We start from the raw sequence: 57671 nt of genomic DNA on the forward strand, positions 1-57671 counted from the left end.
ACAGCTCCTATTTTTTGTATTTCAATCCAAGGCCAACACAAAAATATTTACGCCAAATACAAGCTGTCTAAAAAAATAAATAAAAGTTCAATTTAGACAAAGCATCAAAAAACAACAGCTCTTATTTTTTATATTTCGTACGAAGTACAACACAAAAATTTTTACGCCAAATACAAGCTGTCTAAAAAAATAAATACAAGTTCAACTTAGACAAAGCATCAAAAAACAACAGCTCTTATTTTTTGTATTTCAATCCAAGGCCAACACAAAAATATTTACGCCAAATACAAGGCAAAATTTCCATCTTCCCTTTTGTTACAATCCCCTCACATTTTAAATATTCTTCATCAAAGTACAGCTCCCTTTTTTTAGGCCAACGACAACGCGAAAAAAAATAAGAAAACCTCGTTTTAATTTTCGTATACCTATCTTCTGGCCGAGTAAAAAAATATACGCAAACTACAGAGCGCAAAAAAAATAAAAATCTTTTCAAAAAGACCATTCAACAACAAAAAACAACAAGGAAGAAAAATTTAGACTTATCAACGTTATCAACACTATAAATAATAGAATTAAAATCTTTTTAAAAATTAAAAAAAAACTTCTCTATTATATTGTTTGTTAATATGTACAATAACTTTTAAGCCAGAATTTGCAGATTTGACTTATAAAAACTTATTAACAGCTTATCATTTCTTAAAACGCTTGAAAATAGCTTAATAGCTATCTTATTAACACGGTTAATAACCGTTATCAACAGCCTGTTTAATATAACTTGGGGTGTGTATTTCTGTTGATAAGTGGTGAATGGAGTATGGATATCTAGCTAATAGAATCTAAAAAATAAATTTGCACAACTCTTACTTTGTGCTGTATTGTAATTTATTTCAATAAAACAAAAAATACTTATTCTATTCTTTCCATACTTATCAACAAAAACTGTTGATTTAGTTTTCCTTCATTATCAGTGAATTAGCCTCTTTAAAAAAGAACCTTGTTGATAAGTGTTAGTATATTGTAAATCAAGTATTTATTGATTTTTTTGTACTTGAAACATTTTAGCTCCTAGTAAGAATTACCTGGTGTTTTTTCGTTTAATTGGGATAAAAATCACCCAGAATAAGGAAATAAATAAAAGAAAAATAGAGCATTTACGCGCTCATTTTTTGCATCAAAAATGAAATTTTAACCGATATTATTTGGGTTGATATGGTCAGAAGTAAGGGAAATAAAAGCGCTTTTATAAGGGAAAAAAATAAAAATATAGGTTACATTTTTTACTCAAAACTGCTTCTTTTTGGATCAAAAAAAGCCCTTTATAAAAGGAAAAATTCAATAGTAATAGTTGGATAATAGTTCCTATTTTTTTTCTTTCACGGGCTATTTTTTAAATAAAAAAGCCTCGTCCATCGGACGAGGCTTTACTTTATTATTGTATGCTGATTGGCCATTTAAATGCCTTTTTCCATCTTAATTAAATGGGCCATATTGCGAATAACACTGTTGTGTTTTAAGACAAATGGATTAGATTTATCCCAAACATAACCGGCCAAAACAGAACATATCTTGCGTTTCACGTCTGCATTTTCAGGTTGGTGGAAAAATAATTCTTGTAAGTTTCCGGTATACCATTCTTGAATATAAGTGGTGAAAACATCAATCCCCTCATTCATATAATCTTCATATTCTGTTTGCCAATCTACAGTTTCTCCTTGTAGTGTTCTATGAGCTAATTTAGCTGCTAACATACCTGATTCAGTCGCAAAACAAACACCAGAAGAAAAAACAGGATCTAAAAATTCTGTGCTATTTCCAGTTAATACATAGCCTTCTCCAAACATTTTTGATACACTAGTAGAGTAATTCGATAGTTTTTTAGGTTCAAAATCAAAAGGCAATCCACCAAAGCGATTGATGTAAAAATCAGACAGATTAATGGCATTTTGCAAGGCTTCTGTCGATGTATGACCTAATTTTTCAATATAATCTGTAGGTCCTACAATTCCCACACTTGTTTTTCCATTGGAAAAAGGAATGACCCAAAGCCAAACTTTGGTTTCTAGTATGTCAAAAGAAATTTGCGTTCCTTCTACTCCATCAGGTCTACGTTCATCTATAATATGGCTGAAAATTGCCGAGTGTGGGCTTAATTTTGATGCTGCATCTAAATGAAGCATACGCGGTAAAACACGCCCATATCCACTAGCGTCAATTAGAAATTTAGCGCGAATTTGAGATTCTTTTCCGTCAATATCTTGAAGGGTAGTTATTGAATCTGTCCCTTCAAATTGCACGTGGGTTACTTCTGTTTCAAATTGAATATCGATGCCTTTGCGCTGCATTTCATCCGTAATAGCTTTGTCAAAATCAGCACGAGGAATCTGCCAAGTCCAATCCCAACCTGTAGAGAATTTATCGCTAAAGTCAAAAATACAGATTTCATTTCCTCGAATAAATCGCGCTCCTGGTTTCGGTTGAAAATTGTAGGTGTTCAATGCAGGTAGCAAATCTGCAGCTTCAAAATGATCCATAACACGAGGAATTAAGCTTTCCCCTACAACAATTCTAGGAAACTTTGTTTTTTCTACAATTTTAACATTTACGCCCATTTTGTGTAAGTAACTGCCTGCAACACTTCCAGATGGACCTGCTCCAATTATTAGAACATCGACATTTTCAATTGACATTGTTTGCTATTTATTATGTTAATAGTATTAAATTTGCCTCAGTTTTATGCACAAAATGAATGAGCATAAAATTATGATACAAATATAACTAATATACCAAGTTAATGAACACGTTGAATGGTTTCTTATCTTTAGAAAATTTCATACAATATCTAAAGACTGAACAAGAATTAGTATTAGCTCCAGCGTTAAAAGAGCGAGTAGATGAAAGTTTTAATTTTTTAAAAGATTATGCGAAAAATAAAGTAATCTACGGTGTAAATACAGGATTTGGTCCTATGGCCCAATATCGTATTAAAGATGAAGAATGTGTTGCATTACAATATAATTTAATTCGAAGCCATTCTTCTGGAATTGGAAACCCCTTGAGCATTGAGCAAGTTCGCGCTGCAATTTTAGCGCGTTTGAATTCACTTTCTTTAGGTTATTCTGGAATTAATTTGGAGGTTATTGAGTTGATGAAAACGTTATTGAATAAGGAAATTACTCCTCTAATTTTTGCACATGGCGGAGTTGGAGCAAGTGGAGATTTGGTTCAATTGGCTCATTTGGCTTTGGTATTAATAGGAGAAGGTGAAGTTTTTTATAAAGGCGAACGCAGAAGTACAAAAGAAGTATTTGAACTTGAAAAAGTAACCCCGATGCGCATTAGTATCCGCGAGGGAATTTCTTTGATGAATGGTACTTCAGTCATGACGGGGATTGGTATTTTAAATTGGAATAAAGCTCATATTTTATTGGATTGGTCGGTGAAAATTGCTTGTGCCATCAATGAACTAGTAGCTGCTTATGACGATCACTTATCTGCTGAACTAAACGAGGCTAAATTGCACAAAGGACAACAATATATTGCCCAGCAAATGCGTCAAAATTTACAAGATAGTCAGTTGATTAAAAAAAGAGAGGAACACCTATATAATGGTACCAATCAAGAAGAAATCTTCAAAGATAAAGTACAAGAGTATTACTCCATTCGTTGTATTCCTCAAATTTTGGGTCCTATATACGATACCATTCAAGAAGTGGGTAAAGTTCTTGAAAATGAAATGAATTCAGCCAATGATAATCCTGTTATTGACGTTAAGAGTCAACAGGTATATCACGGTGGAAATTTCCATGGAGATTATATTTCGTTGGAAATGGATAAATTAAAATTGGTGGTTACGCGATTGACGATGTTAGCGGAACGCCAATTGAATTATTTGCTCAATGCTAAAATTAATGAACTATTGCCGCCTTTTGTCAATCTTGGAAAACTTGGCTTTAACTTTGGTATGCAAGGAGCGCAATTTACAGCAACTTCTACTACTGCGGAATGTCAAGCATTAGCTACTTCGATGTACATTCACAGTATTCCAAATAACAATGACAATCAAGACATTGTGAGTATGGGAACGAATGCAGCAGTATTGTGTGATAAGTTAATTGAGAATAGCTTCGAAGTTATGGCGATTGAAATATTAACTTTAGTTCAGGCAATTGATGCTTTAGCTTATAAGGATAAGGTTTCTGAAACGACGAAAAAATGGTATACAGAAATTCGTCAGATTATACCTGAATTTTCAGATGATCAGGCTTTATATCCGTATTTACAACAGATTAAAGAATATTTAAAAGCTTAATATTATGGTGCGTATTTATCTTGTTTTATTGCTGCTTTTGGGTACTGGCTTAGTACAAGCTCAAGAATTAGCCTTAGTCAGAGAGAATAAACTCTTTGGTTATTTGAATAAGGAGGGTGAATATGCCATTGCTCCAAAATATGTTGGAGCCAATTCTTTTGCTGAGGATTTAGCTTGCGTAAGTAATGGTGCTTTATGGGGATATATTGATCGACAAGGGCATTGGGTAATTGAACCAACTTTTGATGAGGCAAAGGATTTTAATTCTAGTTTGGCTTTAGTAAAAGTGGATAAGGAATGGTTTTTTATTGATAAAAAAGGAAAAAGACTATCCTTAGGATCGACTATGGATGCTAGACAGTATCGTTTTTACAAAGGAACATCGATATACAGGGTAGAGAAAAAAGTAGGATTGATCGATAGCCAAGGAACAATTATTGTAGAACCTAAGTACGAGGTTATCAAACGATTTACTGCTGATTATACGTCAGTAGCGCTAGACAAACGATGGGGAATCATTGATTATCAAGGAAAAGAAATCATTGCGCCTATCTATCAAAGCGTAGGTAAGTATGAAAATGGATTAACTTGGGTCAAACAGGATGATCAGTTGTATTTGTGGAAGCAAGGAACATTAGTAGCCATTCCATTTGTTGATCATGTGGTCAATAGCTCAAATCCGGATTTCATTATTGTCAAACAAGGAAAAAAGTTTGGAATCATTAATGATAAAGGAGAAGTTGTTCTTCCATTTAAGTACGATAATTTAGGTCCATTAAAAGAAGGAATGATACCCGCACAGCAAAATGGGTATTGGGGATATATAGATGAAAAAGGAAAACAAAAAATTGCGTTTACCTTTGAAAATGCTTTGCCTTTTAGTGAGGATGGTTTAGCCGGAGTCAAATTTAAAGAATGGGGCTTTATAGATAGAACAGGTAAAATTGTAATTCCTGCTCAATATAAAATCACTGCACATTTATTCTCTCCTCAGCTTAAGGACAAAGGATTTCATGATGGATTAGTCCGCGTTAAATACAAAAAAAAATGGGGCTTTTTGGATGTAAATGGAAATCTATTTACAAACAAATGGTATAAAAATGTAGAATTATATAATTAAAATAGAACGAATGAAAACCGCGATTGTAACTGGTGGATCTAGAGGAATTGGTAAAGCGATTTGCTTGCGTTTAGCACAAGAAAAGAATTATCACATTTTGATTAATTATCAATCCAACGAAGAAAAAGCGTTGGAAACGTTGCGTGAGGTTGAACAATTAGGAGCAACTGGAGAGATTCTTCGATTTGATGTGAGTAAAAATGAAGAAGTAACGGAAGTTTTATCGAAATGGGTGGAAAATAATCCAACAGCTATAGTAGAAGTTGTTATAAATAACGCTGGAGTTACAAGAGATGGATTGTTTATGTGGATGTCTTATGAAGATTGGAATACGGTCATTCAAACAAGCTTAAATGGCTTTTATAATGTGACACAGTTTTTCATTCAAAAGATGTTGAGAAATCGATATGGACGAATTGTCAATATGGTATCTGTTTCAGGAATGAAGGGAACACCAGGACAAACCAATTATTCAGCAGCAAAAGCTGCCATTGTTGGTGCAACAAAAGCACTAGCACAAGAAGTTGCGAAGCGAAATATTACAGTCAATGCAGTTGCACCTGGGTTTATTGAGACAGATATGACAGCCAATTTAGATGCTGCAGAATTAGTAAAATTAATTCCTGCTAATCGATTTGGTAAAACAGAAGAAGTAGCAGATTTAGTTGGCTTTTTAACTTCGAATAAAGCAGGCTATATTACAGGTGAAGTGATTAATATCAATGGTGGAATTTATTCATAACTACGCTGGATGGAAAGAAGAGTTGTTATTACAGGAATGGGCATTTACTCTTGTTTAGGATTGAATCTCGACGAGGTAAAAACATCATTGTATGAAGGGAAATCTGGAATCATATACGATGAACAACGACATGAAATGGGATTTCGTTCTGCCTTTACAGGTATGGTACCGCGTCCTGATTTAAAAGCAGATTTAAATCGCAGACAAAGGCTTTCTGTAGGTGAAGAAACAGAGTATGCCTATGTAGCTACAATGGAAGCATTGAAAAATGCACAAATTAGCATGGACTTCTTAGAACAACGCGAAGTCGGAATCCTATATGGTAATGATAGCGTGTCTAAAGCGGTAATTGAAGCAACGGATATTTTTAGAGATAAAAAAGATACGGCTTTAATTGGTTCTGGTGCCATCTTTAAGTCGATGAATTCTACAGTAACGATGAATTTATCGACCATTTTCAAATTAAGAGGAGTGAATATGACCATTAGTGCTGCTTGTGCGAGTGGATCGCATGCCGTCGGTTTAGGATTCGCTATGATTAAAAGTGGGATGCAAGATATTGTGATTTGTGGCGGTGCTCAAGAAATCAATCCTTTTGCAATGGCTAGTTTTGATGGATTAGGTGTATTCGCAGAAGAAGGAGTAGATCCTACTCAGGCTTCTCGCCCTTTTGATGCCCATAGAAATGGATTGGTTCCCAGTGGTGGAGGTGCAACGTTGATCTTAGAGAGCTATGAGTCTGCCATGGAGCGTGGAGCACCTATTATTGCTGAAGTAATTGGATATGGCTTTTCGTCAAATGGAGGACATATTTCAACACCCAATGTGGTTGGCCCTGCTACAGCAATGCGTAGAGCGATTGAAAATGCTGGTATTGCTGTGGATGAAGTAGGCTATATCAATGCACATGCAACTTCTACCCCATTAGGAGATGCTAATGAAGCCAAAGCTATTTATGAGGTGTTCAAGGATAGTATGCCACAAGTTACCTCAACGAAGTCCTTAACAGGACATGAATGCTGGATGGCTGGGGCGAGTGAGGTGGTTTATTCCACCCTGATGATGAATGCTAATTTTATTAGTCCAAATAAGAACTTTGAAGTTGGCGATGAAGACTCCAATAGACTTAATATTGTTAAAAAAACGTTAGATAAAAAATTTGATATATATTTGTCCAATTCTTTCGGATTTGGGGGTACCAATTCGGCCCTTATAGTTAAAAAAATATAGTTGATACATGGATAATAAAGAGATTTTTGAAAAAATTAATCAAATTTTAGTTGAGGAGTTTGAAGTAGATCAAGAGGTAATTGAAGCTGAAAATAATTTAAGAGAAAGCTTAAATTTAGATAGTTTAGATTATGTTGATTTAGTGGTATTGATTGAATCAAATTTCGGCGTTAAATTAGTCGAAGCTGATTTTACAGCTATTGTTACTTTTCAAGATTTCTATGATTTAATTGAACGCAAGATTACACAAAAGTAAGATGACCAATGGCTCAATGGCAAGGAAAATCTAAAGGTAATTTACTCGGGTATAAAATTTTCGTTTTATGTATAAAAAAGCTCGGTATCAGAACGGCTTATAGCGTGCTGATATTTGTAGCTTTTTACTATTTTATTACCGCTTGGAAGTCAAATAGAGCCCTTTATTATTATCTTCATCGTAGACATCGATTTTCGGTATTGAAATCAATAGTCATGATGTATGCCAGCTATTTTAGATTTGGTCAGGTACTAATTGATAAAACAGCAATTTCTATCGGGTTACGCAATCGATTTACGTATGATTTTGACGGGATTGAAATTCTAAAAGAATTATTAGCAGAAAAAAAAGGAGCCATTTTAATTAGCGCCCATGTGGGCAATTTTGAAGTTGCTGAATATTTCTTTGCCGATATCGATTTTGACTGCCAAATTAACTTGGTTACAACAGATCGAGAACACACATTTATTAAAGCATATTTTGATCAAATTTCGATTAAAACGAATTTGAATTTTATTATTGTAAGAGAGGATATGTCTCATATCTTTGAGATTAATACTTGTTTGTCTAATAATGAAATCATTTGTTTTACTGGGGATCGATTTTTTCCTGGTAGTAAAACCTTACAAGAAGAATTTTTAGGGGAATCAGCTCTATTTCCCGCTGGCCCCTTCAGTATAGCATCGCGTATGAAAGTGCCGGTCGCCTATGTATATGTAATGAAAGAGCAAAATTTACACTATCATTTATATACCCGACGAGCAGAAGTAAAACACCGTGATGCGCAACACCTGCTTCAATCGTATTGTGGTAGTGTAGAGCAAATAGTAAAAAAATATCCCTTACAATGGTTCAATTATTATGACTTTTGGGAACAACCCTCCCAAACTAAATAAAAGACAATGAAACGTGTATTAGTTATTTACTATAGTCAATCTGGACAGTTAAAGCGAGTATTAGATCAATTGGTGAGTCCTTTCGTTCAGGATGAAGCAATTGATGTAACGTGGTATGATATTGAACTTGAAAAGCCGTATGCTTTTCCTTGGAAAAAAGCAGATTTCTTTGAGGCTTTTCCAGAATCGTTCAAACAAATAGAACAGCCCCTTTTACCGCCTTCTGAGGCTATTTTAGCTTCTACATACGATTTAGTTATACTTGGTTACCAAGTTTGGTATTTAACGCCTTCTATCCCCATTAATTCCTTCATGAAAAGCGAATATGCGAAACAGCTACTAGCGAATACACCTGTTGTGACAGTTAGTGGAAGTCGAAACATGTGGATTATGGCACAAGAGAAATTAAAAAAGCAAATTCAAGCCGTATCTGGTATATTGGTTGGCAATGTTGCACTTGTGGATAGAAATATTAATTTAGTAAGCGTAATTACGATTGTAGACTGGATGTTCTCTGGAATACAACGCAAGGTTTATGGAATATTACCAAAGCCAGGGATTGCACCAGAAGAGATTTTGGCGAGTAAGCGATTTGGCGACACAATAAGAAAATATTTATATAGTACTAATTATCAAGGATTACAAGAAGAGTTAATTCAACAAGATGCAGTAGAAGTACGCCATTTTTTGGTGTCAATGGATCGAAAAGCCAATCGCCTTTTTGGTATTTGGTCTTCATTGATTTTGAAAAGTAGTCCACAGCGAAGACCTTTTTTATTAAAGTGCTTCAATGTGTATTTATTCATTGCTATTTGGTTGATTTCACCAATTGTACATTTAATACATATCCTTTTGTATCCTTTGAAATACAAAAAAATCCAACGGGATAAATTGTATTTTCAAGGAATAAAGTAAACGTTATGGGAAGAGTTTTTATAACCAAAGCCGCAAAATTTTTACCCAATGCTCCAATTTCCAATGATGAAATGGAAGAGGTATTGGGAAAAATAGATCAACAAGCGTCTAAAGCACGTCGAATTGTGTTGAGAAATAACGGAATTCAGACGAGATATTACGCGCTAACAAAACAAGGAAAAATAACGCATACCAATGCGCAATTAACGTTTGAAGCTATTCAAGCTTTATGTGATACTGATTTTGCATTATCCCAAATCGAAGTACTATCTTGTGGAACTTCAACACCCGATAGTTTATTGCCGTCACACGCAGCTATGGTACACGGATTAATGAAAACGAATTCATTAGAATTAAATTCTTCTTCTGGTGTGTGTTGTTCAGGAATGAATGCCTTAAAATTTGGCTTTTTATCAATCAAAGCAGATACAGCAGCAAATGCAGTTTGTACAGGTTCGGAACGCGTATCAACTTGGATGAAATCAGAGAAGTTTGAAGAGGAAGTAGCGAATTTAAAGACTTTAGAGGAAACCCCTATTATTGCTTTTAAAAAGGACTTTTTACGTTGGATGTTGTCGGATGGATGTGGGGCTTTCTTATTGGAAAATCAACCAAGAGGAGAAAGATCTGTTGAAATCTTGTGGATGGATTATTATTCGTATGCTTTTGAATTAGAAGCTTGCATGTATGCAGGGGGAGATAAATTAGCTGATGGAAGCATCAAGCCATGGAGCGATTATGCAGCACAAGAATGGTTAACAGAATCTGTATTCGCTTTGAAGCAAGACGTAAAAATATTAAACGAAAATATTTTAGATAAAGGAGTAGAAAGTATGAAAGCTACCTTGGAAAAAAATAAGATTTCAGTAGATGATATTGATTATTTTTTACCTCACGTATCTTCTCATTACTTTGTGGACGGTTTATATACCAAATTTGCCGAAGCGGGAATTGAAATTGCCAAAGACAAATGGTTTATGAATCTAAAACACGTAGGAAATGTGGGTTCTGCTTCCATCTATTTGATGTTTGAAGAATTAATGAATTCTGGTCAATTAAAGTCTGGAGATCGTATTTTATTATCTGTTCCAGAGAGTGGACGATTTTCATATGCTTATGCCTATTTAAAAGTAGTTTAGTCATGGAAAAAAGAGAATTGATAGCAAAAGAATTGGTGGGAACTTTAATTCCTCAACGTGCACCAATAGTTATGGTTGATGCGTTATATCAATTTGGAGATGATTTTATTGAAGCAGGTTTGTCTATTCAAAGGGATAACCTTTGTGTGGCCGATGAATATATGCAAGAACCAGGTATTATTGAACACATGGCTCAGGCAGTAGCATTACATACAGGATATGCTTATTACCTGAAAGATAAAGCTGCGCCAACAGGTTATATTGGTTCTATAAAAAAGATAGAAATTACGCAATTGCCTAAAGTGGGAGATCAGCTCATCACGAGAGCTCAAATTTTACACGAGTTTATGGGGGTTACCCTTGTCGAATTGACGACAACTTGTAATGATATTATAATAGCAACAGGACAGATGAAAACCGTTCTGGCACAATCTTAATTCTATATGGTCAATACTAAAGTAATTGAAATACAAAATTATTTGCCACATCGCGCTCCAATGCTGATGGTAGATATTATTACAGCAATCAATACCGATAGTGTTGCTACGCGATTTAGAGTGAAAGAAGATAATATTTTTGTAGAAAATAAGATCCTTTGTGAAGCTGGATTAATGGAAAATGCAGCTCAAACTTGTTCTGCAATTGTTGGGCAAACGTTCTTTTTTGATGAGAATCACCAAGAACGTCTAAATGTCAACGTACTGGGATTTATTAGTGCCATGAAAAAAGTCGAAATCTTGGGATTACCCCAAGTTGACGATGTTCTTTTTACCGAGGGCAAGCTAATTTCTCGTATGGATGGAGATGATTTTTCAATCTGCCTGATTGAGGTGACAACTCGCATAGAGACACAAACTTTATTGAGAGCAGAGGTCAACCTTTTTTTACAAAAACAATAAGTGATGAAAGAGTCTGAAGTACCACAAGATAAAAGTAGTTTACAGAATAATGACATTCAAGAGTTGTGTTATGCCGTAAATGAAAAAGGGGAATATGTTACGGCGTTGAGTTCAGGTTGGGAGACCAAAACGATTGTGCAAGAAGCAACTTTAGCGGGAATTAATGTCCGCGTTCAAGAAGCTAAAACACAAGTAGCAAATGGTTTGGTAAGTCCAATTGTGTACTTTATGGAAGTAAATCGCATGGATTTACCCACGTTAAGTGCTTATGTTTCGTTGTGGAGATGGCGCGTGAAGCGACACTTTAAACCTCATGTTTTTAAAAAATTAAGTACGAAAGTACTACAAAAATATGCTGATGCCTTTGATATTTCCGTAGCGGAATTAAAAGCATTTAGCGGCAAATAAGATGAAGATAGATTTTGTACACAAACAGTCTGCCCATTGTGAAAATGGTGTAGCTTCAAATTTATTGAGTAACCAAGGTATTCAAATCAGTGAACCCATGGCTTTTGGTATTGGTTCAGGTTTGTTTTTTGTTTACTTGCCCTTTATCAAAGTAAATCATGCTCCAGCTATTAGTTACAGACCAATGCCTGGATTAATTTTTAATCGTTTAGCGAAGCGTTTAGGATTAAAAATAAAACGCATAAAATTCAACGATAAACAAAAAGCACAACGCGAATTAGAAGCGAAGATTGAGCAAGGAATTCCTTGTGGTCTGCAGGTAGGGGTTTATCATTTACCCTATTTTCCAGAAGAGTATCGCTTTCATTTTAATGCACATAATTTAGTTGTTTACGGTAAAAAAGAGGGGAATTTTTTAGTGAGTGATCCTGTTATGGCTACGACCACCGTATTAACTCCGAGTGAACTAGAAAAAGTGCGATTTGCTCAAGGAGCCTTTGCTCCTAAAGGGCAGATTTATTATCCTATTGCTATTCCGCAACAATTAGATTGGGAAAAGGCTATTGTCAAGGCGATTAAAAAAACGTGTAATGATATGCTTGCTCCTGTACCTATTGTTGGCGTACGCGGTATGCGAATGGTAGCCAAAGCCATTGTAAAATGGCCGAAAAAACACGGCGTACCTAAAGCCAATCACTTCTTAGCACAAATGGTGCGTATGCAAGAGGAAATTGGAACGGGTGGAGGTGGATTTCGCTTTATCTATGCTGCTTTTCTTCAAGAAGCGGCTAAAAAGATCAATAAACCCGTTTTAAACGAGTTTGCCACTGAAATGACATCCATAGGCGATGCATGGAGAGATTTCGCCGTAAATGCGGCCCGTGTGTATAAAAAGCGCAAAAATGGAGAGGATGTGTACCTTAGTTTAGCTAAGGAGCTCCACGTTTTAGCTGATCGAGAAGAACAATTCTTTAAAAAGCTCAAAAAAGCCTTGTAATGAAAGACATTGTCATTGATATACAACGATTATACAAACAATATAAAGGAGCGGATTTCTTTTCTATTGAAGATGTCTCTTTGCAAATTTACAAGGGAGATTTTATTGGCGTATTAGGCCCAAATGGAGCAGGTAAAACAACGTTATTATCCATGCTTTATGGATTGATAAAGCCTACTTCGGGACTAGTCCAAATAGATGGTAAAACCTACCAACAAAACGAAAAAGAAATCAAGCGTATTATTGGTGTTGTTCCACAAGAATACGCCCTCTATCCTACCCTTTCAGCCTATGAAAATTTAATGTTTTTAGGAAGTATGTATGGGTTAAAAGGAAAAGAACTCAAACAAAAAATACAATACTATTTAGCTTATTTAGGTTTAGAAGCCTTTGCACATAAAAAAATTGACACCTTTTCTGGTGGAATGAAAAGACGGGTAAACCTCATTGCAGGTATTTTACATGAGCCTACTCTTCTTTTCTTAGATGAACCGACTGTTGGAGTTGATTTACAATCTCGCTTGTTGATTGTTTCTTTTTTGAAGGAACTCAATGCCAAAGGAACAACGATTATCTATACCTCTCATCATTTGCATGAAGTACAGGAGCTGTGTACATCGATTGCTATTATCAATACAGGAAAAGTATTTGCGTTGGGAACAAGTGAAGCGTTGATGGCACAGACGCAAACGGCGAATTTAGAAGAAGCATTTTTGCAGTTAACTGGGATAAATTTGAAGGACAATGTATAAATTACTCATGACTATCCGCAAAGAGGTGAAACTGTTGGCTAGAGATCTAGGTGGTTTAGCAGTTTTATTCATTATGCCTGTATTTTTGGTCATTGTGGTGACCTTGATTCAAAATAATACCTATGAAAATATAACCAATCAACGATTGAAGTTGTTGGTTATTGATCACGATAACGACGAAGTGTCTCAAGCAATCTTTGATGAGGTTCATGCATTGGGAAGTTTTGAAATAATTACCACCTTAGAAGGGGAACCTTTGACGGAAGAACGAGCAGCAAATGCGGTTTTAAAAGGGGATTATCAATTAGCCATTGTGATTCCAAAACAGTTGACACAAGAGATTCAAAGCTATATTGATGCGAATGTAGAGGAAGTACTCCAATTGGGGGACACAAGAACGCAACCAAAAGAAAAACCATTATTTAAGCAAAAAGAAGTGGTGTTGTATTTTGATCCAGCTTTGCAAATTGCGTATAAAGAGGGAATAAAGGCAGCTATTGATCGGATAGTAACCCAGACTGAAAATAAGTTTATCTATGGTGCTTTTGCCTCACAATTAGACTTAGACAGTACTAGTACATTGTTGAAACAAGAAGCACTTTTTGCTTTTAAAGAAATATCTCCCCTTGATTTACATCATGAAGTAAAACCGAATGCAGTGCAACACAATGTACCCGCTTGGTCTTTATTTGCTATTTTCTTCATCATTGTGCCTTTTGCTATGAACTTAGTCAAAGAAAAAAATCAAGGAACTAAAGTGAGATTGTATACCGCTCCAACGGGAATGGGTATTCTTTGGGCAGGCAAAATTATTACGTATCTCGTAATTTGCTTGTTGCAATTTTATTTGATTTTGGGAGTGGGAAAATTTGTTTTCCCTTCCTTAGGTTTGTTACCTTTTACAATTGGGAATCAATTGTTTAATCTAAGTGTATTGACCTTGTGTATTGGTTTATCAGCCATCTCATTGGGGGTTGTTTTTGGGACAATCGCTCGAACACAAGAACAATCCTCTCCTTTTGGGGCTACTTTTGTTGTTATTCTTGCAGCCGTGAGTGGCGTTTGGGTACCGACTTTTGCAATGCCTACCCTCATGCAGTATATTGCTAAAATATCACCGATGAATTGGGGATTGGAAGGGTACTATACCCTTTTGCTTAGACAAGGTAGTTTATGGGAAATTAGAAATGAGATTATTTTGCTACTTTTGTTTGCTTTAGTACTGATCTCAATAGCGTTGTTTTATGATAAGAAAAAAAGATCTTTATAAAGAAGTTTCCGAACTTACCGTTGAAGTAGAAACTAGAGTTCGATTCAACGAAACAGATGCTCTTGGAATTGTCTGGCATGGTAACTATTTAGTGTATTTTGAAGATGCAAGAGAAGCCTTTGGTAGAAAATATGGCATTTCCTATTTAGATATGCTACAAGCGGGGTATGTAACGCCAATTGTAGCCTCTTCTTGTGCGCATAAACTGACATTGAAGTACGGAGATGTTATTCGAATTCAAGCCACCTATGTAGCAAGTCCTGCTGCAAAAATTATATTTAGATTCAAGATTTTAAACGATCAAGACCAAGTGGTTTGTACAGGAGAAACAACACAAGTTTTCCTAGATCAAGCCAATAACTTGTCGTTAGCGATACCGCCTTTCTATGAAGAATGGAAAGCCAAATTAGGATTGACAGAAGCATGAGAAAGGTTTACATCAATAAAGCAGAGTGTTTCAGTTCAATAGGATTTGGTCAAAGTCAAAATTGGAAGGCAATACAACAACAGCAATCAGGAATTAGAAAAATAGACCAATTAGGGTGTATGACTGATTTTTATGCAGGGCAAATTGCCGATGCATGGCTTGGTGAACAAGCAGAAACGCTTGGCGAAGGTAAAGTTCCATTTACCCGTTTTGAGCGCCTGTTAATTAGTACGCTCAAACCGATAGTAAGTCGAGAAACAATTACAGCTAAAACGGCTTTTGTTGTTTCTACAACGAAGGGAAATATTGCTGCTTTAGCAGAAGGAAAAGTAGAAGAAGCGGATATCAATCAAGCGGCACAACGAGTGGCTGATTTTTTTGGATTGACTACACAACCCATTGTCGTTTGTAATGCATGTGTTTCTGGTATTTTAGCCATTGCCGTTGCCAAACGACTAATTCAGATGGAACAATTTGATGAGGCTTATGTTGTAGCGGGAGATGAATTAACGCCTTTTGTAGTCTCAGGTTTTGCTAGCTTTCAAGCGATGAGCGAAGAACCTTGTAAACCCTTTGATGCAAATCGAAAAGGGGTAACCCTTGGTGAAGCAGCAGCCGCCGTTTACCTCAGCACAACAGCAGTAGAAGGCGAATCATTTGAAATCATTGGAGAAGCCTCTATTGCAGATGCCAATCACATCTCTGGACCATCCCGTACAGGAGAAGGTTTATTTTTAAGCATACAACAAGCCCTAAATGAAGCACAAGTTACCGCAGATCAAATCGATTGTATTTGTGCACATGGTACAGCTACGGCCTATAATGATGAAATGGAAGCCATCGCTTTTGATCGTTTAAGGTTGTCACATAAACCCATCCACAGTCAAAAGGGATATTTTGGTCATACTTTAGGCGCTGCAGGGTTATTAGAAGTGGTGATGCTCATGCAAAGTATGAGACACAATGAATTAATTGTATCCAAGGGATTCGAGCAATTAGGAGTGTCAAGAACGGTGAATATCACGACTGCAAAAGAAAGTCAACCTTTGCAAATAGCCTTGAAAACGGCATCGGGATTTGGAGGATCAAATACAGCATTAATTCTCAGTAAAAAGTAGGTAGAAGATGAAGGAAGAAACTTTTTATATCACAGATTATTGTACCATTAAGGCAGGAAAACTAGTCGTAAACGGCGAAGTCATTTTTACTGCGCAAGCAGAGGAGTCTGCGGATTTAGCCCTATTTTTAAAGCGCATATACAAAGAAAAAACAATGGAATACCCCAAGTTTTTTAAAATGGATATGTTGAGTAAATTGGCCTTTATCGGTGCAGAAATGGTGTTGAAATCAGCAGCGATGGAACAACCTTCCTATGATACTGCACTCTTTTTGAGTAATTCAACTTCCAGCTTGGATACGGATTTAAAACACAGCGCATCCATTGCTGATCCAGAAACTTGTTACCCTAGTCCAGCTGTATTCGTGTATACCTTAGCAAATATCTGCTTGGCGGAAATAAGCATTAGACACCGCTTACAAGGGGAAAATGCCTTTTTTATGGCACCAACCTACGATACAGTAATGATGCACAACTATGCAACGTATGCCCTGCAAACGAAGCGCGCTGTAAAAGTAGTCTGTGGTTGGGTAGATTATTTAAATGGAGCATATGAATTGGTCTTGTATAGGGTTGAAAAACATGGACAAGTACCTCATACAATAGAAAATATTAAGCATTTATTTTAACTGAAATGGAAAATTTAAAAACAGAATTAAAAACGAAAATTATTGACGTTTTAAATCTTGAAGACATCGAAATCAATGATATTCAAGATACAGACGCACTATTTGGAGACGGATTAGGATTAGACTCTATTGATGCATTAGAATTAATCGTATTGATGGATAAAGACTACGGAATCAAATTAAGTGATCCGAAAGAAGGAAGAGCTATTTTTCAATCGATTGAAACAATGGCAGCGTATATTTCAGCAAATAGAACAAAATAAATATGCAAAATCGTATAGTCGTTACGGGTATGGGAATTATTTCTGCAATTGGTCAAACCGTTGAAGAAAATTATCGTGCTTTGCTCTCTCATCAAGTAGGTGTGGGAACTTTAACCTTGTTTGATTCCATTCACAAGGATCATATCAAAGTAGGTGAAGTCAAAAGCACTACAAAGGAATTGATTCAACAACTACATATACCCGAAGAAAATAACTATACGAGAACAGCTTTATTAGGTGTCTATGCAGCAAAACAAGCGGTAAAGCAAGCCGATATACAAGATATTAATGCTGTTCGCACAGGATTAATATCTTCTACTTCGGTAGGTGGAATGGATTTTATAGAGCAGTATTATCAATCCTTTCAAACCGATGCTGCAGTTCGAAAATACGTATCCAGTCAAGAAGCTGGAGATTCAACGGAGAAAATTGCCGATTACTTAGGATTACAAGGCTATGTTTCAACGATTAGTACCGCCTGTTCTTCTGCGGCCAACGCCCTAATGATGGGCTGTCGCATGATTAAAGCAGGTAAATTAGATCGCGTGATTGTAGGCGGAACAGATGCTTTATCTAAGTTTACCGTAAATGGCTTTAATACGTTGATGATTCTATCTGATACGGATAACACCCCTTTTGATCAGCATCGAAAAGGCTTGAATTTAGGCGAAGCAGCAGCTTATCTTGTTTTAGAACGTGAAGATGTTGCTCTTGCTCGCAATCAAGTAATTTTAGGAGTGGTTGCTGGCTATGGGAATGCCAATGATGCTTACCATCAAACGGCTTCTTCGGAAGATGGAGAAGGAGCATTTTTAGCCATGCAAAAAGCATTGACAATGGCAAATCTGGAAGAAAAAGATATTGACTACATCAATGCACATGGAACAGCAACACCAAATAATGATTTATCAGAAGGACGAGCGATTCAGCGTATTTTTGGATCTCAAGCTCCTGTATTTAGCTCTACTAAACCTTTCACAGGTCATACATTAGCAGCAGCAGGTGCTATTGAAGCGGTTTACAGTATTTTAGCTCTACAACACAATGTGGCTTTTGCCAATTTGAACCATACAACACCGATGGAAGAATTAACACTTGTACCGCAAAAAGAGACCTTACATAAACCAATTCAAGCGGTTATGTCTAATTCTTTTGGATTTGGAGGAAATTGTTCAACGATTATTTTTACTAAAGCATAACAGATGAAAAAGGTATATATCAATGGATTATCCTCTATTTCAATCCAAGAACAAACCCGTAATTTTACTGTTGAATCACTTAAAAAAATTGAACAAGGGGTAAATGAAGCACATCAACCTTCATATAAAGAATTGATTGCCCCTGCGATGGTAAGAAGAATGGCAAAAGGAGTAAAAATGGGAATTTATACCGCTCATTTTGCACTAGAAGAAGCTCAGATTGCAGTTCCACAAGCCATCATTACCGGAACAGGATTAGGTTGTTTAGTGGATTCAGAAAAATTCTTAGAACTGCTGCTAGAAAATAACGAGAGTTATTTGACGCCTACGTCTTTTATTCAATCTACACATAATACCGTTGGAGGGCAAATCGCCTTACACTTAGGATGTAAAGGATATAATTTTACCTATGTACATCAAAACAGTTCGTTTGAATCAGCATTACTCGATGGATTCTTGCAAATTAAAGCAGAAGAAGTGGAAAATGCTCTAATTGGCGGTATTGATGAAGTAGGGAAAACAACCATAATCAATCAGCAAGTGGCGGAATTAGTCAATACGGCTGATACGGTTTTTGAAAAAGGGATTAATACAGGTGAAGGAGCTACCTTTTTTGTATTGGATCAACACCAGACCCAAACGAGTTATGCAGAATTGGTTGATATACACATCAGCAATACAAAAACAAAGACCAGTTTAGTGGACTTTTTGAAACAAAATAGTCTGATTGCGAAAGATATCGATCTTGTATTTGTAGGAAGTTGTGATTTACCCGTAGATCAACAGTATTTCGATGAGGTATATAACACATGGAATCAAGAGGAAATTGTAACGTATAAAGAATACGTGGGTCACCATCATACGGCTTCGTCTTTTGGCTTATTATTAGCTGCTGAGCGAATGAAAAAAGAAGATGGAATCCAGTATATACTCCTTTACAATCAATTTCAGGACAAAGATTACAGTTTTATATTGCTGAAAAAATGTTGAGAAAAATAGTCCTTGGTCTAACCGTTGTTTACGTAGTTGTAGTGCTTTATTTGGTTGTAAATAATAGCCTATCTCTTGTGTGGTTACTGCCAGGACTGCTATTTTTTATAGGGTTATTTAGTTGGGGTGTTTTTGATATCCGCTTGGGATTCTTTATTCCCGTAGTCTTTAAAAGCCCAAATCCTCAACCCAAAACCATTGCCCTCACCTTTGATGATGGGCCTACTCTACATACGTTAGAAGTATTAGATTTGTTGCAGCAATATCAAGCTAAAGCCACTTTTTTTTGTATTGGTAAACAAATCGAACAATATCCTGAAATTGCACAACGAATCCTTGCCGAAGGACATACGATGGGCAATCACAGCTATTCACATCCCAATACGATGGGATTCCTCTCCACAGCAAAAGTCAAAGAAGAAATACAAAAATGCGAGGCAGTGATGCAGAAGTTTCTTCACATCGAAACACCTTTTTATCGACCACCTTTTGGAATCACCAATCCACATATTGCGAAAGCACTTCGTCAAACCAAACATCGTGTGATTGGTTGGAGTAATCGCTCACTAGATACGGTGATTGAGGATGAGAAAGCAATCTATAACCGCATATACAAGCGAATAGACAAACAATCTATTGTGCTTCTACATGATACAAGTGAACGATCAGTAAAAGCCTTAGCAAGACTTTTAAAACAATTGCAGCAAGAGAAGTATAAAATGGTTAATTTAGTAGAGTTCTTAAACGAAGGAAAACAATGAAAAAAATAATCTTTACCGCTTTATTTCTCGGAACCACTCTGATGGGGTTTAGTCAAGAAAAAGCCATGACAAGTGATGAAAAAAATACATTCAAAAAGGAAATTGTCAGCACCACTAAAGATATAAAAACCCTTTCGACTGATTTTGTACAGTACAAAAACATGAGTTTCATGTCCAAAGAAATTGAATCGAAAGGACAAATGCAATTGAGTATTCCCAATAAATTACTCTGGAAATACACCAGTCCCTTCGCTTATAGCATTGCCTTTGCTGATAATAAAATCACAATTAACGATCAAGGAAAAAAGAATAAAATAGATGTTGGAAACAATAAGAAGTTTGCCAAAATCAATACTTTGATTGTTGGAAGTATCAGTGGTAATATGTTTGATGACAAGGAATTTACCATTACGTATTTTAAGAATAAAAACAGACGTATTGCTAAATTAGTTCCGTTGAGTAAGGAAATTGCGCAGTACATCAGTGAGATTGTTCTGTATTTTGACGAAGGACAGAACACCGTTTCAGAGGTGAAATTGATTGAACCATCAGCAGATTATACCCGTATTGTATTCAGCAATAAAAAAATAAATAGCAAATTAGATGAAAAGGCTTTTACTAACTAGCTTAGTCGCTGTTTTGTTGTTTTCATGTAAGAGTTACCAAGGTCCTGTTACAAACAAAGAAGACTACACCAAAGGCACGTACACCGTAGTCAATAACTATTTTGCTACCATTGGTGAAGAACACATCTTTCGCGCTCATATTCAGATCTTCAAAAAAGAAGTGAGTGGCTTATTAGTTGTCAAGCGCATGGATGAACAAGTACACCGTGTCGTTTTGACTTCTGATTTCGGGAATACCCTCTTCGATTTCTCGATTTACAAAGACAAGCCGTATACCATTAATTACGTGATGCCAGATCTGGATAAAAAGATAATTCTCAACTTTTTAGCTAAAGATTTTAGCTATTTAGTAGAAGATACCTATGCATTAACGGGCAAAGCAACACAAGGCAATACAACAGTTTATAGCGGAACATACAAAAAGAAGAAGGCTTTTGTGGTTGTCAATCAACAAGAAGATGTTACAACTGTAATTGCGGCAAATGCTAGAAAACCAAAAATTGTATTTAACTATGCAACGAAAGAAGGGGAAGTATTGGAAATAAAACACGAGAATTTCCCTTTAGAAATTCAGCTAACACCTTTAGAAAACTAATATATACCTTATGATTAAAAAATTACTACTAATTACGTGCGTAGCTTTAGGAGTTACTGCGAGCACTTATGCACAAAAGAAATTCACTCCTGGAATTAGAGGAGGTTTGAGTTTATCTACCATTACTAAGGCAGAAGCGGATTACAAAGCGGGTTTCTATGTTGGAGTGCAATTTCCAATCCACTTAGCGAAGTTTTATACGTTACAACCAGAGTTGAATTATACCATGCAAGGAGCTAAAAATGCTAATTTAGATTACATTCGAAACTCTAATTGGAATAACCACTGGCATAATGATGAAGTTAACTACTCCCATTCAGAAGATGTAAACTTGGCTTATATTGATATCAACGTAATTAATAAATTCCGTTTTAATAAATTCAATGTACATGTGGGGCCTGGACTAGCACTGATGACACAAGGAAGAAGTAAAACAGACTTTTATGGGGATTTAACGCTAAACTTGGGGGTGGGTTATCAACTGACAGAACAGTTGGGAGTAGAAGCAAGATGGAGACAAGGTGTGGTTCGCGTAGTAGATAAAGATGACTATTTTTGGGACAATTATTGGTACGATAACGATAGTTTCAACTCAAGTTTCCAAATTGGATTGACATTTACCTTCTAAACAAAGGGCTAAAAATAGGACTCTCTTTCTTAATTGAAAGAGAGTTTTTTGTTTGCATATTGCATGATAAAAACCATTTATATCAATATGAACGGTTTTTCCATAACTATATGTATTTTTTAATTAGTTTTGTGAAATTAAAAATGCAATCGGATATTTTATGTTGATAAAGGATTTTTATCGTGTACTTTCAATTCAAAATGTAGAAACTGGATATCAAGCTAATATTGAGTTGAATAAAGATCATGCTGTGTTTGAAGGACATTTTCCAGACAATCCAGTGATGCCTGGAGTCTGTATGATACAGATCATCAAAGAATTGGTGGAAGAAATAACGAGTAAAACGCTTTTCATGCAACAAGTATCGAATGTAAAATTCATGACGCTGATTAATCCACAAGTAGATCATACTTTAGTAGTGAATTTCTCAGTAGAAGAAAAAGAAGACCTGATAAAGGTGAAAAGCAGTATTAGCTTTCAAGATACAATAGCGCTCAAAATGAGCAGTGTATACACTCAAAAATAGATAAAAGATGAAGGTAGCTTTGATTTGGTTCGTCAGTTTTATTAGCTTTTTTCAAGTTTCAACAACTGATTTGAGTAAGAGTTTTCAGCAAGCGAGTCTGTCTGCTGAACAAGCACAAGCTTTTTATGAAAAAGCGTTGACTATTAAGACAACAGATGAATCTGCTACACTTTATAAAGGAGCTGCCTTGGTTACTTTGGCTAAATTTGAAAAGAAAATCAAAGTAAAAAAGGATTTGGTAAAGGAAGGCGCCTTGCTAATTGAAGCAGCAATAGAAAAAGAACCTGCAAATGTTGAATTTCGATTGGTTCGCTTAATCATCCAAGAGAATACACCCAAAATTGTCGGTTATTACAAAAATATCGACAGCGATAAAAACATGATTGTCAAACAGTACAGCCAACAAACAACAGCATTGAAAAAATGGATTAAATCCTATGCTGAACAATCGAAAGCCTTTACTGCTGATGACCGGAATAAATTGCTTTAACAAGCACAACAATGACAACACAGAATCCTGCAACCTATACAACTAAGCTAAAAGAATGGGGTATTTGCATCCTAATCCCCACTTATAATAACCATAAAACGTTACAACGTGTTTTAGATGGCGTTTTAGCGTATACAACAGATGTAATTGTTGTCAATGACGGTTCTACAGCTGAAACAGCTCTTATTTTAGAGGCGTATCAGCATCAAATTACCATAATTCACCTTCCTGTAAACCGAGGAAAAGGAAATGCCTTGCAAATAGGATTTGCACAAGCAAAAACCTTGGGGTTTTCCTATGCGATTACCATTGATTCTGACGGACAACACTATCCTTCAGATATTCCTGTTTTTGTTGAGGCCTTAGAAGAAGCAAAAAACAAAGAATTGTTGCTTATTGGTTCAAGAAATATGAATCAAGATGGCGTTCCTAAAAAAAGTAGCTTTGGCAATAAATTTTCTAACTTTTGGTTTTGGTTTGAAACGGGAATATCCCTTTCAGATACACAATCAGGCTATCGTTTATATCCGTTAAATAAGTTAGCCAACAAGTTTTTTACACGCAAGTTTGAATTTGAAATAGAAGTAATTGTTCGTGCAGCTTGGAATAATGTTGAGGTAAAGAATGTACCCGTTCAAGTTTTATATGACAGCAGCGAACGAGTATCTCACTTTCGACCTTTCAAAGATTTTACTCGAATTAGCATCTTAAATACCGTATTGGTGTGTATTACGTTGTTGTACATCATCCCCAGAAATTTTCTTCGCAGCTTCAAAAAAAAAAGCTTTAAAGCCTTTATAACAGAAGATATCTTAGGAAGTAATGATACGGCTTCAGTTAAAGCGTTGTCGATTGGATTGGGAACCTTTATTGGATTATCCCCCCTCTGGGGCTTACAAACTTTCCTCGCTATATTTTTAGCGATTACGTTTCGATTGAATAAGGTTTTAGCATTTGCTTTTTCCAATGTCAGTATACCTCCAATGATTCCCCTAATTGTATACGCATCGTTGCAATTGGGCTATTATATGGTTCCTCAGGGTAGTCCGCATATTTTGATTAGTGAATACAGTTTTGCGTCCATATCAGAGCATTTATGGCAATATATTTTAGGTAGCTTTGCACTCGCAATGATGGCTAGCTTTTGTTTAGGGTCTATCAGTTTCTTTTTAATCTCAATCGCTCAAAAACAGAAAAAGTAAAAATGGCAAATTGGTTTTATAAAATATATCAATGGGGAGAGAAAAATAAGTTGTTATTTTTCATCAGCGTTGTGCTGTTTATCAGCTGTATGGCCTTTGGAGCATGGAATATTAAATTTGAAGAGGATATTACGCGTATATTACCCAAAAGTGAAAAGTCCAATGTAACAGCAAAAGTATTGGAACAATTGCGCTTTTCGGATAAGATCACCGTCATCATTGAAAAACAAAAAGGAGGCACAACGGATGATATGGTTGCATTGGCATCCAATTTGTTTGATACTTTAGCAACAAAAGAAGCTTATATTAAACATATCCAAGGTAAAATTGAAGATGATAATATCAATGAAACGATTGCTTTTGTCTACCAAAATTTACCGTTATTTTTGGATGAAGCTGATTATCGAGAATTAGAGCAAAAAATACAACTTGACAGCATCGCTCAAACCGTAGAAGCCAACTATAAAACCTTAGTTTCGCCAACGAGTTTAGTCGCCAAGCAATTCATCCAAAAGGATCCTTTTGGCATAGGTTTTATCGCCTTAAAGAAACTGCAAAAACTAAATATTGGCGATGGGTTTCAATTAATCGATGGCTTTTTATTCAACAAAGAAGAGGATAAATTGTTGTTGTTTATTGATCCCGTTTACAGTGGGAGTGATACCGCACACAATACCGATTTTATCGCCTTTTTAAACGGAATAAAAGAAGAATTTAACCACAAACAAGACGAAGTTACGATAGATTATTTTGGTGCTTCTTTTGTAGCCGTTGCCAATGCAACGCAAATTAAAAGCGATATTCAGCAAACTGTAGCAATCTCAATTACCGTTTTGATGCTTTTGCTCATTGCCTTTTATAGACGAATAACAATTCCAGTTATTCTTTTTATTCCCACTTTTATTAGCGCTTTAGTTGCCTTGTTCTTCTTGTATTTTATGACCGATACGATTTCGGCTATTTCATTGAGTATTGGCGCAATATTAATTGGAATTACCATTGACTATGCCTTGCATATCATGACACATTATAAACATTGTAATGATATCAAGCAACTATATCAAGAAATTACAAATCCTATTATGATGAGTGCCTCTACAACAGCCATTGCCTTTTTATGCTTGGTTTTTGTACACTCTGAAGCATTGAGAGATTTAGGTGTTTTTGCCTCCATTACGGTAATGGGAGCAGGAATCATATCGCTTTTATTGATTCCTCATTTATACAAACCTTCAGAGAAAGACCGACTCAATCAGTCCAACTCTCTTTTAGATAAAATAGCTCATTTTCCTTTTGACCAAAGCAAAGTACTTCTAGGGCTGTGTGCTTTAATTGTAATTATCAGTCTATTTACGTTTAAAAACGTCAAATTTAATAGCGATTTATCTTCGTTAAATTACTTCCCAGAAGAATTAAAACAAGCGGAACAAAAACTAGAATCTACGGTTGATAGTGGTTCAAAATCCCTGTATTTAACGTGTTTTGGAGAGGATCTCGAACAAGTCGTGGAGCAAAATGTGGCTTTGGCAAAGCAATTAGAACAAGCCAAAGCGAAAGGAGAAATTTTACACTTTAGTTCTTTGGGTGATTTTGTACTATCTACCCAACAACAACGAGCAAAAATTGCCCAATGGGAGCATTTCTGGTCGAAAAAGAACGCCAACCAATTCATGGAACGATTCAATCAAGAAGGAGCAAAATACGGTTTTAATGAAACAGCCTATCAGCCCTTTTTTGCCCTGTTGAAGAACACGTTTGAACCCATAGGAATTAAAGATTATTCAGCCTTAAATCCAGAAATTATAGATGAATTTTTAATCGAAAAAAACGGACATTATACCCTGAGTACAGTGGTAAAATTACCAGAAGAGCACAGACAAGCCTTCATGGAAAACTTTCCTTCTTCTGATCATTTTATTGTGATTGATCGAAAAGAGATGAATGAAACGTTTTTAGGTAATATTGTCAACGATTTTAATGATCTAATCAACTATTCCTTTTTGGCAGTATTTGCTATTTTATGGCTGTTCTTTAAAAGAATTGAATTAGTTATTGTCTCTATGATTCCCATCGTTATTACAGGATTAATAACAGCAGGTTTGATGGGATTATTCCATATTGAATTCAATATTTTCAGTACAATTGTATGTACCATTATTTTTGGACAAGGAGTTGATTTTACTATTTTCATTACCAATGCCCTCCAAAAAGAGTATACCACTGGAGAAGAAAGTATGCCAACGTATCGCGCTTCCATTATTTTAGCCGTATTGACTACTTTATTGGCTGTTGGAACACTTGTATTTGCAAAACATCCAGCTTTGAAATCTATTTCGTTTGTTTCCATTATTGGGATGAGTGTTGCAGCAATCAATGCCTTTGTAATTTACCCACGTCTGTTTAAAATATGCTTTGTCAATAGACAACAGAGGGGTAATTCGCCAATTACTTTGCGTTTGCTGTTACACAGCATGGTGTCTTTCCTATACTTTGGGGTATTTGGATTTTTGTATTCTATGGTGTCTAAAGTATTCCTACTCTTAGCTCCAGGTAAAGAGCGAACCAAATTACGCATGTTCAGCAAAGGGATGCATTGGTACATGACCTCAGTTTTGTATCTCAATGCTTTTGTACGTAAAAAAGTACGAAACCCACACAATGAAACCTTTGAAAAACCCGCAATCATAATTGCCAATCACACCTCTTTTTTAGATTCGTTAGTGATGGGCATGGTTTATCCCAATGTTGTATATCTCGTAAATGATTGGGTGTATAAATCCCCTATCTTCGGAAAGGCTATTCAATCCGCAGGTTTTTATCGCGTTTCTGAAGGCGTGGACAACAGCATTGATCACCTAAAGAAAAGAGTAGAAATGGGCTTTTCCTTAATGATTTTTCCTGAAGGTACCCGTTCATCGTCCAATGCGGTGCAACGCTTCCATAAAGGAGCTTTTTTCTTGGCAGAAACCCTGCAACTAGATGTTGTACCAGTTTATATTCACGGTAATTCAGAAACTATCCCCAAGGGAGATTACATCATCTATGATGGACATATTATAGCCACCGTTGGCAAGCGAATTCAACATAATGATACCTCATTTGGCACTACTTATGCACAGCGAACAAAAGCGATTAGTAAGCATTTTAAAGCTGAATTTGCTCAACTAAGAACAGAACTAGAAGACGTAGATTACTTTAAGAAAAAAATAGGCTGGGCGTATCTATATAAGTTTCCATATGTAGTAAAAGCAGTCAAAGCCGATTATAAACAATACCGTAACCTTTACTTTGAAGTAAATCAACATGTTCCCATAGAAGGAGGTATCCATCATCTTGCGGATGATTATGGACAATTGAATCTGTTATTGACCTTACAACAAAGCAAGCGAAAAATTTACAGCTATATTGCAGATAAAGAACACCGTGATGTAGCTAATACACTTTATATCGTTAAGAAAAGAAAGATCCATTACGTAGATACTTTAGAAGTACAAAGCAAGTGTGATACACTCCTAGTAAGTAGTGCAAACACAACTTTAACCCCTGAATTTATGGCACATTATCAGACGATTGTGATAATGAAAAAAGAAGGAGTACGGATAGAAACGTATGAAGGATTTACAAAAATAAGTGAAGACAACTATGTTGTCGTTTGGAATAAGAGACAAGATGGGAAATAAATATGATGTAGTCATTATTGGAAGTGGAATTGGTGGATTGGCCTCTGCTGTTATTCTTGCAAAAGAAGGCAAGAAAGTATGTGTATTGGAAAAAAATAACCAATATGGAGGTAATTTACAGACATTCTCGAGAGAGAAATCCATTTTTGATACGGGCGTACACTATATTGGTGGATTAGAGAAAGGACAGAATCTATACAAGTACTTTTCTTATTTGGGTATTATGGATAAGCTAAAATTGAAGCAAATGGACCTCAACGGATATGATTTGATTTCTTTTGGCGATGACATGATCCAATATCCCCACGGACAAGGATATGAAAACTTTGTACAGCAATTATTGGTTCATTTTCCTGAAGAAGAATCAGCTTTGCGTCAATACATGGAGAAAATCCAAGCAATTTGCAATAGCTTTCCGATGTATAATTTAGAACAAGGAACAGGCTATAACGATCAAATTGTATCTTATAAATTATGCGACTTCTTAGATGAAATTACGACCAATGAACGCTTAAAAGCGGTGTTGGTAGGATCAAATTTTCTCTACGTAGCCAACAAAGAAAAGACCCCCCTATATGTACATGCGTTGACTGTGAATTCTTATATTCAAAGTGCTTGGCGCTGTATCAATGGCGGAAGTCAAATCAGTAAATTGCTCATTGCCGAATTAAAAAAATATGGTGGTGAGGTTTATAAAAATACAGAAGTAGTTGACTTTGCATTTGATGGAGAGCGAATTACGAGTTGTAAAACCAAAGAAGGCAAAATCTTTATAGGCGAACAATTCATCTCCAATATCAATTTGAAACAGACCATTCGAATGGTTGGACCCAATCATTTTTCGAAACCTTTTGTCAAGCGAATCATGAGTTTGGAAGAAGTAACATCTGTTTTTTCATTGTATATTGTCTTTAAAAAAGACCAATTTCCATATCATAACAACAATATTTACCATTATAACAGTACAGCAGATATTTGGGATACCAATGGAAAATGCAATGCAAGTTGGCCCAATTTAGTCGTTGCCTCGATGAATGCAAATAAGACGGAACAAACATTTGCAGATAGCATGACAGCAATGACGTATATGGATTTCTCAGAAGTAGAACGATGGGAACAAACCTATAATGTTTCTACAATTAAATCCTTAACACAACGCGAGGAGTCATATGAACTGTTTAAGGCTGAAAAGGCTGAATTACTCATTCAAAAGCTCGAAAAAATATACCCCGGCATTCGAGAGGCTATTCAGGGAATATATACTTCCACTCCACTAACCTATCGCGATTTTATCGGATCAGAAAAGGGAAATATGTACGGGTTCATTAAGGATGCGAATAGCCCAATGAAAACGTTTATTTCACCACGTTCTAAAATAGGTAACCTATTCTTCAGTGGACAAAATGTGCGTATGCACGGGATTATGGGGGTAACAATCGGTGCTTTTGTTACTTGTATGGAAATGATTGATCGAGAAGTATTAACCCAAAAATTAAATCAATATCGAGATGACGCCATACATACATAGAATCACAGGGTTAATTCTACTGGCTGTATTGGTTGCGAATTGTGGAATTAAAAAGGGACTGAAAGACTTCCCTCCTATTGAAAAATACGACACAATTGTGCCTCTATTGTCGTATGATACCGATACGTTGAAAATTACAACACAAGCCTATTTGTATCAAAATAAACAAAAGCTTTGGGAACTCTATGTACAAGGAGATCCCTATCAAATTGGACTGCAAATGGGTGCCTTGACACAAAAACTATATCAAAAGCAAGAAACCGTTTTTTTTGCTAAAGTAGAGGAATTTGTACCTTCTGCTTTCAAACAAAAGATGTTAGTCAAAATGCTTAAATTTTACAACAGACATCTGTATCGCTATATCCCTGAAGAGTTTAAAACTGAGATTTACGGTGTATCTCAGTATGCCACGGATCGCTTCGCTTATTTAGGGGATGCCTATCATCGAAACCTGTATTTGCACGGTGCACACGATATTGGGCATGCGTTTCAAGATCTAGCCCTTGTTGGCTGTTCTTCTTTGGCTGTTTGGGGAGAGCATTCGGAAGATGGAGGATTGCTTATTGGGCGTAACTTTGATTTTTATGCAGGAGATGAATTCGCAGAAAACAAAATTATCGCTTTTGTCAAACCCAATCAAGGACATGCGTTTATGTCTGTGACTTGGGGAGGTATGACAGGGGTTGTCTCAGGTATGAATCAAGAAGGATTAACCGTGACGTTAAACGCAGGAAAATCGGCCATACCTCTAAAAGCAAAAACGCCTATTTCTGTTGTGGCACGTGAAATTCTGCAGTATGCCTCAACAATTGACGAAGCAATCGCTATTGCCCAAAAGAAAGAAGTTTTCGTTTCTGAATCGATTTTAGTGGGAAGTGCTAACGATCAAAAAGCCGTTATTATTGAAATAGCACCTAAAAATTTTGGCGTATATGATATGCCTAATGTATCCTCGGTGATCTGTTCCAATCACTTCCAAAGCGAAGCTTTTGCTAAGGATAAACGCAACCTCAAACAAATTGAAGAAAGTCATTCGCAATACCGCTGGGAGAAAATAAAGGAAATCGTGGACGAGGAACACCAATTGTCCCCGTTAAAGATGGCGCATTTACTGCGTAATACGGAAGGATTAGACAACAAAGCATTAGGATATGGGAACGAAAAAGCTTTAAATCAACTCCTTGCCCATCACGGTATTATTTTTCAACCTGAAAAGCGTCTGGTTTGGGTATCTTCAAATCCCTACCAATTAGGGGAATTCGTAGCTTATGACCTCAATACTGTTTTTTCGAATACCTTTGAAGAAGTGCATTCGTATGCTATTGATAGTCTAACGATTGCTGAGGATCCATTTATACACACCAAGGCGTATGCAGATTATGAAGCATTCAGAAAAGAAAATCGCGTGATAGAGCAGCAAATAAAGCATAATGAAAAAATAGAGGCAGCAACACTTAAAGCCTATCAGCAATTGAATCCTGAGTACTGGTTGGTTTATTACCGCTCAGGTGTATATTACTACAACCAAAAAGAATATCAATTGGCCAAAGAAGCTTTTGAACAAGCCTTGACCAAAGAAGTGACAACGGTGAATGCCGAAAAAGAAATAAAAAAATACCTCAAAAAAATAAATAGAAAATGGAACTAAATTCGTCAGTAATGAATCAATCAGTTGATGAGATAAAACATTTTCAAGAGCAAAAACTCAGAGAAGTGTTGCGTTATGTCAGTCAACATTCGCCTTTTTATAAGCAATTGTACCAAGAGCAACACGTTGATCTTTCAGCCATCCAAACCCTGGAAGACCTCTCTTTATTGCCGTTAATTACCAAAGACGATTTGCAGAGAAATAACGATGATTTCTTTTGTGTGGACAAAACGCAAATCATTGATTATGCCACTACATCAGGGACATTAGGAGATCCTGTAACCTTTGGGTTAACCGATAAAGATTTAGATCGATTGGCTTTTAACGAAGCCACTTCTTTTACCATTGCAGGTGTTCAAAAAGGAGATACGGTGCAACTCATGACGACCATTGATCGCCGATTTATGGCAGGATTGGCTTATTTTTTAGGTTTGCGTAAATTAGGGGCTGGCGTTATTCGTGTTGGTGCTGGAATTCCACAATTGCAATGGGATTCTATTCTAAAATACCAACCGAAATACTTGATTGGAGTACCGTCCTTCCTACTAAAACTCATTGATTATGCGGAAAAAGTAGGAATTGATTATAAAAATAGCAGTGTGCAAGGTGTGATATGCATTGGAGAAGCGCTGCGTACAGCAGATTTGCAGCCTAGTATTTTGGCGAATCGAATTTTGGAGAAATGGCCGTTGGAGTTATTTTCTACCTATGCTTCCACAGAAATGGGAGCCGCTTTTACAGAATGCCACTTGCATCAAGGAGGCCATGTGATTCCAGAATTAATTATAACTGAAATTGTAGATGAGGCCAATATACCCGTACAAGAAGGGGAACTAGGAGAGTTAGTTATTACAACGCTTGGTGTCGAAGGTATACCGTTGGTGCGATTTAAAACAGGTGATATGGTGCGAAAGCATACAACACCCTGTTTATGTGGGCGCAATTCTTATCGCTTAGGGCCTGTAGAAGGACGTAAAAAGCACATGATTAAATACAAAGGGACCACGTTTTATCCCCCCGCGATTCACGATATACTAAATGCCTTTAAATCCATTCAAATGCATTTGGTAGAGGTGAAAACCAATGATATTGGAACAGATGAAATTGTCATTCGATTGGTGAGTACCGATACCTCAGACGAATACATGAAGCAAATTAAAGATACGTTTCGCGCTAAATTAAGGGTAACCCCACAGGTCGTATTTGAAGAAATAGAGGTTTTACAGCCCATTATTTTTAATGCATTAAGCAGAAAACCCATCACGTTTATTGATAAACGCGTACAGTAAAACCCCAAAAGAAAGTTTTAAATTTTATAAATGATTTTAAAGGCATTACAACTTTATAAAAACGATAGTTGTAGTATCTTTGTAAAAATATAATGAATCAAAATGGCTAATCAAGTTCGCGTGCGTTTTGCACCTAGTCCTACAGGACCTTTACACATTGGTGGTGTTAGAACAGCATTATTTAATTATTTATTTGCTAAACAGAATAACGGTGTTTTCTATGTGAGAATTGAGGATACAGATCAAAATAGATTTGTTCCTGGAGCAGAAGCCTATATTTTAGAAGCATTGGAATGGTTGGGTATTTCTCCTGATGAAACAATGGGAAAAAACGAAAAGTTTGGACCTTATAGACAAAGTGAACGCAAAGCATTATACCAACAATACGCAGACCAACTGATTCAAACAGGATGGGCGTATTATGCTTTTGATACAGCAGAAGAATTAGACGAATTGCGTAAAAAAGCAGAAGAAGCTGGGCAAACGTTTATCTATAATCACAGCAACAGAGAACAATTAAAAACGTCTTTGAACCTGTCAAAAGAAGAAGTAGATCAGTTAATTGCTTCTGATGTACCTTATGTCATTCGCTTCAAAACACCAGTAGGTGAAACCTTGTTGTTGAATGATCTTATCCGTGGGGATATTAAGTTTGAAACAAATTTATTAGACGATAAAGTATTATTTAAGAGCGACGGAATGCCAACGTATCACTTGGCGAATATCGTAGACGACCATTTAATGGAAACTTCACACGTAATTCGCGGAGAAGAATGGTTGCCATCTCTTCCATTACACGAATTGCTATATAAAGCATTCGGATGGGAAGCTCCTAAATTTGCACACTTGCCATTAATCTTGAAACCAGTAGGAAATGGTAAATTGTCTAAACGCGATGGTGATAAATTGGGATTCCCTGTGTTTCCATTAGATTGGCAAGACCCTATTTCAGGTGAGAAATCATCAGGATACCGCGAAAAAGGATTCTATCCAGAAACCGTACTTAACTTTTTAGCATTATTGGGATGGAATGATGGTACTGATCAGGAAATTTTCTCTTTAGAAGAGCTAGTAGCAAAATTTGATCTAGGACGCGTGCATAAGGCTGGTGCGAAGTTTGACCCAGAAAAAAATAAATGGTTCAACCAGCACTATTTAAAACAGCAAAAAGACACAGATCTAGCGCAATCTTTCCAAGTAATCTTAAAAGAAAAGGGAATTGAAGCAACGGATGCCTATGTAGAACAAGTGGTAGCTTTAATCAAAGAACGTGCAACCTTCGTTTCTGATTTCTTTGAATTGAGCGATTTCTTTTTCCAAGCACCCTCAGCGTATGATCCAAAAGCATTAAAGAATTGGAAAGAAGACACCGCTGATTTGATGCAACAAGTGGCTCAAGTCATTGAGAACATAACTAGTTTCGAAGCGCTTGCAATTGAAAAAGAAGTGAAAGATTGGATCAATGAACAAGGTATCGGTATGGGGAAAGTCATGCAGCCACTACGCGTATGTGTTGTGGGGGAATTGAAAGGACCAGATTTATTTCAAATCATCGAATTGATCGGAAAAGAGGAAACGCTAAAGCGAATCAAGCAAGCAATTGCAACAATATAAAAAGAAAGAGAGCTAGATTGTTAGCTCTCTTTTTTGTTAAAAATAATGCGTAATTTTAAGGACATAAATCATATGAAATGAAAAAATTGATGGCTATTTTGACCGTGATACTGCTGTTTGGAACAGCGTGCTCAAAGGAAGAGGATAACACAGCAGAGCGAGCAGAAAAAGAGTGGACGAAATTCATTCAGAAACACCTTGTTGGTGAATGGAAGCCCGAATCTATTGAGGTGAAACCCTTGTTGGGGGCTGTGTTACTTGAGAAAAAATACGAGAATTTACAACCAGTAGGCACCCAAGATATCCTGACGTTAAATCAAGATTATACAGGACAGTTCCATACGTTCCTTGCACAAGGAACAAGGAAAACTATTTCCTTCAAATGGTATCATAAATTAGATGAATTAGGGGTAATACTAGAAGATAAACGCGAATTTAAAAGTATAATCCTAGATAAATCAGAAGAGAAACTTCAAGTCTCTCTCCCGCTACAAATGGTAATGGATGATTTAAAGGCTTATTTACCCGAATTAGAAGATATAGAAGCAAGTGAAAGAGGACTTTTGTTTGTTCACCTCACGTTTGTTAAATAAATAACATTTTTACGTTAATTTAATTTTAAATAATAAAGATAATAAGTTGTATATTTGAGGGTTAACTAAAAATGATTTTATGAAAAAAGTAGTTTTAACCTTTTCATTAGCAGCACTTGTCCTAGCAGGAACCGTTTCTTGTAGTAGTGATGATAATAGTTCAGAGCAACAACAAAAACAAACCTTGGTGTTAGCTTCTGCTAATGGTACAGACGTAACAGTGAATGAAGAAGTTACTTTTGTAGTAACCGTAGGTACAGAAGTAATTAAAGATGTTCAAATTGAAGTAAACGGTAAGGCAGCGAAGAATCCATATGCTTTTACTGAAGCGGGAACATATAAAGTAGTGGCCAAGAAAAATGGCTATAATGCAAGTAATGAGATTACTATTACAGTTTCTGAAGTTGGGATTGCTAAAATGATGACTTTAGCTGTAGATCATGATACTATCTCGGTTGGTGAAGCGGTTGCGTTTACTGTAACAGAAGGAAACCAAGCCGTTACAGGAGCTGAATTGTTTATGGGAGATACTAAAATTACAAGTCCATATACTTTTACACAAGCAGGAGAATTTACTGTCATAGCAAAAAAACAAGGCTATGTGGATAGTAATCGCGTAACAATCAAAGTAAAAGAAGTCGTAGATGAAAGACCTATTGTAGGCACATGGATTCCTGTTAATGTGGTAGTGACGGGCGTGGTGGATATGCCATACCCTAAAAAGGAAAATTGCGAGGATGATACCTTGACATTTAATAGTAATCAAACCGTTAAATTTGATTATCACGATGATAGTTGTGCGGTAGAGTCAACTGGTGCTACCTGGTCTTTGAATGAGGCAGGTACGGTGCTAAATATGAGTTTATTTGGACAAACAATGACGGTAGATGTAGTTACAAATTCGGCTAGTAAATTAATTATCAAGGCGAAAGGCGATCAATTTGCAGCATTGATTCCAATTTTAGTTCCTGATTTAGCTGGTAGTATTCCTCCAGAATTTTTAGCGTTTGTAACAGTACAATTAGAATTGAATAAATTATAAGAAGAAAATCTCCAGCAATGGAGATTTTTTTGTATTTTAACGTACGAATAAATAAATTTTGTTATGTATTTAATATTTCTTGTACCCGTATTGATTATTTTATTTTTGAGCTTCTTTACGGTTAAACAACAATCTTCTGCGATTGTAGAGCGTTTTGGTAAGTTCAAAAGTATTCGCCATTCGGGTTTACAGTTGAAAATACCTGTAGTTGATCGTATTTCGGGCGTAGTCAATTTGCGTATTCAGCAATTGGATGTGATGATTGAAACAAAAACAAAAGACAATGTTTTTGTCAAATTAAAAGTAGCTGTTCAATTTAAAGTGATTGCGGATCGCGTTTATGATGCTTTCTATAAATTAGAATATCCGCATGACCAAATTACGTCCTATGTATTTGATGTAGTTCGCGCAGAAGTGCCGAAGTTAATTTTGGATGATGTTTTCGAAAGAAAAGACAATATTGCAATAGCTGTTAAACGCGAATTGAATGAAGCGATGACCACCTATGGCTATGATATTATCAATACGTTGATTACAGATATTGACCCAGATATTCAAGTGAAAAATGCAATGAATCGAATCAATGCTGCCGATCGTGAAAAAGTAGCCGCGGAGTATGAAGCAGAGGCAAGTCGAATTCGAATTGTAGCGAAAGCAAAGGCTGAAGCTGAATCAAAGCGCTTACAAGGACAAGGAATTGCAGATCAACGCCGTGAGATTGCTCAAGGATTGGTAGAAAGTGTGGATGTATTAAATAAAGTGGGGATTAACTCTCAAGAGGCTTCTGCCCTGATTGTGGTAACGCAACACTATGATACACTACAAGCAGTCGGAGCAGATTCTAAATCGAATTTAATCTTATTGCCCAATTCACCTACTGCAGCAAGTGATATGTTAACCAATATGGTTACTTCTTTTGCAGCGAGTGCAAAAGTATCTGAAATGAACGCAGGAGCACCATCTAAGCCTTCTAAGAAAGATAATACACACGAATAGTATTAGTATAGCAAATAAAAATAAAAGGCCTTTAAAGGCTTTGTTTTAGATAAAAAAATCAATGAAGAGCCTAAACAAGACAAGCTTGAGTGAATGAATCGCTCAAGCTTGTTTTTGTATCAGGTGATTTGCCCTAAGCAGGTGAAGCATGGCGTGCATGTAACGCTATCAAAACAAAAGAAACAGACCGAGCGAACTGAATGGGTCTAAGAAGAAATGAAAAAGGTAATAGAAGCGGATCTTCTGTATTAAAAGATCTACTCCTATTACCTTTTTCTATAGGATAACTTGAATGCTATCAGTTGTGATTAGCTGTGTTATTTTCTAAACTTTCGAATGACATACTTCAGGATAGACGTAACGAGTAAAGTTTGTATACCACCAGAGTTTCGCAATAGAGATCCAGCCGAACCCAGCGTATTTTTAATTAAATTTTGCGGGGCCGTTTCTTCTTTTAATTCGTCAAAAGCCAAATTAATTTTTTGATAATGAATCTCCCTTTCAATACGTAAAATCTGTAAATCTTGATTAATTTGCTCAAAGGAGGAATAACTCTTTCTCATAGTAGTGTAATATTTACGGTCTTACTCATTAAAAATAGCCTCTGAAAGCTTTTTAATTAGGGGTCTATCGACAATATATTTTCGAAAAGTAAAGACAACAATGCTAATTAATAAATAAAATAATCCAACATAGAGGAAACCAAGGGATGGACTCTCCACTTGCTCGCCAATAGCGATTGCTGCAAATAAAGAAACAAAAAATAGCGAAAGTAGAAAGAAGACACCTACAGCAAATACAGTCATGAAAATGATTGCAGTTTTTGCCGTAATCTTAAGCCCCCACAAACGGAAATAGTCCATACTCGTATTGAGGTATTGTTCCGAATGCTCTTTTATTTCGTTAATGTTGTTTTTGATTTCTTGGAATGCCATGCTTCAGTTGTTATAAACGGATTATTTTTTTGCGCTTTCTGCCAATTCTTTTCCTTGCTTTTTAAGCTCAGCTAATTTATGCTCTAAAGCAGAAATTACCTCATCTCTTTTTTTGCCAGCTGAATTGATGAAATCCTCAATACCATCTTCGATGCTATTTGATTTTCGATCGACAACACTGCGCACTTGTTTTTTTAAATCATCAATTCTGTGTGAAAGCTCATCTTTCGACTCGTCAAACGATCTTCTAATTTTTTTTCTCGTTTTCTTTCCTTCATCAGGAGCGAACAGTATTCCAATACCTACTCCTATTGCTGCTCCAGCTACTAAAGCTGCTAATGTACTACCTAAACGATCTGACATAATAATTATATTTTATGGTTATCTCATAAAGTTAATAAAAAAAGGCGCTTTTAACAGTTAATATAACGTTAAAAACACCTTTTTTCAATTTTATTACTAAAAAATATTAGTTCTGATCTAATTTAGCCCATGTATCTCTAAGCCCTACAGTTTTGTTAAATACAAGGTGGTTAGCTGTGCTATCTTTATCTACACAGAAGTATCCCATGCGTTGAAATTGGAATTTATCGCCTTCTTTCGCTTCTTGTAAACTAGGTTCCAAATACCCTTTGATTACCGATAATGAATTTGGATTGATGAAGGCTAAGAAGTCAACTTCTTTATTTCCATCTGGGTTTTCATTGGTAAATAAACGATCGTATATGCGAATCTCTGCTTCCACTGCATGTGGAATAGAAACCCAGTGAATCGTTCCTTTTACTTTTCGCTTACTCGCCTCTGTTCCACTTCCACTTTTACTGTCTGGATCATAGGTTACGTGAATCTCCGTGATATTGCCTTCTTCATCTTTGATTACACTTTCTCCTTTGATGATATAAGCATTTTTAAGACGTACTTCTTTGCCTAATGTTAAACGGAAGAATTTGCTATTTGCTTCTTCTTTAAAGTCTTCTCGCTCGATGTATAATTCTCTTGAAAAAGGAACTGTTCTGAACGTCATTACTTCTTCTTCCGGGTTGTTTTCCGCATCTAACCATTCTTCTTGCCCTTCAGGATAGTTTGTAATAACTAATTTTACTGGATCAAGAACTGCCATTACACGTGGAGCGATTTTGTTTAAATCCTCGCGAACACAGAATTCCAACAACGAAACATCAATTAAGTTGTCGCGTTTTGCAATTCCAATTGTATCAGCATAGTTACGGATTGAAGCTGGTGTATAACCTCTTCTTCTCAAACCTGAAATGGTAGACATTCTCGGGTCATCCCATCCTGTAACATGGCCTTCAGCCACTAGTTTCGCTAATTTACGCTTACTTACAACGGTATGAGATAAGTTTCTACGCGCAAATTCGCGTTGTTTTGGACGGATATGCTCCTCTTCTACTACTTGATCTAAGAACCAATCATATAATTCTCTGTGTGGTAAAAATTCAAGCGTACAGAATGAATGGGAAATACTTTCTAAGTAATCACTTTCTCCATGTGCCCAATCGTACATTGGATAAATACACCAATCGTTTTGCGTTCGGTGGTGTGCTTTATTGATGATGCGGTACATAATAGGATCACGCATCAACATATTGGTATGTGCCATATCAATCTTAGCACGTAAAATATGAGTTCCTTCTGCAAATTCTCCTTTTTTCATTCGTTCGAATAAATCAAGGTTCTCTTCTACACTGCGATCTCTATATGGGCTATTTACCCCTGGCACTGTTGGTGTTCCTTTTTGTTGGGCCATCTCTTCTGAAGTTTGACTATCTACATAAGCCTTCCCTTCTTGAATCATGCGTACTGCCCAATCGTATAATTGCTGGAAATAATCCGATGCATAAACTTCATTTGCCCATTGATATCCTAGCCATTCTACATCGTATTTGATTGCGTCAACAAATTCCTGTTCTTCTTTTGAGGGATTTGTATCGTCAAAACGCAAGTTTACTGGCGCATTGTACTTTAATCCCAATCCAAAGTTTAAACAAATAGAACTCGCATGACCTACGTGTAAATAACCATTAGGCTCAGGCGGAAAACGGAAATGTAGTTTTTCTGTTGGCAAACCATTTTTTAAATCTTCTTCAATGATTTGCTCAATAAAATTTAATGATTTCTCTTTTGTTGACATGGATATAAATATTATAACTACAAAGGTATCAAAAAACTATAGAAGTTTGAAGTATTTTACCTAGACAAAAGAGGATATCTAACTAAAAATAGTCGTAATTTTAGCTTTTAATCTATAAAGAAGGATATCATGGGGATTATTAGGCTCAACAATATCAGAACATTTTCGTTCCATGGCTGTATGCCAGAAGAAGCAAAAATCGGGTCAGAATACCGTGTAGATGTAACGGCTGCAGGGAATTTTAGAGATGCTGCAGCGACGGATCAGTTAGTATATGCGGTTGACTATGTACAGTTGAATCAAATTGTGAAAGAAGAAATGGACAAGCGTTCTAATTTATTGGAGACGGTTGTACAGCGTATTATAGACCGCATACTGTTAGAAATAAAGCTCGTTGAGAAAGTAACAGTGGCTGTTTCAAAAATTAATCCACCAATTGGCGGAGATGTAGAATACGTAACAGTTGAAATGCAGGGAGTTAGATAGTTTTCATTGCATTGGACACAAAAAACTCGCTAAATAGGTTTTTAAATTTAAAAAATAGTAGTAAGTTTGCATCCAATTAATGGATACGGCATCGTGTCCGAGTGGCTAGGAAGCGGTCTGCAAAACCGTCTACAGCGGTTCGAATCCGCTCGATGCCTCAGAGAAAAGGATAGCATTTGCTATCCTTTTTTTGTTTATCGTTGATTTGTTCTTTATCGCTTCATTTAGCTATGCGGATCAGTTAACCCCTACCCCTGTTGTACGCCCCATACCTCATACCTCATAACTGTATAATTATCACTAGTATACAAATAAAAATCATTTTAGTGTAAAAAAAGTAGGTAAAACTATTGACAGATTGAATTTTTGTCGTATATTTGCACTCACGATACCGAAAGCGGGGTGTAGCGTAGCCCGGTCATCGCGCCTGGTTTGGGACCAGGAGGTCGCAGGTTCGAATCCTGCCACCCCGACTTACTAAAAGCTCTAACGAAAGTTAGGGCTTTTTTTGTTTAGTTTACTTTTAACGGTAAACTGTTAACCGTAAACTAAAAAAGATAGCGAGAAGCTATCTTTTTACTTTATTTTCGTTCTAATTTAGGAAGAGGCAGATTTAATTCTTTATCTGATGTTGGAATAAAGGCTTTAATCATAATAACAAAACCAAAAATAATCAGTAGAATACTGCTGATTTTCTTCACTTTGAGGATGTTTTCAGCGGTTAATTTCTTTCTCAATTGCTTTGCTAGTAATATTTTGAAAATATCGGTGATAAAATAGGCAGCAATAGCAAATAAAAAGAAGATAAACATCCGTTCAGTATCCATATCCATCTGAGGACCTAGAGTGATGATAATCGCTAACCAAAAACCTAAAACCCCTACATTGATAAAGTTCAGCAAGAAGCCTTTGACAAATAAGTTCAAGTATTCTCTTTTTAGGTTAGGCGGTGCAATTTGAATGGTGTGTACTTGCACTTTTTTGAGCTTAACAAAGGAAATAATCCCATAAGTCAACATCAATAGTCCGCCAAAAATAAATAAGGCAGGATCGTCTTTAATGGAGTTGATTAAGCGAAAACTACTAAAAAAGGCAATGGTGAAAAACAAAGCATCGGCGAGAATTACACCCATATCAAAAGCTAGAGCAGCACGAATTCCCCTTGTTATACTTGTTTCAATAAGAATAAAAAAAACAGGCCCAATCATGAAACTTAGGAAGAAACCTAAGGTAACGCCTGTAATTAAATCATCGATCATTTACCACAATTAAAAATGCCAATATACTTGATATATTGGCACCTATGTTAATTACCTTTTGCAAGGTACGGCTTTTTATGACAATAGCGCAGGAAAAAAATAAATACTTTTAGTTCTCTTTCTTAATGCTACCACCCATTACCACCTTTTCATTTATTTTTTTAGGCTTGCCGAAGATGATGATCTCTCCTCCTGCTCGGGTCTTAGCATCTACTAGATCCGTTGCATTTACTTTGGCAATACCACCCGCATTTACAGTTACAGTAGTTTGGGTGCTTTGCAGCTTCTCATTGTATACAGTCGCCCCAGCATTAGCTAAAATATCTTGGGTATTCGTTTTTCCAGTTAGGCTAATTGTACCTCCTGTATAACTTCTTACCGTTAGTTTCTCAGCATCTACTTTTAATGCTACAGAAGCACCTGTTTTACTGTGAATCGTTAAGTTTGTTGCTTTCACAACCTCTTTACTTTCAATACTAGCGCCTTCTTCTGCAATGATTTCTTCAAGCTCTTTATAATACAATTTCACTTGGGTATTACTCCCTTGGAAACTATTGGCAAAATTCATTTTAATTTTTAGATTTCCATTTTTGTTTACAAAAGTTACCTCTTCTGTATTACTTCCAGAAACCTCCATCTTCGTTTCTTTAGCGGGAATTAAGGTTAGCTCAATTTTATCAAAAGCATTGACGCGTTTGAACTCCCCTACTTCTTTTACTTCTTGTGCAAAACTTATCGTTCCACAAAGTGCAACAAATAATAAAGCGATTTTCTTCATCTTAGCTTAGTTTTTGTATGTAATTAAAGTCCAATTGTTTTTTAACCAAATCTGCATTTTTAACCGAAACCACAACCGTATCTCCCAATTGAAGTGTATTGTTTGTCGCTTGGCCAATAAGTGCATATTGTTTCTCGTCATATACGTAGTAATCTTCTTTGATCTCGCGTATACGCACCATTCCTTCACATTTATTTTCAATGATTTCCACGTAAATACCCCATTCCGTAACTCCAGAAATAACACCAGTAAAGGCCTTATCTTGCTGGTCTTTCATGTATTTAACTTGCATGTATTTGATGCTATCTCGCTCTGCATTTGCCGCTAAACTCTCCATAGCTGAACAGTGCTTGCATTTTGTTTCATACTCTTCCGCATTGACTGAATTCCCTCCATGTAGGTATAACTCCAATAAACGATGAGCCATCACGTCCGGATAACGGCGAATTGGCGATGTAAAGTGTGAATAGTAATCAAATGCTAAACCGTAGTGTCCAATGTTTTGAGTCGAATAACTAGCTTTACTCATGCTTCGAATCGCTAAAGTATCAACCAAGTTTTGTTCCTTCTTCCCTTGTACATTTTTCAATAGTTCATTTAACGATTTAGAAATGGTATCTCTCGATTTGAAGTTTAGTGAATGCCCAAATCTTGAGATTATCGCTTGTAAACCAAATAATTTATCTTGATCGGGTTCATCGTGAATACGATAAACAAACGTTTTCTTTTGTTTACCAATGAATTCAGACACCTTGCGGTTGGCTAATAGCATGAATTCTTCAATCAAGTGGTTGGCGTCTTTCGCTTCTTTAAAGAAAACACCTACAGGTTCACTCTCGCTGTTTAAGTTGAATTTTACCTCCACTTTATCAAATGATATGGCTCCTGCTTTCATTCGTTTTTGACGTAAAATAAGCGCCAATTTATTCAGCGTTAGCACCGCATGAGCGACTTCTTCACTAACCTCCTGTACTTCTCCTGTAATAGAAATCGATTCTGGAATGCTACGATCTTGTGTTTCAATAATGTATTGCGCTTCTTCATAGGCCATACGTTGATCAGAATGCGTTACCGTACGACCAAACCAAGAATTGACCAATTCTCCTTTTGTATTCATCTCAAATACAGCAGAGAAGGTGTATTTATCTTCATGTGGTCGAAGTGAACATGCAAAATTAGATAATACTTCAGGTAACATCGGAACAGTACGGTCCACTAAATATACCGAAGTAGCACGGTGAAAGGCTTCATCGTCTAGAATTGTACCTTCGCGTACATAGTGTGATACGTCCGCAATGTGCACCCCAATTTCATAGTTTCCGTTTTCTAGCGTTTGGAAGGATAAAGCATCATCAAAGTCTTTCGCATCTTTTGGATCGATGGTAAAGGTTAATACATCACGCATATCACGGCGTTTCGCTACTTCTTCTTCTTGAATTGAGGTATCTAATTTGTTGGCAAACTCCTCTACTTCTTTCGGAAATTCATTGGGTAATCCATATTCTGCTAGTATAGCGTGGATTTCTGTATTGTGTTCCCCTTGTTTACCTAATACTTTGACTACTTTACCAAACGGACTGTCTGCTTTTTCTGGCCAATCTTCTAAATCAACCAAAACAACATCTCCAGGTTGTGCACCTAAAAACTTGTCTTTCGGGATAAAGATATCGGTATACATTTTTGCATCTGCCGTAGTAACAAAAGCAAAGTTTTTCTGTATGTCAATCACCCCAACAAATTGCGTACGGTGGCGTTCTAAAACTTCTACAACTTCTCCTTCTGGTTTTCTTCCTTTTCGCTTGTTGTAAATATAAGCCTTAACTAAATCGCCATCCAACGCTTTATTTAGATTGTTCGTTGGTATGAATACATCTTCTTCTAACTCCTCACTAACTAAGTACGCGGTTTTTTTACTTGTCATATCAATATGACCCTCTACGTAATTTGCTTTAGGTACAAAGCGATATTTCCCTAGTTCAACTTCTTCAATTAGGGTTTTGGAAAGTAAGAATTTAAGTTCTTTAATAATTTCATTTCTGCCTTGTGTATCTACTACTTCTAATTGGGCAGCCACTTGTTTATAGTTATAAGATTTTGAAGGATTTTTTCCTAAAAATTTTAAAATCTTATTCGAAAAATCAAATTGTTTTTTCTTTTTATGTTTAATTTTTTTTGCCATTTTTTGAGTTTTTTTCCCAGCCTATTGGCCATGGAAAGTTGTTTAAATGTACGAAATACTCTTTATTCTAAGGAATAAAAGTCTGTTTTTTGTGTTATTATTGTGAATTACTTGGGCTAAAAAGTGTGCTAATCTTCACTATATCAAAATATAGTTTTTCATTTTTTGGTAAAGGACACAAGAAAAATCAGTTGAGGTCTAAGTCTTTTCAATGGTTTTTTTCTCGTCAAATTCCTTAAAAAGTGTAATTCACTTGGAAAACTGAGGTCAAAAGTATTTCTTTTTTCCCATTAAGTCTATATTTATTTCATTTTTCTCTTAAAACTTAGCTGAAATTTGGCAATACATCGCGTCTTTTTGGCAAAGGAGAAAAAAACAGCTCTTGCAAGTGGGGCTAATTGCTTTGGGTTTTGTTCCGCTATGCGTCGACATTGTGTCGACATTACGTGGAGTTTACTTGGATAGAACTGTCATTTGTCGAAGCATACTCCTAGGATTGTCGAAGCATATTCCTAGGATTGTCCAAGCAATCTCCTTGGATCCTCTTTCGTGTCTCCGGGTAAGGATTTGCCTTTATTTAGTGATAACGTGCCCACAAAGTAGGTATTTTAGTCCATAAGCGATTGAGTAAAGTAGTAAACCTCTACTTTTTTTTGTACTTTAGAAAAACCAACCAGTAAAAAACTAAAACAAACAATGAAAGCAATATCTTACGTGCATGGTGCTTCTAATATTCCATTATTAGGAGAAACAATCGGCGAGAATTTGAGAAAAATAACGGAATTATATCCCGATAAGGAAGCCTTAGTTAGTGCACATCAAAATTATAGAGCGACCTACCGCGAATTTCATCAACAAACAGCACAAGTGGCGAAAGCGCTTTTGGCTTTGCAAATTGAGAAAGGAGATCGCGTGGGAATTTGGGCACCCAATTGCTATGAGTGGGTGCTATTGCAATATGCTACGGCACGTGTGGGAGTAATATTAGTTAATCTAAATCCTGCCTATCGTGCGCATGAGTTAGAATTTGCGGTGAATCAATCTGAAATCAAGGCCATTATTTCTGCAGAATCTTATAGAGCAAGTGATTATCGAAAAATGATTTCGATGGTACGCGAAGATTGTCCTTCTTTAAAAGAAGTGGTATTCTTAGGGGAAGAATGGGAGCAGTTTGTCTCTAAAGGAAATGAGATAGATAAAGCCGTTTTGAATGAAATTGAAGCATCTGTACAATTTGGCGAGGCTGTTAATATTCAATATACTTCTGGAACGACTGGATTTCCAAAAGGAGTGACGTTAACGCATCACAACATCTTGAATAATGGTTATTTCATCGGAATTCGATTGAAATATACAGTGGATGACCGGGTGTGTATTCCGGTGCCTTTTTACCACTGTTTTGGTATGGTTATCGGCAATTTGTGCTGTACTTCTCATGGTGCAACAATTGTCATTCCCAACGACAGCTTCGATGCCGCTACAACATTAGAAGTAGTAGAACGAGAAAAGTGCACTTCGCTCTATGGGGTACCGACCATGTTTATTGCGGAACTACAGCTGCCCAATTTTAAAAAATACAACCTTTCGACTTTGCGTACAGGAGTGATGGCGGGATCTTTATGTCCAGAACACGTGATGAAACGCGTGAAAACGGAGATGAATATGGATGAAATTAGTATTTGTTATGGAATGACTGAAACGTCTCCCGTATCAACGCAAACGCATATTGGCATTGATATCAAAAAACAAGTGAGTACTGTAGGAACGGTTCAAGATCATTTGGAAATTAAAATTATTGATCCAGAAACGGGCGGAATTGTTCCACGTGGTGAAGCGGGTGAATTGTGTACACGAGGGTATTCTGTGATGTTGAAGTATTGGAATAATCGTACCCTAACGGCGGAAGTATTAGACGAAAATAGATGGATGCATACGGGGGATTTAGCGACGATGGACGAGGAAGGGTTTATTGCTATTACAGGGCGAATCAAGGATTTGATTATCCGCGGTGGAGAGAATATCTCACCCAAGTGGATTGAAGATTTCTTGTATACCCATCCCGATGTAGCCGATGTACAGGTAATTGGCGTGCCGAGTGAGAAATACGGAGAAGAAGTGATGGCGTGGATTATCCTCAAAGAAGGAAAAACTGCAACTGGTGAGAGTATGCGCGCTTTTTGTGATCAGAAAATCGCCCATTACCGCATTCCCAAGTATTGGAAGTTCGTTTCTTCCTTTCCGATGACGATTTCAGGTAAAGTTAGAAAGGTGGAAATGCGTCAAATAGCCGTAGAAGAATTAGGATTATAAAAGGCAAAAGTTTTACCTTTGTCGGTGAATAATAACACACAACACACATGAAAATAGCAATCGGAAATGATCACGCGGGGCCAGCTTATAAAAAGGCTATTGTCGATTTTTTGCAAGCCAAAGGATATGAAGTAACAAATTATGGAACAGATAGTTTCGATTCAGTCGATTATCCTGATTTTGGACATCAAGTAGCCACAGCAGTGGAAAATGGAACGGTAGATTTTGGTATTGTTATTTGTGGAAGTGGAAATGGAATTGCCATGTCAGCAAACAAACACCAAGGTGTGCGTTGTGCATTGTGTTGGACGAAAGAAATTGCGGAATTGGCCCGTTTGCACAACGATGCAAATGTCATCAGTATTCCTGCGCGTTTTACTTCAATTGAACAAGCTGTTGCAATGGTAGAAACCTTCTTAGCAACTGCTTTTGAAGGAGGAAGACACGCCAATCGAGTGAATAAAATTGCTTGTTCGTAAGTACAGAATAAGTATACAAGATAACAAAAAGGTATTTACGCAAGTAAATGCCTTTTTTTAGTTGATTATCTGCGAAATAGCGCAAAAAACAACACAACTTGAATAATAAAAACAGCGTAAAACTTCAACTTAAAACTTTGTTTGGCGTTTTTGTGGCGCAACTGTCGCATGGCCAACCATCCGCCGAGACTACCACCCAAGAAGCAAAGAGTCAATAAATTTTTTTCTGAAATTCGATTCCTGTGTTTTTGCGCCCGCTCTTTGTCTATTTTGAACATAGAGTAGGTGATGTAGTTGATGGCAAAAATGTAAAAGAATAAAAACTTCATCTGATTTATTTATTGGCGCAAAGGTAGTATTTTAGCTATTCTTAAAATAATATATTATGACGTTGATTCATTTTATTCAACAAGCGCTAGATGCTTCTGCTAAAAGTATTGAAAACACCTTAGCCTTGTTAGATGAAGCCTGTACCATTCCTTTTATTGCACGCTATAGAAAAGATAGAACTGGAAATTTAGACGAAGTGGCTATCGAAAAGATTGCCAAGTACCGCGATTTATATACGGGTATCGTCAAACGCAAAGAATCCATTTTAGCGTCGATTGAAGAGCAAGGAAAATTGACAGATGAATTGCGTACCAAAATTGAGCAGAGCTTTGATTTAATTGAAATTGAAGATTTGTACTTACCGTATAAGAAAACGCGTAAAACCAAGGCTGATACCGCTAGAGAACAAGGGTTAGAGCCATTGGCTAAAATAATCATGGCACAAAATGCCACAGATATTGAAGGAATTGCAGCGAAGTATATCAGCAAAGAAGTTGAAGATGAAGACAAAGCTATTCAAGGGGCTTGTGATATTATAGCCGAATGGGTGAATGAGCATTTGTTTATCCGCAAGGCCTTGAGAAGAAAGTTTCAACGGGAATCAGTTGTAAAGACCAAAGTCGTTAAAGCAAAAATAGAAGAAGAAGGAGCACAGAAATTCGAACAGTATTTTGATTGGTCTGAGCCATTATACAAAATGCCAGCGCATCGATTATTAGCGGTATTGCGTGCAGAAAAAGAAGGTTATATTCGAATGAATATTGCGGTTGATAAAGAGGAAGCAACTCAATTTATGGAGCAAACCCTGATCAAGGGAAAAAGTGATGCAAGGCCTTATTTACAAAAGGCTATTGCTGATAGCTATAAGCGATTATTAGAGCCTGCGTTGTCCAATGAAGTACTCGGTGAAGCCAAAGCTAAAGCGGATGCCAATTCAATTGCTGTATTCTCAGATAATTTAGCCCAATTGTTATTAGCTTCCCCTTTGGGAGAAAAGCGCATTTTGGCGATTGATCCAGGCTATAAAACAGGTTGTAAAATTGTTTGTTTAGATGAAAATGGCAACTTGTTGTACAACGAAACCATTTATCCGCATCCCCCACAAAAGGACAGTGTAATTGCCATGAAAAAGGTGCGTTCGATGGTCAATTCCTACCGCATTGAAGCAATTGCTATTGGAAACGGAACAGCATCAAGAGAAACGGAGTTTTTTATCAAGAAGATTGCCTTTGACAAGCCTGTCCAAGTTTTTGTCGTGAACGAAGCAGGAGCCTCGGTTTATTCGGCTTCTAAAATTGCAAGGGAGGAATTCCCCAACTACGATGTAACGGTGAGAGGATCCGTTTCTATTGGAAGGCGATTAGCCGACCCGTTGGCCGAATTGGTGAAGATTGATCCCAAATCCATTGGCGTAGGGCAGTACCAACACGATGTAGACCAAACGTTATTGAAAAGCGAGTTGGATGCAGTGGTGATGAAGTGTGTAAATAAAGTGGGAATCAACATCAATACGGCAAGTAAATCGCTGTTGAGCTATGTTTCAGGTATTGGGGAGAAAATGGCAGAAAATATTGTGCAATATCGCACAGAGCATGGAGCGTTTGCCTCGCGTGTGGAGTTGAAAAAAGTACCGCGTTTGGGCGAAAAAGCGTACCAACAAGCAGCAGCCTTTATTCGTATTAAAAATGCCGAAAACCCCCTAGATGATTCTGCTGTACACCCAGAAGCCTATCCAATTGTCCAAAAGATGGCCAAAGACCTTAAAATAACGGTAGACCAATTGATTTCCAATGCAGAAATCATTCGAAAAATCGACGTAAAACAGTATGAAACCGCTGATATCGGGATGTTGACCTTGACAGATATTGTCAAAGAGTTGGAAAAACCAGGACTAGATCCTCGAAAAGCAGCGAAAGTTTTTGAATTTGATCCATCCGTGAAGCAAATGTCCGATTTGAAAATAGGGCAAGTATTGCCAGGTATCGTCAACAACATTACCAATTTTGGTTGTTTTGTCGATGTGGGAATTAAAGAAAGTGGTTTGGTGCATATTTCTCAACTGAAGGAAGGGTTTGTTTCCGATGTCAATGAGGTAGTAAAACTCCACCAACATGTTCAGGTCAAGGTAGTTGATGTGGATCAAGCGAAAAAACGCATCCAATTATCTATGATTTTATAAGGATACTACAAGAAAACGCAACTTGGCACAGTATTTGTATTTCTCTAAAGCAAGAAGAAGAAAATCTTTTATTTGGTATAGAGCAGATATAAGTTAAGTAGTGTTTTTATTATGTTTTATAAGTGAGGCGCCCATTAAATATTGTTTTTAATGGGTGCTTTTTTTGTTTAGCGCAAATAAAAAATGCGCTAAACCATATGGGATAGCGCATGTCAATATCTAGATTCTACTGAATTATTCTGTTTTAGACGTGTCTTCTTTTGTTGTTTCTTTCTTAGATGTCTGTTGGGTATTTTCATCCTTTGTAGCATCCTTGAATTCTTTGATTCCAGTTCCTAATCCTTTCATCAATTCAGGAATTTTCTTACCACCAAATAACAACAGGATTAAGGCAACAATAATTACAATTTGCCATGGCCCAACCATTCCTAAAAAAATATGTAATGAGTTCATATTAATTTGTTTGAAGATTTTAATAAAAACAAATATAGGAAGAAAAACCGGTTCGGCTTATTGTTCGATTCGATTATTTAACTTTTTGACCAATAATATTAACATTATGATCTATTTAATATGTGAATAAAAGCAAAAAAGACAAGAAGTCAACTTTTTTAATGTTTATATTTGTGTAGAAAACAGCGGATTTATGTCTAAGAAAGGACTTCAATGGAAAAAATGGAAGAAAAGACTTCTAGATAAATATAGGGTAGTAGTAGTAAATGATCGAACATTTGAAGATGTGAGTTCGTTTAAATTAAATCTTTTGAATGTGGTTGGTGCTACGACAACCATTGTTTTTTTATTACTCGTTTCCAATGTAATCTTGTTGATTGTTACTCCATTAAAAGAATATATTCCAGGATATTCTTCGTCTGAATTAAAGCAACAGGCGGTGGATTTAGCATTAAAAGTAGATTCCCTCGAATCGGAAATCAAGAAAAATGAACAGTATGTAGCGGCGGTAAAACGCGTTTTACTAGGAGATATTGAAATTACATCAGCTAGTGTTGACTCCTTGATGAAAACGGATACGCCTCTTCATGCGATTGAACATACCCAACCGAGTGAAAAAGATTTAGAACTACGGGAATATGTGCGATTGGAAGATAAGTACAACATTTTTACCAATGCAGAAGCTAGAGTAAGTATGGTTCTTTTTGCACCAATTGAAGGAACGATTGTGCGTAAATATGATCCCAAATCGACCCACTTTGGTCTTGATTTTACTGCAGCTAAAAATGCCATGGTTAAATCGGTAGCCAAGGGAACTGTTATTTTTGTGGATTGGACCATCAAGGATGGGTATACTGTAATTGTGTTGCATGAAGAAGGAGTAAGCTCAGTGTATAAGCATTTGTCTTCTCTAACGAAAAGTGTATATGAAACGGTACAAGCAGGAGATGTATTAGGGTTGTATAATCAGGTAGAGGCAAACTCGAAAATGAGTCAACCGTATCTGCATTTCGAATTGTGGAAAGACAATTATCCGTTAGATCCTACATTATTTATTGATTTAGAATAAAAATTATGTCTATAAAATCTTTTGGAGCGAAGATATTTGCTTCGATTATTCACAAGAAAACACAAAAATGGCTAAAAAATCCAGTGGAAACTCAAGCGAAAGTTTTAGCGGATTTAGTTGAACAAGCGAAACATACAGCTTTTGGTCAGGACCACGATTTTATGGCTATTACGGATGCCAAGACGTTTGCTCAGCGGGTGCCTATACGCGATTATGAAGGGTTAAAACCGTATGTGGATCGCGTAGTCAAAGGAGAAGAGGATGTATTGTGGAAAGGTAAACCTTTGTACTTCGCTAAAACTTCAGGAACTACTTCGGGAGCAAAGTATATTCCCTTGACTAAAGAGTCTATGCCGTATCATATTGAAGCAGCACGGAATGCTATTTTAGCGTATGTCCATGAAACGGGTATTGCTGATTTTGTAGATGGCAAAATGATCTTTTTACAGGGAAGTCCCATTTTAGAACAGAAGAACGGAATTAACTTAGGACGATTATCGGGTATTGTTGCCCATTATGTTCCTGCCTATTTGCAAAAAAATAGATTGCCGAGTTGGGAAACGAATTGCATTGAGGATTGGGAAACCAAGGTAGATGCCATTGTAGAAGAAACGGTACATGAAAACATGACCGTGATTTCTGGAATTCCAAGCTGGGTACAAATGTATTTTGAGCGTTTGAAAGCAAGAGAAGGCAAAGGAGTAGGTGAAATCTTTAAAAAGTTCAATTTATTTATTTACGGCGGGGTTAATTATGAGCCTTATCGTGCTAAATTTGAACAGCTGATTGGAAGAAAGGTACCTTCTATCGAGCTATTCCCTGCTTCGGAAGGATTCTTTGCTTACCAAGATTCACAAACAGAAAAAGGATTGCTGTTGTTGTTGAATGCAGGAATCTTTTATGAGTTTATCAAAGTGGAAGAATTCTTTGCAGCTAACCCAAGACGCTATACCATTGGAGAAGTTGAATTAGGCGTTAATTACGTATTGATTATCTCAACGAATGCCGGATTATGGGGGTACAACATTGGTGATACGGTTCAATTTGTAAGCTTGAAACCTCACCGAATTGTTGTTTCAGGACGTATTAAGCACTTTATCTCTGCTTTTGGTGAACATGTAATTGGAAAAGAAGTAGAAACAGCTTTGCAACAAGCGATGGAGGGAACAGGAGTCCAAGTGAATGAATTTACGGTAGCCCCTCAAATTACACCAGCAGATGGATTGCCTTATCACGAGTGGTTTATTGAATTTGGTCAAGCACCAGAGGATATGGAAGCATTTGCGTTGCGAATTGATGAGGCGTTGCGCAAACAAAATGTATACTATGATGATTTAATTGTAGGGAAAGTATTGCGTACGTTAGTCATTCGATCTGTAGAAAAAGATGGCTTTCAAGCCTATATGAAAAGCATTGGAAAGTTAGGAGGGCAAAATAAATTGCCGCGATTGAGCAATGATAGAAGCATTGCCGATCAATTAAAAATAGAATAATTAGGAAATAAAAATGGAAGACTATGAGAGAGATTAAAAATATTTCAAGAACAAGAGCACAGGTTTCTTCAGCTGCTATTGAGCGTATTTATATTACGATGCGCCATTTATTTAACCGAGGGTTTTATAAACCCATGGGAGTGTCTGGAGATACATTAAGAGAGGCTCTACTTGAATTGCGTCCAGAAATTTATGGTACAATTGCTGAGGAAAAGGTAGAATTAGACGGATTACTGTACGTGATTGAACGTTTGCCTATTGGAATTGAAGAGTGTAGATACATCAATTTAACGTCGGATGAAGGCTATTCTTTTTCTCATTTTCAAGCGATTGTGCCTCCAAAAAGAAGAAGAAACTGCTACCGCATTGACGAGGAGCAAATGAATATCGAAATCACCAGAGGACGTTCAGACATCTATGATGTTTTAACGCATTTGACGTTTATCTTCATTGAATCTCATAAAATTAAAAATAGAGTTTTAATAGATGAGGAAGGAAGAGTTACACGTGATTGGAAAAAAATAGAGTTAGCGGCAAAACAAGCAGAACCTTTAGAGCTACAACACAAAGAAGTGACGATATCTCATTTAGCGAATGTATTAGGGCGCTCATTTGCTGAGGTTTTAGCCGTGTATGAGAAGTTTGCGATTCCTGAAAATCCAGATCGCTTCTTAGATGTGATCTATTGGTTAGGGAAGTTGGCTATTGAAGAGGAAGTAGACAACAATAAGCGAACAATTACGTTTAGCCCGTTGTTGCGTGAGCGATTGGGACACCATATTTACGGTGAAATCTGGTCTAACCGCATCAAAGAGGTATTGGTAGAAAAAGGATTGTTAGAACGCCCGATTCACATCATTAGTGCCAATATGCACAGTGTAATGAATTCTATTTTTGCACCTTATGTTATGCAAGGGGAAATTGAAGTTTCGGAAGAAGTAGAGATTTATGAAGAGTTGAGTAAGCCTGAAAATAAAGCCTTACGCAACTTAGTGAGAGAACGCGCAGAACGAGAAGGAATGGTCTTTTTATCGGATGAATCAGGTACAAATATTGACGTTCAAATTTTTGATACAGCAAAGATTAAGTTTGAGCAAACGAATTTCAAAGGAGCTTCTTTTGAAGGGGAATCACCTGTAATTATTGTAATGGATTATGCTTTTGGAGAACAAGCTTATGAAACGATAGATGAGTTATTGAAGCCGTATAAAAAACAAATTCGCCTCAATGTTGAGTCTGTATCAATCATGGGGAAAGCTGGGATTTTAGAAGGAGGAAAAGGAGATATCATGATTCCATTCGCTCATATCAACGAAGGAACAGGGGATAACTATCCTTTCGATAATGAATTGACTGTGGATATGTTTGAAAATCATGGCATCCCAGTTGTTGGAGGAACGATGGTTACGGTATTGGGAACCTCTTTGCAAAACAAGGATTTATTGAAGTTTTTCCATGACTCTACTTGGGGAGTAATTGGATTAGAGATGGAAGGTGCTCACTATCAAAAAGCGATTCAATCGGCTTCTAAAATACGCAAAAGTATAAACCCTGAGGTGAAAGTGAGATATGCTTATTATGCTTCAGATAATCCATTAGAAACAGGAAGTACATTGGCTTCAGGAGGATTGGGAACGACAGGTGTAAAGCCGACGTATTTGATAACGATAAAAATTTTAGAGCAGATTTTTAATAGCAATTAAAAATGGATAAATACGAGAAACAACATAGCGAATTCGATGACGCTAGTGCAGTAGATATAAAAAAAGCCGCAGTATCTTTATTAGATGCTGTTGGCTTTTTTGCCTATAGTATAATTAAATACCTAGGGAAGAAATGGATCTATATACTTCTTGGGGTGATTCTAGGTTTAGCTTTGGGGTACAAAAAATACAACAGTCATCAGAAGATGTTGCAAACTGCTGAATTTAGTGTTAATAATGAGATGGAATACAGTATTCTGCTTGCTCCACAATTCAATAGTATAGATTATTTGGATCAATTAGTACAAACTAAATTTAGAGATAAATTGAGCTATACTGATATTCAAATGGCTAAATTGGAAGGGTTGGATGATCTATTTGAGTTTATAGCTCAAGATAGTTTACATGGGAAGACACTTCAAAGCCTATCATCGAATGTAAGTTCAATCAGTGAGTTGGTTAAGAGTTATCCTGTAAGCAAAAATTACGTATATCAGCTATTGACAATTAAGGCAACACAGCCTTTCGAAATAGAAACTTTTATTGCGGATTTACAAGCTCATTTTAATCAACAACCCTATTTTGCTATGCGTAAACAAATTGCATTGAAAGAACAAGCGGCAGATCAAGTTAGAATTGAAGAAGAACTAGCCTTGGTTACTCTTGAGGTAAAGAAAGCGTTAGAAAAAGGGATAAATACCTCACAAGAGGTCTTAGATAAAAGAAAAACACTGATTGAAGAACGAGCCCAGTTAGCAATCAAACAATTGGAAGGGAATCAAGTGGTATTTGTTCAAGGCTATATTGAAAAACCATCAGAATTGCTTGGAGAGAATACCTCCATAGAGAAGCAAATTGTCAAAGATATTGTGAAATGGGTACTTTTATTTTTACTGATCGGGATGTTTGTTGACTTTGTACGTTATTATAAAAGAAGAGGATAAGAAATGAAAGTTGAATCGACAGTATTTAAAGATTGCTTTATCATACAACCCCGAGTAATTTCGGACCATAGAGGTTATTTTTTTGAAAGTTTTAATCAAGCTGTTTTTGAAGAAAAAACAGGATTAAAAATTGATTTTGTACAAGATAATCAGTCGTATTCTCAAAAGGGAACTTTAAGAGGATTGCATTTTCAAAGAGGAAGTGCTCAACAAGCGAAATTGGTTCGTGTGATCCAAGGGGAAATTTGGGATGTAATCGTTGATTTAAGACAAGATTCTCCTACTTATGGACAACATCTGGCTATATTATTGAATGATAAAGAGCAAAAACAATTGTTTGTTCCCAGAGGATTTGCCCATGGTTTTCTTGTACTGAGTGATACTGCTACTTTTGCTTATAAATGCGATAATTACTATGTTAAAGAAGCAGAAGGTGGAATCTTCTATAAGGATGCTGATTTAGCAATCGCTTGGCCTGAATTAGACAGTGAATTTATTCTATCCGATAAAGATTTAGTTCTTCCTTCATTTAAAACCATTGAACCGCTATGATCCAAATTCTTATAACTGGTGCAAATGGACAAATGGGACAAGCTTTACAATCAATAAGCAATCAATTCATTGGCGTTAATTTTATTTTTTTATCGAGCAATGAGTTAAATATTTCAAAAATTGAAAATTGTAACGCCGCTTTTGATAGCTATAAACCGAAAATATGTGTTAATTTTGCGGCTTATACGAATGTAGAAAAGGCCGAAGAGGAAGTTGCATTAGCCTATCAGATTAATGCAGAGGGAGTTAAGAATTTGGCTGAGGTTTGTTTGAAATATGATACAACATTAGTTCATATCTCTACTGATTTTGTGTTTGATGGACAACAGAACATTCCGTATAAACCAACAGATGTTCCTAACCCAATTAATGTTTATGGTGCATCGAAATTAAAAGGAGAACAATATATTCAAGCTTTATTAGTTAAGTATTATATTATTCGAACCTCTTGGGTCTATTCTGAATTTGGGCATAATTTTCGCAATACAATGCTGAAGTTGGCGCAAACAAAAACAGAAATCAATGTTGTGCATGATCAAATAGGTTGTCCAACACATGCGGTTTCGATTTGTCAGTATATGATGACGCTATTACAAAACCAACCGTATGGTTTGTATCATTTTAGAGGAGAGACAGTCTGCAGTTGGTATGATTTTGCTGTAGCAATTTTTAAAGAAAACAAGATAAAAATAAAAGTAAACCCAATAACAACAGCGGAGTATCCTACCAAAGCGAAACGACCAAAGTACAGTGTTTTGGGGTAAAAAAAAAGCGAACTATGTTAATGACTATGCACCGAGTAGCTCATGCTATTTACAAGAGTAGAATACCTGTTTTACCACGTCTTATTTATGTGTTACAGTATTTTGTCTCCAATTCGGCCATTCCACCTTCTGCTCAGATTGGTAAAGGAACAAAGTTTGCCTACCGAGGCATTGGAGTTGTTATCCATAAAAATGCCGTTATTGGTAAGAATTGTATGATTGGACAAGGAATGACGATAGGTGGAAGGAGTAAACATATTGAGGTACCCATTATAGGTGATAATGTGTATTTAGGTGCAGGATCTAGAGTCTTGGGTCCAATAAAAATAGGAAATAATGTAATTATTGGTCCTAACGCAGTTGTCTTACAAGATATTCCAGATAATTGTATTGCAGTCGGAATCCCAGCTAGGATTATTAAAGAGAATATTAAAGTAGAGGATTTTATATAAAAGTGAATATACAAGTAGTCAAGGATTTAATACTGAATAACTTGTCTCAAGGTCTTCAGTTTGGATTGCAATGGGTATTGAATATCATAATTCTCACTATGTTGGGGGTTGAGTTCTTTGGAGCATTTTCTTTTTATTATTCAATTGCCAATTTTTTAATGCCAATTTTGCCTTTTGGGAGTTATGTCTTTTTGATGAAAAAAGAATTTGATACGCAAGAGCAGGCAAGTAGAGAACTCGCATTATCCTTTCAACTTCAATGTGGTTTTTTTGCGGCAATAGCCGTGTTTAGTTCTGTATTTTGGTTGATTTACCCTAATGAAGAAAGTTTCTTGGCTTTAGCTGTAGCATTGTTAAATGGTTTTTTCTTGAGTTTGA

General features: G+C 36.4%; 57 protein-coding genes and 2 tRNA genes (1 of these 59 running past the window's edge). 49 read left to right on the top strand and 10 right to left on the bottom strand.

The features are described from left to right. Positions 1–1451 precede the first annotated feature (1451 nt). Positions 1452–2687, bottom strand: a complete 1236-nt coding sequence (locus AWV75_RS10625; protein WP_060874342.1) for an NAD(P)/FAD-dependent oxidoreductase — start codon at positions 2685–2687, stop codon at positions 1452–1454. Positions 2688–2791: 104 nt separating this feature from the next. Here AWV75_RS10625 and AWV75_RS10630 point away from each other — a divergent pair, with 104 nt between their 5' ends. The 35 genes from AWV75_RS10630 (at position 2792) to AWV75_RS10800 (ending at position 36776) form a co-directional block, all read left to right on the top strand. Continuing rightward, on the top strand, positions 2792–4309 hold the full coding sequence (locus tag AWV75_RS10630; RefSeq protein WP_060874343.1) for an HAL/PAL/TAL family ammonia-lyase: 1518 nt from the start codon (positions 2792–2794) through the stop codon (positions 4307–4309). 4 nt (positions 4310–4313) lie between these two features. After that, a complete protein-coding gene (locus tag AWV75_RS10635) occupies positions 4314–5429 on the top strand; it encodes a WG repeat-containing protein (RefSeq protein ID WP_060874344.1) in 1116 nt (371 codons plus the stop codon). A 10-nt stretch (positions 5430–5439) separates the two neighbouring features. Continuing rightward, positions 5440–6171 carry a 3-oxoacyl-ACP reductase FabG gene (gene fabG, locus AWV75_RS10640; protein ID WP_060874345.1) on the top strand — a complete coding sequence of 244 codons (732 nt, stop codon included), beginning with the start codon at positions 5440–5442 and terminating at the stop codon, positions 6169–6171. A gap of 9 nt (positions 6172–6180) precedes the next feature. Continuing rightward, the gene (locus tag AWV75_RS10645) at positions 6181–7401 is read left to right on the top strand and encodes a beta-ketoacyl-[acyl-carrier-protein] synthase family protein (RefSeq protein WP_060874346.1); all 1221 of its coding nucleotides are present in this window, start codon (positions 6181–6183) and stop codon (positions 7399–7401) included. A gap of 7 nt (positions 7402–7408) precedes the next feature. Next, a complete protein-coding gene (locus tag AWV75_RS10650; protein WP_002988622.1) occupies positions 7409–7657 on the top strand; it encodes an acyl carrier protein in 249 nt (82 codons plus the stop codon). Between the two features lie 8 nt (positions 7658–7665). Beyond that, complete coding sequence (locus AWV75_RS10655) at positions 7666–8553, top strand: LpxL/LpxP family acyltransferase (RefSeq protein WP_060874347.1); 888 nt, start codon at positions 7666–7668, stop codon at positions 8551–8553. 6 nt (positions 8554–8559) lie between these two features. Next, entirely contained in the window at positions 8560–9468 is a 909-nt protein-coding gene (locus tag AWV75_RS10660) for a flavodoxin (RefSeq protein ID WP_060874348.1), read from the top strand. 5 nt (positions 9469–9473) lie between these two features. Continuing rightward, positions 9474–10607, top strand: coding sequence for a beta-ketoacyl-ACP synthase III (locus AWV75_RS10665; RefSeq protein WP_060874349.1), 1134 nt, complete (start codon positions 9474–9476; stop codon positions 10605–10607). 2 nt (positions 10608–10609) lie between these two features. After that, entirely contained in the window at positions 10610–11044 is a 435-nt protein-coding gene (locus AWV75_RS10670; RefSeq protein ID WP_060874350.1) for a hypothetical protein, read from the top strand. A 6-nt stretch (positions 11045–11050) separates the two neighbouring features. Continuing rightward, a complete protein-coding gene (locus AWV75_RS10675; RefSeq protein ID WP_060874351.1) occupies positions 11051–11506 on the top strand; it encodes a hypothetical protein in 456 nt (151 codons plus the stop codon). Between the two features lie 3 nt (positions 11507–11509). Further along, positions 11510–11914: a hypothetical protein gene (locus AWV75_RS10680; RefSeq protein WP_060874352.1), complete on the top strand. Its 405-nt coding sequence runs from the start codon at positions 11510–11512 to the stop codon at positions 11912–11914. Position 11915: 1 nt separating this feature from the next. After that, entirely contained in the window at positions 11916–12911 is a 996-nt protein-coding gene (locus AWV75_RS10685; protein WP_060874353.1) for a BtrH N-terminal domain-containing protein, read from the top strand. After that, complete coding sequence (locus AWV75_RS10690) at positions 12911–13663, top strand: ABC transporter ATP-binding protein (protein ID WP_060874354.1); 753 nt, start codon at positions 12911–12913, stop codon at positions 13661–13663. The genes AWV75_RS10685 and AWV75_RS10690 overlap by 1 nt, the downstream gene beginning before the upstream one ends. Then, entirely contained in the window at positions 13656–14933 is a 1278-nt protein-coding gene (locus tag AWV75_RS10695) for an ABC transporter permease (protein WP_060874355.1), read from the top strand. The genes AWV75_RS10690 and AWV75_RS10695 overlap by 8 nt, the downstream gene beginning before the upstream one ends. Beyond that, on the top strand, positions 14908–15360 hold the full coding sequence (locus tag AWV75_RS10700) for an acyl-CoA thioesterase (protein ID WP_060874356.1): 453 nt from the start codon (positions 14908–14910) through the stop codon (positions 15358–15360). The genes AWV75_RS10695 and AWV75_RS10700 overlap by 26 nt, the downstream gene beginning before the upstream one ends. Further along, positions 15357–16478 (top strand): beta-ketoacyl-[acyl-carrier-protein] synthase family protein, encoded by a 1122-nt coding sequence (locus AWV75_RS10705; protein WP_060874357.1) that lies wholly within the window; start codon positions 15357–15359, stop codon positions 16476–16478. Before AWV75_RS10700 ends, AWV75_RS10705 begins: the two co-directional genes overlap by 4 nt. A 7-nt stretch (positions 16479–16485) precedes the next feature. Next, entirely contained in the window at positions 16486–17106 is a 621-nt protein-coding gene (locus tag AWV75_RS10710; RefSeq protein ID WP_060874358.1) for a hypothetical protein, read from the top strand. A gap of 5 nt (positions 17107–17111) precedes the next feature. Further along, the gene (locus tag AWV75_RS10715) at positions 17112–17369 is read left to right on the top strand and encodes a phosphopantetheine-binding protein (RefSeq protein ID WP_060874359.1); all 258 of its coding nucleotides are present in this window, start codon (positions 17112–17114) and stop codon (positions 17367–17369) included. Positions 17370–17371: 2 nt separating this feature from the next. Further along, positions 17372–18568, top strand: coding sequence for a beta-ketoacyl-[acyl-carrier-protein] synthase family protein (locus AWV75_RS10720; RefSeq protein ID WP_060874360.1), 1197 nt, complete (start codon positions 17372–17374; stop codon positions 18566–18568). A 3-nt stretch (positions 18569–18571) separates the two neighbouring features. Continuing rightward, positions 18572–19558 carry a beta-ketoacyl synthase N-terminal-like domain-containing protein gene (locus AWV75_RS10725; RefSeq protein ID WP_060874361.1) on the top strand — a complete coding sequence of 329 codons (987 nt, stop codon included), beginning with the start codon at positions 18572–18574 and terminating at the stop codon, positions 19556–19558. Next, a complete protein-coding gene (locus tag AWV75_RS10730; RefSeq protein WP_060874362.1) occupies positions 19552–20319 on the top strand; it encodes a polysaccharide deacetylase family protein in 768 nt (255 codons plus the stop codon). Before AWV75_RS10725 ends, AWV75_RS10730 begins: the two co-directional genes overlap by 7 nt. Then, complete coding sequence (locus AWV75_RS10735; RefSeq protein ID WP_060874363.1) at positions 20316–20945, top strand: LolA family protein; 630 nt, start codon at positions 20316–20318, stop codon at positions 20943–20945. Before AWV75_RS10730 ends, AWV75_RS10735 begins: the two co-directional genes overlap by 4 nt. Continuing rightward, complete coding sequence (locus tag AWV75_RS10740) at positions 20923–21540, top strand: hypothetical protein (RefSeq protein WP_060874364.1); 618 nt, start codon at positions 20923–20925, stop codon at positions 21538–21540. Before AWV75_RS10735 ends, AWV75_RS10740 begins: the two co-directional genes overlap by 23 nt. A 10-nt stretch (positions 21541–21550) precedes the next feature. Beyond that, on the top strand, positions 21551–22168 hold the full coding sequence (locus AWV75_RS10745; protein ID WP_060874365.1) for an outer membrane beta-barrel protein: 618 nt from the start codon (positions 21551–21553) through the stop codon (positions 22166–22168). A 160-nt stretch (positions 22169–22328) separates the two neighbouring features. Then, positions 22329–22694: a 3-hydroxyacyl-ACP dehydratase gene (locus AWV75_RS10750; protein WP_002988575.1), complete on the top strand. Its 366-nt coding sequence runs from the start codon at positions 22329–22331 to the stop codon at positions 22692–22694. Between the two features lie 7 nt (positions 22695–22701). Beyond that, positions 22702–23184 carry a hypothetical protein gene (locus tag AWV75_RS10755; RefSeq protein WP_060874366.1) on the top strand — a complete coding sequence of 161 codons (483 nt, stop codon included), beginning with the start codon at positions 22702–22704 and terminating at the stop codon, positions 23182–23184. Between the two features lie 11 nt (positions 23185–23195). Next, positions 23196–24386, top strand: coding sequence for a DUF2062 domain-containing protein (locus tag AWV75_RS10760; protein ID WP_060874367.1), 1191 nt, complete (start codon positions 23196–23198; stop codon positions 24384–24386). 2 nt (positions 24387–24388) lie between these two features. Further along, on the top strand, positions 24389–28066 hold the full coding sequence (locus AWV75_RS10765) for a 1-acyl-sn-glycerol-3-phosphate acyltransferase (RefSeq protein WP_060874368.1): 3678 nt from the start codon (positions 24389–24391) through the stop codon (positions 28064–28066). Continuing rightward, a complete protein-coding gene (locus tag AWV75_RS10770) occupies positions 28056–29594 on the top strand; it encodes a phytoene desaturase family protein (protein ID WP_060874369.1) in 1539 nt (512 codons plus the stop codon). The genes AWV75_RS10765 and AWV75_RS10770 overlap by 11 nt, the downstream gene beginning before the upstream one ends. Further along, positions 29575–31242 (top strand): C45 family autoproteolytic acyltransferase/hydolase, encoded by a 1668-nt coding sequence (locus tag AWV75_RS10775; RefSeq protein WP_060874370.1) that lies wholly within the window; start codon positions 29575–29577, stop codon positions 31240–31242. Before AWV75_RS10770 ends, AWV75_RS10775 begins: the two co-directional genes overlap by 20 nt. Further along, positions 31233–32531, top strand: coding sequence for a phenylacetate--CoA ligase family protein (locus AWV75_RS10780; RefSeq protein ID WP_060874371.1), 1299 nt, complete (start codon positions 31233–31235; stop codon positions 32529–32531). Before AWV75_RS10775 ends, AWV75_RS10780 begins: the two co-directional genes overlap by 10 nt. A gap of 102 nt (positions 32532–32633) precedes the next feature. Continuing rightward, positions 32634–34145: a glutamate--tRNA ligase gene (gene gltX, locus AWV75_RS10785; RefSeq protein WP_060874372.1), complete on the top strand. Its 1512-nt coding sequence runs from the start codon at positions 32634–32636 to the stop codon at positions 34143–34145. A gap of 77 nt (positions 34146–34222) precedes the next feature. Then, a complete protein-coding gene (locus tag AWV75_RS10790; protein WP_060874373.1) occupies positions 34223–34738 on the top strand; it encodes a hypothetical protein in 516 nt (171 codons plus the stop codon). 79 nt (positions 34739–34817) lie between these two features. Next, a complete protein-coding gene (locus AWV75_RS10795) occupies positions 34818–35780 on the top strand; it encodes a lipocalin family protein (RefSeq protein ID WP_060874374.1) in 963 nt (320 codons plus the stop codon). A gap of 63 nt (positions 35781–35843) precedes the next feature. Then, the gene (locus AWV75_RS10800) at positions 35844–36776 is read left to right on the top strand and encodes an SPFH domain-containing protein (RefSeq protein WP_060874375.1); all 933 of its coding nucleotides are present in this window, start codon (positions 35844–35846) and stop codon (positions 36774–36776) included. A 317-nt stretch (positions 36777–37093) separates the two neighbouring features. On the opposite strand, the gene AWV75_RS10805 is transcribed toward AWV75_RS10800, so the two are convergent. From AWV75_RS10805 to AWV75_RS10820, 4 genes are all read right to left on the bottom strand, one after another. After that, on the bottom strand, positions 37094–37339 hold the full coding sequence (locus tag AWV75_RS10805; RefSeq protein ID WP_060874376.1) for a DUF6327 family protein: 246 nt from the start codon (positions 37337–37339) through the stop codon (positions 37094–37096). 21 nt (positions 37340–37360) lie between these two features. Continuing rightward, positions 37361–37711 carry a phage holin family protein gene (locus AWV75_RS10810; protein ID WP_060874377.1) on the bottom strand — a complete coding sequence of 117 codons (351 nt, stop codon included), beginning with the start codon at positions 37709–37711 and terminating at the stop codon, positions 37361–37363. 21 nt (positions 37712–37732) lie between these two features. Continuing rightward, the gene (locus AWV75_RS10815; protein ID WP_060874378.1) at positions 37733–38074 is read right to left on the bottom strand and encodes a YtxH domain-containing protein; all 342 of its coding nucleotides are present in this window, start codon (positions 38072–38074) and stop codon (positions 37733–37735) included. A gap of 106 nt (positions 38075–38180) precedes the next feature. Continuing rightward, positions 38181–39863, bottom strand: coding sequence for a glutamine--tRNA ligase/YqeY domain fusion protein (locus AWV75_RS10820; RefSeq protein WP_060874379.1), 1683 nt, complete (start codon positions 39861–39863; stop codon positions 38181–38183). 129 nt (positions 39864–39992) lie between these two features. Between AWV75_RS10820 and folB the strand changes: the two genes are divergently transcribed. The 3 genes from folB (at position 39993) to AWV75_RS10835 (ending at position 40822) form a co-directional block, all read left to right on the top strand. Then, positions 39993–40349 carry a dihydroneopterin aldolase gene (folB, locus tag AWV75_RS10825; RefSeq protein ID WP_060874380.1) on the top strand — a complete coding sequence of 119 codons (357 nt, stop codon included), beginning with the start codon at positions 39993–39995 and terminating at the stop codon, positions 40347–40349. Between the two features lie 87 nt (positions 40350–40436). Continuing rightward, positions 40437–40507, top strand: a tRNA-Cys gene (locus AWV75_RS10830). A gap of 240 nt (positions 40508–40747) precedes the next feature. After that, a tRNA-Pro gene (locus AWV75_RS10835) sits at positions 40748–40822 on the top strand. 108 nt (positions 40823–40930) lie between these two features. Here AWV75_RS10835 and AWV75_RS10840 read toward each other — a convergent pair. The 3 genes from AWV75_RS10840 to rnr form a co-directional block, all read right to left on the bottom strand. After that, positions 40931–41608, bottom strand: a complete 678-nt coding sequence (locus AWV75_RS10840; RefSeq protein WP_060874381.1) for a LysE family translocator — start codon at positions 41606–41608, stop codon at positions 40931–40933. A 109-nt stretch (positions 41609–41717) separates the two neighbouring features. Further along, positions 41718–42386 (bottom strand): head GIN domain-containing protein, encoded by a 669-nt coding sequence (locus AWV75_RS10845; RefSeq protein ID WP_060874382.1) that lies wholly within the window; start codon positions 42384–42386, stop codon positions 41718–41720. A 1-nt stretch (position 42387) separates the two neighbouring features. Continuing rightward, positions 42388–44565, bottom strand: a complete 2178-nt coding sequence (rnr, locus tag AWV75_RS10850; protein ID WP_060874383.1) for a ribonuclease R — start codon at positions 44563–44565, stop codon at positions 42388–42390. Between the two features lie 696 nt (positions 44566–45261). On the opposite strand from rnr, the gene AWV75_RS10855 reads away from it, so the two are divergent. Both AWV75_RS10855 and rpiB read left to right on the top strand, forming a co-directional pair. Next, entirely contained in the window at positions 45262–46875 is a 1614-nt protein-coding gene (locus AWV75_RS10855; protein ID WP_060874384.1) for an AMP-binding protein, read from the top strand. Between the two features lie 47 nt (positions 46876–46922). Then, entirely contained in the window at positions 46923–47354 is a 432-nt protein-coding gene (gene rpiB, locus AWV75_RS10860) for a ribose 5-phosphate isomerase B (RefSeq protein ID WP_060874385.1), read from the top strand. Between the two features lie 65 nt (positions 47355–47419). On the opposite strand, the gene AWV75_RS10865 is transcribed toward rpiB, so the two are convergent. After that, positions 47420–47683 (bottom strand): DUF1294 domain-containing protein, encoded by a 264-nt coding sequence (locus AWV75_RS10865; protein ID WP_060874386.1) that lies wholly within the window; start codon positions 47681–47683, stop codon positions 47420–47422. A gap of 56 nt (positions 47684–47739) precedes the next feature. Here AWV75_RS10865 and AWV75_RS10870 point away from each other — a divergent pair, with 56 nt between their 5' ends. Then, a complete protein-coding gene (locus AWV75_RS10870) occupies positions 47740–49863 on the top strand; it encodes a Tex family protein (protein ID WP_060874387.1) in 2124 nt (707 codons plus the stop codon). A gap of 234 nt (positions 49864–50097) precedes the next feature. On the opposite strand, the gene AWV75_RS10875 is transcribed toward AWV75_RS10870, so the two are convergent. After that, a complete protein-coding gene (locus AWV75_RS10875) occupies positions 50098–50316 on the bottom strand; it encodes a Sec-independent protein translocase subunit TatA/TatB (protein ID WP_060874388.1) in 219 nt (72 codons plus the stop codon). A 193-nt stretch (positions 50317–50509) separates the two neighbouring features. Between AWV75_RS10875 and AWV75_RS10880 the strand changes: the two genes are divergently transcribed. The 8 genes in view from AWV75_RS10880 to AWV75_RS10915 are tightly spaced (at most 23 nt apart) and all read left to right on the top strand, a layout consistent with a single transcriptional unit that may run on beyond the window. Beyond that, positions 50510–51385 carry a murein hydrolase activator EnvC family protein gene (locus tag AWV75_RS10880; RefSeq protein WP_060874389.1) on the top strand — a complete coding sequence of 292 codons (876 nt, stop codon included), beginning with the start codon at positions 50510–50512 and terminating at the stop codon, positions 51383–51385. 5 nt (positions 51386–51390) lie between these two features. Beyond that, a complete protein-coding gene (locus AWV75_RS10885) occupies positions 51391–52878 on the top strand; it encodes a GH3 auxin-responsive promoter family protein (RefSeq protein WP_060874390.1) in 1488 nt (495 codons plus the stop codon). Positions 52879–52901: 23 nt separating this feature from the next. Beyond that, positions 52902–54581, top strand: coding sequence for a DUF6909 family protein (locus AWV75_RS10890; RefSeq protein WP_060874391.1), 1680 nt, complete (start codon positions 52902–52904; stop codon positions 54579–54581). Between the two features lie 2 nt (positions 54582–54583). Continuing rightward, positions 54584–55525, top strand: a complete 942-nt coding sequence (locus AWV75_RS10895) for a hypothetical protein (protein WP_060874392.1) — start codon at positions 54584–54586, stop codon at positions 55523–55525. Positions 55526–55528: 3 nt separating this feature from the next. After that, positions 55529–56077, top strand: a complete 549-nt coding sequence (rfbC, locus tag AWV75_RS10900; protein WP_060874393.1) for a dTDP-4-dehydrorhamnose 3,5-epimerase — start codon at positions 55529–55531, stop codon at positions 56075–56077. Beyond that, positions 56074–56841, top strand: coding sequence for a dTDP-4-dehydrorhamnose reductase (rfbD, locus tag AWV75_RS10905; protein ID WP_060874394.1), 768 nt, complete (start codon positions 56074–56076; stop codon positions 56839–56841). The genes rfbC and rfbD overlap by 4 nt, the downstream gene beginning before the upstream one ends. 14 nt (positions 56842–56855) lie before the next feature. Continuing rightward, complete coding sequence (locus AWV75_RS10910; protein ID WP_060874395.1) at positions 56856–57293, top strand: serine O-acetyltransferase; 438 nt, start codon at positions 56856–56858, stop codon at positions 57291–57293. 2 nt (positions 57294–57295) lie between these two features. Further along, positions 57296–57671, top strand: partial view of a lipopolysaccharide biosynthesis protein gene (locus AWV75_RS10915; RefSeq protein WP_082711068.1) — the start only. It continues 860 nt past the right edge of the window; only the first 376 of its 1236 coding nucleotides appear in the window; its start codon is at positions 57296–57298; the stop codon falls past the right edge of the window.

It is taken from the genome of Myroides odoratus, assembly GCF_001549985.1.
Classification (GTDB): domain Bacteria; phylum Bacteroidota; class Bacteroidia; order Flavobacteriales; family Flavobacteriaceae; genus Flavobacterium; species Flavobacterium odoratum_A.

Bases quoted from the DNA above. Each gene is read 5' to 3' on its own strand.
- gltX (WP_060874372.1), top strand. From the start codon at position 32,634: ATGGCTAATCAAGTTCGCGTGCGTTTTGCACCTAGTCCTACAGGACCT.
- rfbD (WP_060874394.1), top strand. From the start codon at position 56,074: ATGATCCAAATTCTTATAACTGGTGCAAATGGACAAATGGGACAAGCT.
- AWV75_RS10890 (WP_060874391.1), top strand. From the start codon at position 52,902: ATGAGAGAGATTAAAAATATTTCAAGAACAAGAGCACAGGTTTCTTCA.
- AWV75_RS10895 (WP_060874392.1), top strand. From the start codon at position 54,584: ATGGATAAATACGAGAAACAACATAGCGAATTCGATGACGCTAGTGCA.
- AWV75_RS10910 (WP_060874395.1), top strand. From the start codon at position 56,856: ATGTTAATGACTATGCACCGAGTAGCTCATGCTATTTACAAGAGTAGA.
- AWV75_RS10875 (WP_060874388.1), bottom strand. From the start codon at position 50,316: ATGAACTCATTACATATTTTTTTAGGAATGGTTGGGCCATGGCAAATT.
- AWV75_RS10760 (WP_060874367.1), top strand. From the start codon at position 23,196: ATGACAACACAGAATCCTGCAACCTATACAACTAAGCTAAAAGAATGG.
- AWV75_RS10735 (WP_060874363.1), top strand. From the start codon at position 20,316: ATGAAAAAAATAATCTTTACCGCTTTATTTCTCGGAACCACTCTGATG.
- AWV75_RS10880 (WP_060874389.1), top strand. From the start codon at position 50,510: ATGTCTAAGAAAGGACTTCAATGGAAAAAATGGAAGAAAAGACTTCTA.
- AWV75_RS10815 (WP_060874378.1), bottom strand. From the start codon at position 38,074: ATGTCAGATCGTTTAGGTAGTACATTAGCAGCTTTAGTAGCTGGAGCA.
- AWV75_RS10750 (WP_002988575.1), top strand. From the start codon at position 22,329: ATGTTGATAAAGGATTTTTATCGTGTACTTTCAATTCAAAATGTAGAA.
- AWV75_RS10820 (WP_060874379.1), bottom strand. From the start codon at position 39,863: ATGTCAACAAAAGAGAAATCATTAAATTTTATTGAGCAAATCATTGAA.
- AWV75_RS10780 (WP_060874371.1), top strand. From the start codon at position 31,233: ATGGAACTAAATTCGTCAGTAATGAATCAATCAGTTGATGAGATAAAA.
- AWV75_RS10710 (WP_060874358.1), top strand. From the start codon at position 16,486: ATGAAGGAAGAAACTTTTTATATCACAGATTATTGTACCATTAAGGCA.
- fabG (WP_060874345.1), top strand. From the start codon at position 5,440: ATGAAAACCGCGATTGTAACTGGTGGATCTAGAGGAATTGGTAAAGCG.
- AWV75_RS10765 (WP_060874368.1), top strand. From the start codon at position 24,389: ATGGCAAATTGGTTTTATAAAATATATCAATGGGGAGAGAAAAATAAG.
- AWV75_RS10745 (WP_060874365.1), top strand. From the start codon at position 21,551: ATGATTAAAAAATTACTACTAATTACGTGCGTAGCTTTAGGAGTTACT.
- AWV75_RS10645 (WP_060874346.1), top strand. From the start codon at position 6,181: ATGGAAAGAAGAGTTGTTATTACAGGAATGGGCATTTACTCTTGTTTA.
- AWV75_RS10755 (WP_060874366.1), top strand. From the start codon at position 22,702: ATGAAGGTAGCTTTGATTTGGTTCGTCAGTTTTATTAGCTTTTTTCAA.
- AWV75_RS10665 (WP_060874349.1), top strand. From the start codon at position 9,474: ATGGGAAGAGTTTTTATAACCAAAGCCGCAAAATTTTTACCCAATGCT.
- AWV75_RS10670 (WP_060874350.1), top strand. From the start codon at position 10,610: ATGGAAAAAAGAGAATTGATAGCAAAAGAATTGGTGGGAACTTTAATT.
- AWV75_RS10790 (WP_060874373.1), top strand. From the start codon at position 34,223: ATGAAAAAATTGATGGCTATTTTGACCGTGATACTGCTGTTTGGAACA.
- AWV75_RS10885 (WP_060874390.1), top strand. From the start codon at position 51,391: ATGTCTATAAAATCTTTTGGAGCGAAGATATTTGCTTCGATTATTCAC.
- AWV75_RS10630 (WP_060874343.1), top strand. From the start codon at position 2,792: ATGAACACGTTGAATGGTTTCTTATCTTTAGAAAATTTCATACAATAT.
- AWV75_RS10865 (WP_060874386.1), bottom strand. From the start codon at position 47,683: ATGAAGTTTTTATTCTTTTACATTTTTGCCATCAACTACATCACCTAC.
- AWV75_RS10720 (WP_060874360.1), top strand. From the start codon at position 17,372: ATGCAAAATCGTATAGTCGTTACGGGTATGGGAATTATTTCTGCAATT.
- AWV75_RS10655 (WP_060874347.1), top strand. From the start codon at position 7,666: ATGGCTCAATGGCAAGGAAAATCTAAAGGTAATTTACTCGGGTATAAA.
- AWV75_RS10810 (WP_060874377.1), bottom strand. From the start codon at position 37,711: ATGGCATTCCAAGAAATCAAAAACAACATTAACGAAATAAAAGAGCAT.
- AWV75_RS10680 (WP_060874352.1), top strand. From the start codon at position 11,510: ATGAAAGAGTCTGAAGTACCACAAGATAAAAGTAGTTTACAGAATAAT.
- folB (WP_060874380.1), top strand. From the start codon at position 39,993: ATGGGGATTATTAGGCTCAACAATATCAGAACATTTTCGTTCCATGGC.
- AWV75_RS10635 (WP_060874344.1), top strand. From the start codon at position 4,314: ATGGTGCGTATTTATCTTGTTTTATTGCTGCTTTTGGGTACTGGCTTA.
- AWV75_RS10775 (WP_060874370.1), top strand. From the start codon at position 29,575: ATGACGCCATACATACATAGAATCACAGGGTTAATTCTACTGGCTGTA.
- AWV75_RS10675 (WP_060874351.1), top strand. From the start codon at position 11,051: ATGGTCAATACTAAAGTAATTGAAATACAAAATTATTTGCCACATCGC.
- AWV75_RS10715 (WP_060874359.1), top strand. From the start codon at position 17,112: ATGGAAAATTTAAAAACAGAATTAAAAACGAAAATTATTGACGTTTTA.
- AWV75_RS10840 (WP_060874381.1), bottom strand. From the start codon at position 41,608: ATGATCGATGATTTAATTACAGGCGTTACCTTAGGTTTCTTCCTAAGT.
- AWV75_RS10770 (WP_060874369.1), top strand. From the start codon at position 28,056: ATGGGAAATAAATATGATGTAGTCATTATTGGAAGTGGAATTGGTGGA.
- AWV75_RS10725 (WP_060874361.1), top strand. From the start codon at position 18,572: ATGAAAAAGGTATATATCAATGGATTATCCTCTATTTCAATCCAAGAA.
- AWV75_RS10800 (WP_060874375.1), top strand. From the start codon at position 35,844: ATGTATTTAATATTTCTTGTACCCGTATTGATTATTTTATTTTTGAGC.
- AWV75_RS10740 (WP_060874364.1), top strand. From the start codon at position 20,923: ATGAAAAGGCTTTTACTAACTAGCTTAGTCGCTGTTTTGTTGTTTTCA.
- AWV75_RS10685 (WP_060874353.1), top strand. From the start codon at position 11,916: ATGAAGATAGATTTTGTACACAAACAGTCTGCCCATTGTGAAAATGGT.
- AWV75_RS10695 (WP_060874355.1), top strand. From the start codon at position 13,656: ATGTATAAATTACTCATGACTATCCGCAAAGAGGTGAAACTGTTGGCT.
- AWV75_RS10805 (WP_060874376.1), bottom strand. From the start codon at position 37,339: ATGAGAAAGAGTTATTCCTCCTTTGAGCAAATTAATCAAGATTTACAG.
- rnr (WP_060874383.1), bottom strand. From the start codon at position 44,565: ATGGCAAAAAAAATTAAACATAAAAAGAAAAAACAATTTGATTTTTCG.
- AWV75_RS10845 (WP_060874382.1), bottom strand. From the start codon at position 42,386: ATGAAGAAAATCGCTTTATTATTTGTTGCACTTTGTGGAACGATAAGT.
- AWV75_RS10625 (WP_060874342.1), bottom strand. From the start codon at position 2,687: ATGTCAATTGAAAATGTCGATGTTCTAATAATTGGAGCAGGTCCATCT.
- rpiB (WP_060874385.1), top strand. From the start codon at position 46,923: ATGAAAATAGCAATCGGAAATGATCACGCGGGGCCAGCTTATAAAAAG.
- AWV75_RS10795 (WP_060874374.1), top strand. From the start codon at position 34,818: ATGAAAAAAGTAGTTTTAACCTTTTCATTAGCAGCACTTGTCCTAGCA.
- AWV75_RS10650 (WP_002988622.1), top strand. From the start codon at position 7,409: ATGGATAATAAAGAGATTTTTGAAAAAATTAATCAAATTTTAGTTGAG.
- AWV75_RS10855 (WP_060874384.1), top strand. From the start codon at position 45,262: ATGAAAGCAATATCTTACGTGCATGGTGCTTCTAATATTCCATTATTA.
- AWV75_RS10690 (WP_060874354.1), top strand. From the start codon at position 12,911: ATGAAAGACATTGTCATTGATATACAACGATTATACAAACAATATAAA.
- AWV75_RS10700 (WP_060874356.1), top strand. From the start codon at position 14,908: ATGATAAGAAAAAAAGATCTTTATAAAGAAGTTTCCGAACTTACCGTT.
- AWV75_RS10730 (WP_060874362.1), top strand. From the start codon at position 19,552: ATGTTGAGAAAAATAGTCCTTGGTCTAACCGTTGTTTACGTAGTTGTA.
- AWV75_RS10870 (WP_060874387.1), top strand. From the start codon at position 47,740: ATGACGTTGATTCATTTTATTCAACAAGCGCTAGATGCTTCTGCTAAA.
- AWV75_RS10705 (WP_060874357.1), top strand. From the start codon at position 15,357: ATGAGAAAGGTTTACATCAATAAAGCAGAGTGTTTCAGTTCAATAGGA.
- AWV75_RS10660 (WP_060874348.1), top strand. From the start codon at position 8,560: ATGAAACGTGTATTAGTTATTTACTATAGTCAATCTGGACAGTTAAAG.
- rfbC (WP_060874393.1), top strand. From the start codon at position 55,529: ATGAAAGTTGAATCGACAGTATTTAAAGATTGCTTTATCATACAACCC.